This is a genomic window from Escherichia sp. E13S3, assembly GCF_004212325.1.
Classification (GTDB): Bacteria; Pseudomonadota; Gammaproteobacteria; order Enterobacterales; family Enterobacteriaceae; genus Escherichia.
In genome coordinates, this window is sequence record NZ_RHJR01000015.1 from 1 (window position 1) to 57,671 (window position 57,671).

General features: G+C 51.3%; 52 protein-coding genes, 1 tRNA gene and 1 pseudogene (1 of these 54 running past the window's edge). 26 read left to right on the forward strand and 28 right to left on the reverse strand.

Annotation, left to right across the window (positions count from 1 at the left end; all coding sequences use genetic code 11):
• Positions 1 to 105: type I toxin-antitoxin system toxin HokE (hokE, locus tag D9597_RS14675; RefSeq protein WP_032357372.1), on the reverse strand; the 105-nt coding region annotated here is incomplete at its 3' end.
• Between hokE and D9597_RS23595 the strand changes: the two genes are divergently transcribed.
• The gene (locus D9597_RS23595) at positions 74 to 349 is read left to right on the forward strand and encodes a hypothetical protein (RefSeq protein ID WP_346461562.1); all 276 of its coding nucleotides are present in this window, start codon (positions 74 to 76) and stop codon (positions 347 to 349) included. The genes hokE and D9597_RS23595 overlap by 32 nt on opposite strands.
• Before the next feature lie 21 nt (positions 350 to 370).
• Here the strand turns inward: D9597_RS23595 and D9597_RS23525 are convergent, their stop codons facing one another.
• Positions 371 to 499 carry a hypothetical protein gene (locus D9597_RS23525; RefSeq protein ID WP_276319954.1) on the reverse strand — a complete coding sequence of 43 codons (129 nt, stop codon included), beginning with the start codon at positions 497 to 499 and terminating at the stop codon, positions 371 to 373.
• 58 nt (positions 500 to 557) lie between these two features.
• Here D9597_RS23525 and D9597_RS14685 point away from each other — a divergent pair, with 58 nt between their 5' ends.
• From D9597_RS14685 to ybdG, 5 genes are all read left to right on the forward strand, one after another.
• Positions 558 to 1,676: a YbdK family carboxylate-amine ligase gene (locus D9597_RS14685; protein ID WP_130223089.1), complete on the forward strand. Its 1,119-nt coding sequence runs from the start codon at positions 558 to 560 to the stop codon at positions 1,674 to 1,676.
• A 65-nt stretch (positions 1,677 to 1,741) separates the two neighbouring features.
• Complete coding sequence (locus tag D9597_RS14690) at positions 1,742 to 1,990, forward strand: DUF1158 domain-containing protein (protein ID WP_130223091.1); 249 nt, start codon at positions 1,742 to 1,744, stop codon at positions 1,988 to 1,990.
• Between the two features lie 64 nt (positions 1,991 to 2,054).
• Positions 2,055 to 2,423, forward strand: coding sequence for an MmcQ/YjbR family DNA-binding protein (locus D9597_RS14695; RefSeq protein WP_130223093.1), 369 nt, complete (start codon positions 2,055 to 2,057; stop codon positions 2,421 to 2,423).
• A 93-nt stretch (positions 2,424 to 2,516) separates the two neighbouring features.
• Positions 2,517 to 3,170 carry an oxygen-insensitive NAD(P)H nitroreductase gene (nfsB, locus tag D9597_RS14700; RefSeq protein ID WP_130223095.1) on the forward strand — a complete coding sequence of 218 codons (654 nt, stop codon included), beginning with the start codon at positions 2,517 to 2,519 and terminating at the stop codon, positions 3,168 to 3,170.
• 228 nt (positions 3,171 to 3,398) lie between these two features.
• On the forward strand, positions 3,399 to 4,646 hold the full coding sequence (gene ybdG / locus D9597_RS14705) for a mechanosensitive ion channel YbdG (protein WP_130223097.1): 1,248 nt from the start codon (positions 3,399 to 3,401) through the stop codon (positions 4,644 to 4,646).
• Between the two features lie 96 nt (positions 4,647 to 4,742).
• Here ybdG and pheP read toward each other — a convergent pair whose 3' ends face one another.
• From pheP to cusC, 5 genes are all read right to left on the reverse strand, one after another.
• The gene (gene pheP, locus D9597_RS14710) at positions 4,743 to 6,125 is read right to left on the reverse strand and encodes a phenylalanine transporter (protein WP_130223099.1); all 1,383 of its coding nucleotides are present in this window, start codon (positions 6,123 to 6,125) and stop codon (positions 4,743 to 4,745) included.
• A 101-nt stretch (positions 6,126 to 6,226) separates the two neighbouring features.
• On the reverse strand, positions 6,227 to 9,370 hold the full coding sequence (gene cusA / locus D9597_RS14715) for a Cu(+)/Ag(+) efflux RND transporter permease subunit CusA (protein WP_130223101.1): 3,144 nt from the start codon (positions 9,368 to 9,370) through the stop codon (positions 6,227 to 6,229).
• Between the two features lie 11 nt (positions 9,371 to 9,381).
• The gene (gene cusB, locus D9597_RS14720; protein WP_130223103.1) at positions 9,382 to 10,605 is read right to left on the reverse strand and encodes a Cu(+)/Ag(+) efflux RND transporter periplasmic adaptor subunit CusB; all 1,224 of its coding nucleotides are present in this window, start codon (positions 10,603 to 10,605) and stop codon (positions 9,382 to 9,384) included.
• Between the two features lie 15 nt (positions 10,606 to 10,620).
• Positions 10,621 to 10,953, reverse strand: coding sequence for a Cu(+)/Ag(+) efflux RND transporter periplasmic metallochaperone CusF (gene cusF, locus D9597_RS14725; RefSeq protein ID WP_130223105.1), 333 nt, complete (start codon positions 10,951 to 10,953; stop codon positions 10,621 to 10,623).
• Positions 10,954 to 10,979: 26 nt separating this feature from the next.
• Entirely contained in the window at positions 10,980 to 12,359 is a 1,380-nt protein-coding gene (gene cusC, locus D9597_RS14730; RefSeq protein WP_130223107.1) for a Cu(+)/Ag(+) efflux RND transporter outer membrane channel CusC, read from the reverse strand.
• A 156-nt stretch (positions 12,360 to 12,515) separates the two neighbouring features.
• Here cusC and cusR point away from each other — a divergent pair, with 156 nt between their 5' ends.
• From cusR to D9597_RS14760, 6 genes are all read left to right on the forward strand, one after another.
• A complete protein-coding gene (gene cusR / locus D9597_RS14735) occupies positions 12,516 to 13,199 on the forward strand; it encodes a copper response regulator transcription factor CusR (RefSeq protein WP_000770953.1) in 684 nt (227 codons plus the stop codon).
• Positions 13,189 to 14,631: a Cu(+)/Ag(+) sensor histidine kinase CusS gene (gene cusS, locus D9597_RS14740; protein WP_130223109.1), complete on the forward strand. Its 1,443-nt coding sequence runs from the start codon at positions 13,189 to 13,191 to the stop codon at positions 14,629 to 14,631. Before cusR ends, cusS begins: the two co-directional genes overlap by 11 nt.
• Before the next feature lie 149 nt (positions 14,632 to 14,780).
• Complete coding sequence (nrfB, locus tag D9597_RS14745; protein ID WP_130223111.1) at positions 14,781 to 17,018, forward strand: cyclic di-3',5'-guanylate-activated glycosyltransferase NrfB; 2,238 nt, start codon at positions 14,781 to 14,783, stop codon at positions 17,016 to 17,018.
• Complete coding sequence (gene nfrA / locus D9597_RS14750) at positions 17,005 to 19,977, forward strand: bacteriophage adsorption protein NfrA (RefSeq protein WP_130223113.1); 2,973 nt, start codon at positions 17,005 to 17,007, stop codon at positions 19,975 to 19,977. The genes nrfB and nfrA overlap by 14 nt, the downstream gene beginning before the upstream one ends.
• Positions 19,978 to 20,868 (forward strand): DUF4434 family protein, encoded by an 891-nt coding sequence (locus D9597_RS14755; RefSeq protein ID WP_130223115.1) that lies wholly within the window; start codon positions 19,978 to 19,980, stop codon positions 20,866 to 20,868. It begins immediately after the preceding gene.
• A 235-nt stretch (positions 20,869 to 21,103) separates the two neighbouring features.
• Positions 21,104 to 21,781 (forward strand): hypothetical protein, encoded by a 678-nt coding sequence (locus tag D9597_RS14760; protein ID WP_130223117.1) that lies wholly within the window; start codon positions 21,104 to 21,106, stop codon positions 21,779 to 21,781.
• A 103-nt stretch (positions 21,782 to 21,884) separates the two neighbouring features.
• Here D9597_RS14760 and emrE read toward each other — a convergent pair whose 3' ends face one another.
• The gene (gene emrE, locus D9597_RS14765; RefSeq protein ID WP_001070440.1) at positions 21,885 to 22,217 is read right to left on the reverse strand and encodes a multidrug efflux SMR transporter EmrE; all 333 of its coding nucleotides are present in this window, start codon (positions 22,215 to 22,217) and stop codon (positions 21,885 to 21,887) included.
• Positions 22,218 to 22,310: 93 nt separating this feature from the next.
• Here emrE and D9597_RS14770 point away from each other — a divergent pair.
• A pseudogene (locus D9597_RS14770) lies at positions 22,311 to 22,454 on the forward strand (integrase); the annotation flags it as partial.
• Between the two features lie 42 nt (positions 22,455 to 22,496).
• Here D9597_RS14770 and D9597_RS14775 read toward each other — a convergent pair.
• Positions 22,497 to 22,573: transfer RNA gene (locus D9597_RS14775), tRNA-Arg, on the reverse strand.
• Positions 22,574 to 22,946: 373 nt separating this feature from the next.
• Here D9597_RS14775 and folD point away from each other — a divergent pair.
• The 3 genes from folD to D9597_RS14790 all read left to right on the forward strand — a co-directional run bounded on the left by folD (position 22,947) and on the right by D9597_RS14790 (position 24,656).
• Complete coding sequence (folD, locus tag D9597_RS14780) at positions 22,947 to 23,813, forward strand: bifunctional methylenetetrahydrofolate dehydrogenase/methenyltetrahydrofolate cyclohydrolase FolD (RefSeq protein WP_064529024.1); 867 nt, start codon at positions 22,947 to 22,949, stop codon at positions 23,811 to 23,813.
• A gap of 1 nt (position 23,814) precedes the next feature.
• The gene (gene ybcJ / locus D9597_RS14785; protein ID WP_000190288.1) at positions 23,815 to 24,027 is read left to right on the forward strand and encodes a ribosome-associated protein YbcJ; all 213 of its coding nucleotides are present in this window, start codon (positions 23,815 to 23,817) and stop codon (positions 24,025 to 24,027) included.
• A 107-nt stretch (positions 24,028 to 24,134) separates the two neighbouring features.
• A complete protein-coding gene (locus D9597_RS14790) occupies positions 24,135 to 24,656 on the forward strand; it encodes a metal-dependent hydrolase (RefSeq protein WP_130223120.1) in 522 nt (173 codons plus the stop codon).
• Between the two features lie 35 nt (positions 24,657 to 24,691).
• Here D9597_RS14790 and cysS read toward each other — a convergent pair whose 3' ends face one another.
• The gene (gene cysS / locus D9597_RS14795) at positions 24,692 to 26,077 is read right to left on the reverse strand and encodes a cysteine--tRNA ligase (protein WP_000912345.1); all 1,386 of its coding nucleotides are present in this window, start codon (positions 26,075 to 26,077) and stop codon (positions 24,692 to 24,694) included.
• Between the two features lie 173 nt (positions 26,078 to 26,250).
• Between cysS and ppiB the strand changes: the two genes are divergently transcribed.
• The 4 genes from ppiB (at position 26,251) to purK (ending at position 29,160) form a co-directional block, all read left to right on the forward strand.
• Positions 26,251 to 26,745 carry a peptidylprolyl isomerase B gene (ppiB, locus tag D9597_RS14800; protein ID WP_000256002.1) on the forward strand — a complete coding sequence of 165 codons (495 nt, stop codon included), beginning with the start codon at positions 26,251 to 26,253 and terminating at the stop codon, positions 26,743 to 26,745.
• 2 nt (positions 26,746 to 26,747) lie between these two features.
• Positions 26,748 to 27,470 carry a UDP-2,3-diacylglucosamine diphosphatase gene (gene lpxH / locus D9597_RS14805; RefSeq protein WP_032302619.1) on the forward strand — a complete coding sequence of 241 codons (723 nt, stop codon included), beginning with the start codon at positions 26,748 to 26,750 and terminating at the stop codon, positions 27,468 to 27,470.
• A gap of 116 nt (positions 27,471 to 27,586) precedes the next feature.
• The gene (purE, locus tag D9597_RS14810; protein WP_001295318.1) at positions 27,587 to 28,096 is read left to right on the forward strand and encodes a 5-(carboxyamino)imidazole ribonucleotide mutase; all 510 of its coding nucleotides are present in this window, start codon (positions 27,587 to 27,589) and stop codon (positions 28,094 to 28,096) included.
• The gene (gene purK / locus D9597_RS14815; RefSeq protein WP_097415185.1) at positions 28,093 to 29,160 is read left to right on the forward strand and encodes a 5-(carboxyamino)imidazole ribonucleotide synthase; all 1,068 of its coding nucleotides are present in this window, start codon (positions 28,093 to 28,095) and stop codon (positions 29,158 to 29,160) included. Before purE ends, purK begins: the two co-directional genes overlap by 4 nt.
• A gap of 119 nt (positions 29,161 to 29,279) precedes the next feature.
• Here the strand turns inward: purK and D9597_RS14820 are convergent, their stop codons facing one another.
• Genes D9597_RS14820 through D9597_RS14835 form a run of 4 tightly spaced genes read right to left on the reverse strand, consistent with a single transcriptional unit; the run spans position 29,280 to position 33,932 of the window.
• On the reverse strand, positions 29,280 to 30,173 hold the full coding sequence (locus D9597_RS14820) for a carbamate kinase (RefSeq protein ID WP_130223122.1): 894 nt from the start codon (positions 30,171 to 30,173) through the stop codon (positions 29,280 to 29,282).
• Positions 30,170 to 30,985, reverse strand: a complete 816-nt coding sequence (locus D9597_RS14825; RefSeq protein ID WP_130223124.1) for a DUF2877 domain-containing protein — start codon at positions 30,983 to 30,985, stop codon at positions 30,170 to 30,172. Before D9597_RS14825 ends, D9597_RS14820 begins: the two co-directional genes overlap by 4 nt.
• 10 nt (positions 30,986 to 30,995) lie before the next feature.
• Positions 30,996 to 32,255 (reverse strand): DUF1116 domain-containing protein, encoded by a 1,260-nt coding sequence (locus D9597_RS14830; protein WP_130223126.1) that lies wholly within the window; start codon positions 32,253 to 32,255, stop codon positions 30,996 to 30,998.
• A 9-nt stretch (positions 32,256 to 32,264) separates the two neighbouring features.
• Entirely contained in the window at positions 32,265 to 33,932 is a 1,668-nt protein-coding gene (locus D9597_RS14835) for an acyl-CoA synthetase FdrA (protein WP_130223128.1), read from the reverse strand.
• 316 nt (positions 33,933 to 34,248) lie between these two features.
• On the opposite strand from D9597_RS14835, the gene allD reads away from it, so the two are divergent.
• Genes allD through allE form a run of 3 tightly spaced genes read left to right on the forward strand, consistent with a single transcriptional unit; the run spans position 34,249 to position 37,351 of the window.
• Entirely contained in the window at positions 34,249 to 35,298 is a 1,050-nt protein-coding gene (gene allD, locus D9597_RS14840; protein WP_130223131.1) for an ureidoglycolate dehydrogenase, read from the forward strand.
• A 21-nt stretch (positions 35,299 to 35,319) separates the two neighbouring features.
• Positions 35,320 to 36,555 (forward strand): allantoate deiminase, encoded by a 1,236-nt coding sequence (gene allC, locus D9597_RS14845; protein WP_130223133.1) that lies wholly within the window; start codon positions 35,320 to 35,322, stop codon positions 36,553 to 36,555.
• A gap of 10 nt (positions 36,556 to 36,565) precedes the next feature.
• The gene (gene allE / locus D9597_RS14850) at positions 36,566 to 37,351 is read left to right on the forward strand and encodes a (S)-ureidoglycine aminohydrolase (RefSeq protein ID WP_130223135.1); all 786 of its coding nucleotides are present in this window, start codon (positions 36,566 to 36,568) and stop codon (positions 37,349 to 37,351) included.
• A gap of 210 nt (positions 37,352 to 37,561) precedes the next feature.
• Here allE and glxK read toward each other — a convergent pair whose 3' ends face one another.
• The 9 genes from glxK to allA form a co-directional block, all read right to left on the reverse strand.
• A complete protein-coding gene (gene glxK / locus D9597_RS14855) occupies positions 37,562 to 38,707 on the reverse strand; it encodes a glycerate 3-kinase (RefSeq protein ID WP_130223137.1) in 1,146 nt (381 codons plus the stop codon).
• A 21-nt stretch (positions 38,708 to 38,728) separates the two neighbouring features.
• Positions 38,729 to 40,030 carry a uracil/xanthine transporter gene (locus D9597_RS14860; RefSeq protein ID WP_130223139.1) on the reverse strand — a complete coding sequence of 434 codons (1,302 nt, stop codon included), beginning with the start codon at positions 40,028 to 40,030 and terminating at the stop codon, positions 38,729 to 38,731.
• A 56-nt stretch (positions 40,031 to 40,086) separates the two neighbouring features.
• The gene (gene allB, locus D9597_RS14865) at positions 40,087 to 41,448 is read right to left on the reverse strand and encodes an allantoinase AllB (RefSeq protein ID WP_130223141.1); all 1,362 of its coding nucleotides are present in this window, start codon (positions 41,446 to 41,448) and stop codon (positions 40,087 to 40,089) included.
• 61 nt (positions 41,449 to 41,509) lie between these two features.
• Positions 41,510 to 42,964, reverse strand: coding sequence for a putative allantoin permease (locus D9597_RS14870; protein ID WP_130223143.1), 1,455 nt, complete (start codon positions 42,962 to 42,964; stop codon positions 41,510 to 41,512).
• 163 nt (positions 42,965 to 43,127) lie between these two features.
• Positions 43,128 to 44,006: a 2-hydroxy-3-oxopropionate reductase gene (gene glxR, locus D9597_RS14875; protein WP_130215547.1), complete on the reverse strand. Its 879-nt coding sequence runs from the start codon at positions 44,004 to 44,006 to the stop codon at positions 43,128 to 43,130.
• A 100-nt stretch (positions 44,007 to 44,106) separates the two neighbouring features.
• Positions 44,107 to 44,883 carry a hydroxypyruvate isomerase gene (gene hyi / locus D9597_RS14880; protein WP_130223145.1) on the reverse strand — a complete coding sequence of 259 codons (777 nt, stop codon included), beginning with the start codon at positions 44,881 to 44,883 and terminating at the stop codon, positions 44,107 to 44,109.
• A gap of 12 nt (positions 44,884 to 44,895) precedes the next feature.
• Positions 44,896 to 46,677: a glyoxylate carboligase gene (gene gcl / locus D9597_RS14885; protein WP_130223147.1), complete on the reverse strand. Its 1,782-nt coding sequence runs from the start codon at positions 46,675 to 46,677 to the stop codon at positions 44,896 to 44,898.
• 89 nt (positions 46,678 to 46,766) lie between these two features.
• Positions 46,767 to 47,582 carry an HTH-type transcriptional repressor AllR gene (allR, locus tag D9597_RS14890; protein WP_130223150.1) on the reverse strand — a complete coding sequence of 272 codons (816 nt, stop codon included), beginning with the start codon at positions 47,580 to 47,582 and terminating at the stop codon, positions 46,767 to 46,769.
• Between the two features lie 77 nt (positions 47,583 to 47,659).
• Complete coding sequence (gene allA / locus D9597_RS14895; RefSeq protein ID WP_130206359.1) at positions 47,660 to 48,142, reverse strand: ureidoglycolate lyase; 483 nt, start codon at positions 48,140 to 48,142, stop codon at positions 47,660 to 47,662.
• 229 nt (positions 48,143 to 48,371) lie between these two features.
• Here allA and allS point away from each other — a divergent pair, with 229 nt between their 5' ends.
• Positions 48,372 to 49,298: an HTH-type transcriptional activator AllS gene (allS, locus tag D9597_RS14900; protein WP_130223152.1), complete on the forward strand. Its 927-nt coding sequence runs from the start codon at positions 48,372 to 48,374 to the stop codon at positions 49,296 to 49,298.
• Between the two features lie 68 nt (positions 49,299 to 49,366).
• Positions 49,367 to 50,473, forward strand: coding sequence for a tRNA 2-selenouridine(34) synthase MnmH (gene mnmH, locus D9597_RS14905; RefSeq protein ID WP_130223154.1), 1,107 nt, complete (start codon positions 49,367 to 49,369; stop codon positions 50,471 to 50,473).
• Positions 50,474 to 50,524: 51 nt separating this feature from the next.
• Here the strand turns inward: mnmH and D9597_RS14910 are convergent, their stop codons facing one another.
• From D9597_RS14910 to ybbA, 5 genes are all read right to left on the reverse strand, one after another.
• The gene (locus tag D9597_RS14910; protein ID WP_130223156.1) at positions 50,525 to 51,193 is read right to left on the reverse strand and encodes a DUF2931 family protein; all 669 of its coding nucleotides are present in this window, start codon (positions 51,191 to 51,193) and stop codon (positions 50,525 to 50,527) included.
• 6 nt (positions 51,194 to 51,199) lie between these two features.
• On the reverse strand, positions 51,200 to 51,862 hold the full coding sequence (locus D9597_RS14915; protein WP_130223158.1) for a DUF2931 family protein: 663 nt from the start codon (positions 51,860 to 51,862) through the stop codon (positions 51,200 to 51,202).
• Complete coding sequence (gene tssD, locus D9597_RS14920; RefSeq protein ID WP_130223160.1) at positions 51,852 to 53,852, reverse strand: type VI secretion system tube protein TssD; 2,001 nt, start codon at positions 53,850 to 53,852, stop codon at positions 51,852 to 51,854. The genes D9597_RS14915 and tssD overlap by 11 nt, the downstream gene beginning before the upstream one ends.
• Positions 53,853 to 54,020: 168 nt before the next feature.
• Positions 54,021 to 56,435 (reverse strand): putative ABC transporter permease subunit YbbP, encoded by a 2,415-nt coding sequence (gene ybbP / locus D9597_RS14925; RefSeq protein WP_130223162.1) that lies wholly within the window; start codon positions 56,433 to 56,435, stop codon positions 54,021 to 54,023.
• Positions 56,432 to 57,118, reverse strand: a complete 687-nt coding sequence (gene ybbA / locus D9597_RS14930; protein ID WP_001110573.1) for a putative ABC transporter ATP-binding protein YbbA — start codon at positions 57,116 to 57,118, stop codon at positions 56,432 to 56,434. The genes ybbP and ybbA overlap by 4 nt, the downstream gene beginning before the upstream one ends.
• Here ybbA and tesA point away from each other — a divergent pair.
• Positions 57,089 to 57,671: the 5' portion of a multifunctional acyl-CoA thioesterase I/protease I/lysophospholipase L1 gene (tesA, locus tag D9597_RS14935; protein ID WP_001295836.1), read on the forward strand. 41 nt of this gene lie beyond the right edge of the window; only the first 583 of its 624 coding nucleotides appear in the window; its start codon is at positions 57,089 to 57,091; its stop codon lies beyond the right edge, outside the window. The genes ybbA and tesA overlap by 30 nt on opposite strands.

Here is a 57,671-nt window from a genome sequence, read left to right on the forward strand (position 1 = left end):
TTCCTTTACGGTGAACTCACACAGTGAGTCTCCGACCAGAAGCGTAAATCCCAGCACCGTCAAACACAGCACTATGACTGCCACAAGGGCATATTTCGTCAGCATGTTTATATTGCCTCCATGCGAAGAAGGGACTACCATCCAAATTGTTCAGGTTTGGGTAGGTAGCCCCAGGGTTGATAGAAATATCGTCCTGGGGCTTCATCTTTCCAGACCTCAGAGTAAACCTGAAACCGGAAAGCTTCAGGCACCCGCCGTTATCTTACCCTTCCTTAGCAAAATAGCTGTTTATTTATACAGCAAATCCTGTTTCGGACTTCTCACTCCCCATTTGATCAACCGAAGCTGAACCCGTTTTTTTCTGCATGCCTCAATCGTCAAAATTCTTCGCCGCCAGCCAGCTATGACGCAACTGGTCACATTGCAAAAGTAGCCAAATTGCTTCAGTCACAATCAGTTCACCATCACCAAAGAAAGAAACATTCCAGAACTTCCGCATCTCGCCCAGCCACTCCCACTTCTATACTGAAATGAAAACGCCAACATAAGAGAAACCTATGCCATTACCCGATTTTCATGTTTCTGAACCTTTTACCCTCGGTATTGAACTGGAAATGCAGGTGGTTAATCCGCCGGGCTATGACTTAAGCCAGGACTCTTCAACACTGATTGACGCGGTTAAAAATAAGATCACGGCCGGAGAGGTAAAGCACGATATCACCGAAAGTATGCTGGAGCTGGCGACGGATGTTTGCCGTGATATCAACCAGGCTGCCGGGCAATTTTCAGCGATGCAGAAAGTCGTATTGCAGGCAGCCGCAGACCATCATCTGGAAATTTGCGGCGGTGGCACGCACCCGTTTCAGAAATGGCAGCGTCAGGAGGTATGCGATAACGAACGCTATCAACGAACGCTGGAAAACTTTGGCTATCTCATCCAGCAGGCGACCGTTTTTGGTCAGCATGTCCATGTTGGCTGCGCCAGTGGCGATGACGCCATTTATTTGCTGCACGGCCTGTCACGGTTTGTGCCACACTTCATCGCCCTTTCCGCCGCGTCGCCATATATGCAGGGAACGGATACGCGTTTTGCCTCCTCACGGCCCAATATTTTTTCCGCCTTTCCCGATAATGGCCCGATGCCGTGGGTCAGTAACTGGCAACAATTTGAAGCCCTGTTTCGCTGCCTGAGTTACACCACGATGATCGACAGCATTAAAGATCTGCACTGGGATATTCGCCCCAGTCCTCATTTTGGCACGGTGGAGGTTCGGGTGATGGATACCCCGTTAACCCTTAGCCACGCGGTAAATATGGCGGGATTAATTCAGGCCACCGCCCACTGGTTACTGACGGAACGCCCGTTTAAACATCAGGAGAAAGATTACCTGCTGTATAAATTCAACCGTTTCCAGGCCTGTCGCTATGGGCTGGAAGGCGTCATTACCGATCCGCACACTGGCGATCGTCGACCGCTAACGGAAGACACCTTGCGATTACTGGAAAAAATCGCCCCTTCTGCACATAAAATTGGCGCATCGAGCGCAATTGAAGCACTGCATCGCCAGGTCGTCAGCGGTCTGAATGAAGCGCAGCTGGTGCGCGATTTCGTCGCCGATGGCGGCTCGCTGATTGGGCTGGTGAAAAAGCATTGTGAGATCTGGGCCGGTGACTAAGTCGGGAATTGCCTTACAGAAGAATATCCCTGACAATGGTGTTTTAACTTACATTTAACAATGTTATGAAACACCCTTTAGAAACCTTGACCACCGCAGCAGGCATCTTGCTGATGGCTTTCCTCTCTTGCCTGCTGCTGCCCGCCCCCGCACTGGGGCTGACGCTGGCACAAAAACTGGTGACCACGTTCCATCTGATGGATCTTAGCCAGCTTTACACTTTATTGTTTTGCCTGTGGTTTTTAGTGCTGGGCGCTATTGAGTATTTTGTTCTGCGCTTTATCTGGCGACGCTGGTTCTCGCTGACGGATTAAACGTCGATTATCGCCGTACTTCGCGGCATACTTTGCTTATTCTCCTTCGCCTAAAGGAACGTTTATGGATAAGCAATCACTGCACGAAACGGCGAAACGCCTGGCCCTTGAGTTACCCTTTGTCGAGCTTTGCTGGCCTTTTGGCCCGGAGTTCGATGTGTTTAAAATTGGCGGCAAGATTTTTATGCTGTCGTCGGAGCTGCGCGGTGTTCCCTTTATCAATTTGAAGTCCGATCCACAAAAATCCCTGTTAAATCAGCAAATATACCCAAGCATTAAGCCAGGGTATCACATGAATAAAAAGCACTGGATTTCGGTGTATCCCGGCGAAGAAATCACCGAAGCGTTACTTCGCGATCTGATCAACGATTCATGGAATTTAGTGGTTGATGGCTTAGCTAAACGCGATCAAAAAAGGCTGCGCCCTGGCTAAAACGGAAATCTATAGCGCATTTTTCTCGCTTACCATTTTACTGCGATCCTTGTAATCTGCTGGCACGCAAAATTACTTACACATGGAGTCTTTATGGATATCATTTCTGTCGCCTTAAAGCGTCATTCCACTAAGGCATTTGATGCCAGCAAAAAACTTACCCCGGAACAGGCCGAGCAGATCAAAACTCTGCTGCAATACAGCCCATCCAGCACCAACTCCCAGCCGTGGCATTTTATTGTTGCCAGCACGGAAGAAGGTAAAGCGCGTGTTGCCAAATCCGCTGCCGGTAATTACGTGTTCAACGAGCGTAAAATGCTTGATGCCTCACACGTCGTGGTGTTCTGTGCAAAAACCGCGATGGACGATGCCTGGCTGAAGCTGGTTGTTGACCAGGAAGATGCCGATGGCCGCTTTGCCACGCCGGAAGCGAAAGCCGCGAACGATAAAGGTCGCAAGTTCTTCGCCGATATGCACCGTAAAGATCTGCATGATGATGCAGAGTGGATGGCAAAACAGGTTTATCTCAACGTCGGTAATTTCCTGCTCGGCGTGGCGGCGCTGGGTCTGGACGCGGTACCCATCGAAGGTTTTGACGCCGCCATCCTCGATGCAGAATTTGGTTTGAAAGAGAAAGGCTACACCAGTCTGGTGGTTGTTCCGGTAGGTCATCACAGCGTTGAAGATTTTAACGCGACGCTGCCGAAATCTCGTCTGCCGCAAAGTATCACCTTAACCGAAGTGTAATTATCCTGACAGCCGGGACCCCATCCCGGCTCAGATTGCTGACAAAGTGCCTTATCCTGCCTACAAGTTCGTGCCAATTCATTCAAGGTAGGCATGATAAGCGTAGCGCATCAGGCAATTTTATATTTGCCATCAGCCCTCGCAGGAAATTCTCCCATCAGATTCTCCTGATTTGCATAACCCTGTTTCAGCCGTCATCATAGGCCGCTGTTGTATAAAGGAGACGTTATGCAGGATTTAATATCCCAGGTTGAAGATTTAGCGGGTATTGAGTTTGATCACACCACCTCGATGGTGATGATTTTCGGTATTATTATTCTGACCGCCGTTGTAGTGCATATTATTTTGCACTGGGTGGTACTGCGTACCTTCGAAAAACGCGCCATTGCCAGTTCACGGCTGTGGCTGCAAATCATTACCCAGAATAAACTCTTCCACCGTTTAGCTTTTACCCTCCAGGGGATTATCGTCAATATTCAGGCGGTATTCTGGCTGCAAAAAGGCACCGAAGCAGCTGATATTCTGACCACCTGCGCGCAGTTGTGGATCATGATGTATGCGCTGCTTTCAGTCTTCTCGTTGCTGGATGTTATTTTGAATCTGGCGCAGAAATTCCCGGCGGCAAAGCAGTTGCCGTTAAAAGGGATATTTCAGGGGATTAAACTGATCGGCGCGATTCTGGTCGGCATTTTGATGATCTCACTGCTGATTGGTCAGTCACCGGCAATTCTGATCAGTGGTCTTGGCGCGATGGCCGCCGTGCTGATGTTGGTGTTTAAAGATCCAATTCTTGGTCTGGTTGCAGGCATTCAGCTTTCCGCGAACGATATGCTGAAACTGGGCGACTGGCTGGAAATGCCAAAATATGGCGCGGATGGTGCAGTAATTGATATTGGGTTAACCACCGTCAAAGTGCGTAACTGGGACAATACCATTACCACTATTCCCACCTGGTCTCTGGTTTCTGACTCCTTTAAAAACTGGAGCGGGATGTCGGCATCTGGCGGGCGACGTATTAAGCGCAGTATCAGTATTGATGTCACCAGTATTCGTTTTCTTGATGAAACTGAAATGCAGCGGCTGAATAAAGCGCATTTGTTAAAGCCTTATTTAACCAGTCGCCATCAGGAAATTAATGAGTGGAACCGCCTGCAAGGGTCTACGGAGTCAGTATTAAACCTGCGCCGAATGACCAATATTGGAACCTTTCGTGCCTATCTGAACGAATATCTGCGCAATCATCCGCGGATTCGCAAAGATATGACCTTAATGGTGCGCCAGTTAGCTCCGGGCGATAACGGTTTACCGCTTGAGATCTACGCGTTTACTAATACCGTGGTGTGGCTGGAATATGAAAGCATTCAGGCTGATATATTCGACCACATATTTGCGATCGTCGAAGAGTTTGGTCTGCGACTTCATCAGTCGCCAACCAGCAATGATATTCGCTCCCTGGCAGAAGCATTTAAGCAGTAATTAAAAAACCGCTCTCATCGAATGGATGAGAGCGGCTTCAGATTGTTGTCATCGTGTTGCCGGATGCAGCGTGAATGCCTTATCCAACCTGCACTATTATTTCGCTTTCCGACGCAGCGCTTTAAACGCCACAAACAGGAATACAATCCATACCGGCAGCAGAATCGCTGACAAGCGCATATCATCCATCGTGCACATCAGCAGCAAAATCATGCCGAGGAAGGCGATGCAAAGATAGTTGCCGAACGGATAGAGCAGCGCCTTAAACTGTGTTTCACGCCCCTGACGTCGCATCGCTGCACGAAAACGCAGATGCGCCAGACAGATCATAATCCAGTTCAACAGCAGCGTTGCTACCACCAGCGCCATCAGCAGACCAAACGCTTTTTGCGGCAGCAGATAGTTGATTAACACCACCAGCGAAGTGATCGCTCCGGAAAGCATCAGCGAGTTGATCGGCACGCCGCGATGGCTAACACGGGTAAGAAACTTCGGCGCATTCCCCTGCACAGAAAGACCAAACAGCATCCGGCTGTTAGAATAAACCCCGCTGTTGTACACCGATAATGATGCCACCAGAATAACGAAGTTCAGCGCAGAAGCCACCACGTTGCTGTCGAGATTATGGAAAATCATCACAAACGGGCTACTGTTGGATTTCACTTCCACCCACGGATAGAGTGCCAGTAAAACCACCAGTGAACCGATATAAAACAGCAGGATGCGATACACCACCTGATTCACTGCTTTCGGGATGCTTTTTTCCGGATCGCGCGCTTCAGCGGCAGTAATCCCAATCAGCTCCAGACCGCCGAAGGAGAACATAATTACCGCCAGCGACAAAATCAGCCCATTCCAGCCGGTGGCAAAAAAACCACCGTAGCGCCAGAGGTTGTCGATACTGGCTTTCTCGCCGCCGTGACCAGAAAACAGCAGCCACAGGCCAAAGCCGATCATACCGATGATCGCCAGCACTTTAATCAGCGCAAACCAGAACTCGGTTTCGCCATATAAGCGCACGTTCACCAGGTTAACGGCGTTGATGATAATAAAGAAGGCGGCAGCCCAAATCCACGTTGGAACATCCGGGAACCAGTACTGCATATAGATGCCCGCAGCGGTCAGCTCTGCCATTCCCACCAGCACGAACATTACCCAGTAGTTCCAGCCAGAGAGGAAGCCCGCAAACGGTCCCCAGTATTTATAGGCAAAGTGGGCAAATGAACCGGATACCGGCTCTTCGACCACCATCTCGCCGAGCTGGCGCATAATCAGGAAAGCGATGATCCCGGCGACGCCGTAGCCCAGCAATACAGCCGGACCCGCCATCTGAATCGCCGGGCCAATGCCAAGAAACAGACCAGTACCAATTGCGCCACCCAGCGCAATCAGTTGAATATGACGGTTATGTAATCCGCGATGAAGCGTCGGCTCTTGATTCGACGCAGTATCTTCCGATACGGTTGACGCGTTTTTCACGCCTTTCCCCTGTGTGTCTTTTTTGTTGAGGGGCACCTTTTAACATTTAGTGCCCATCGTCGCAAGACACAATCCACACGGTTAAACGGGGTATCCTGCTTTTAGTTCCGTACCCGATGTCGGTGCAGCCACATCAGCTTATACGCCGCCGGGATAATAAACAGCGACAGCAAAGGTGCGGTGATCATGCCGCCAATCATCGGTGCGGCAATCCGGCTCATCACCTCTGAACCAGCCCCCGTTCCCCACAGAATCGGCAGCAGACCGGCGATAATCACTGCCACCGTCATCGCTTTCGGGCGCACGCGCAGTACCGCGCCGTGATACAACGCCTCATCCAGCTTCTGCTCGCTGAATGTTTGTGGATTATCCAGCGACGGCTCGGCCTCTATGGCGTGACGTAAATACATCAGCATCACCACGCCAAATTCCGCGGCGACCCCGGCAAGGGCAATAAAACCGGTGCCCGTTGCCACAGAAAGATGAAAACCCATCCACCACAGCAACCAGATACCGCCCACCAGCGCAAACGGTACGCTGCTGATAATCAGCAACGCTTCGCCCACCCGACGGAAGGCCAGATACAACAGCACGAAGATGATCATCAACGTCATCGGCACCATGAGTTTCAGCTTATGGTTGGCGCGCTCCAGTAGCTCGAACTGCCCGGAGAATGCCACGCTGGTGCCCGGTTTTAACTGCACTTTCTCAGCAATCGCTTTTTGCAGATCGTGAACCACCGACACCATGTCACGATCGCGGGCATCGATATAAATCCAGCTCGTCGGGCGCGCATTCTCGGTTTTCAGCATCGACGGTCCGGTAGAGACTTTAACGTCGGCCACGTCCGCCAGGGTGATTTGCTGCTTCATCGGCGTCAGGATCGGCAACTGGCGCAGTGCCTGCGGACTATCGCGCCAGCTTTGCGGATAACGCAGATTAATTGGATAACGGGCAATCCCTTCCACCGTTTCGCCAACCATCGCCCCGCCCACCGCAGAAGTCACAAACAACTGCACATCCGCCACCGTCATACCGTAACGCGCGGCTTTTTCACGGTTAATCTCAACGTTGATATAGCGCCCACCTTCCAGACGCTCGGCAAGGGCAGAAGCCACGCCTGGCACCGTTCGCGCCACTTCTTCAATTTGCTCTGCCATCGCGTCGATATCCGCCAGCACAGTGCCGGAAACTTTAATGCCGATGGGGCTTTTAATGCCGGTTGAGAGCATATCGATACGGTTACGAATTGGCGGCACCCACAGATTCGCCAGCCCCGGCAGACGCACGGTGTTATCCAGTTCTTCAATGATTTTGTCCATCGTCATGCCTGGCCGCCACTGATCCTGTGGCTTAAGCTGGATGGTCGTTTCTACCATCTCCAGCGGAGCAGAATCGGTGGCGGTTTCCGCTTTCCCGGTTTTGCCAAATACCCGCGCCACTTCCGGTACGCTCATAATTAGCTTGTCGGTTTTTTGCAGCATGCTCGCCGCCTCTGCTGCGGAAATCCCCGGCAGCGTCGATGGCATATACAACAAGTCGCCTTCATTGATCTGCGGTAAAAATTCCCCGCCAACTTTATTGAGCGGCCAGAGAACCGTCAGCACCGAAAGCGCTGCCACCAACAGCGTGGTTTTCGGCCAGTGCAGTACTTTCAGCAACAGCGGATGATAAACACGAATCAAAAAGCGATTGAGCGGGTTACTGCTTTCCGGCGGAATTTTGCCACGGATCCAGTAGCCCATCAGGATCGGGATCACTACGATCGCCAGTAGCGCCGCGCCCGCCATCGCATAGGTTTTGGTGAACGCCAGCGGGCCAAACAGACGACCTTCCTGCCCTTCCAGGGTGAAGATCGGGATAAACGACAGCGTGATAATCAGCAGACTGATAAACAGCGCCGGACCCACTTCAACAGATGCATCGGTGATCACCTGCCAGCGCGTTTTATTATCCAGCGTGGCGTCAGGATGCTGGTGCTGCCACTCTTCCAGCCGTTTATGCGCATTCTCGATCATGACGATAGCGGCATCGACCATCGCCCCGACGGCAATCGCAATGCCACCCAGCGACATAATATTGGCATTCAGTCCCTGAAGGTGCATGACAATAAAAGCAATACACAACCCCAGCGGCAACGAAATAATCGCCACCAGCGCCGAGCGCACATGCCAGAGAAACAGCGCACAGACTACCGCCACCACAATAAACTCTTCCAGCAACTTGCCGCTGAGGTTGTCGATGGCGCGGTCAATGAGCTGGCTGCGATCGTATGTTGTCACTATCTCCACGCCTTCCGGCAGACTGCTTTTCAGCGTTTCCAGTTTGTCCTTCACGGCGGCGATCACTTCACGGGCGTTTTTGCCGGAACGCAGGATCACCACCCCGCCCGCCACTTCGCCTTCGCCGTTCAGTTCGGCAATGCCCCGGCGCATCTCCGGGCCAACCTGGACCTTCGCAACATCACGCAGATAAACAGGCACGCCATTTTCACTGGCTTTTAAAACGATGTGATTAAAGTCGTCGAGCGTTTGCAGATAGCCGCTGGCGCGCACCATATATTCCGCTTCCGCCAGTTCGATCGACGAACCGCCCGCTTCCTGGTTTGAAGCATCCAGCGCGCTTTTTACTTCGGCGAGACTGATGCCATATTGCGCCAGGCGCTGGGGATCGATAACCACCTGATACTCTTTCACCACACCGCCCACCGACGCCACTTCCGCAACGTCAGGGATGGTTTTTAGCTCATATTTGAGAAACCAGTCCTGCAATGAGCGTAAATCGGCCAGATCGTGCTTACCGCTGCGATCCACCAGCGCATATTCATAGATCCAGCCAACACCCGTGGCATCTGGCCCCAGCTCGGCGCTAACTCCCGCAGGCAGCTTACCCTGTACCTGGTTGAGGTACTCCAGCACCCGCGAGCGCGCCCAGTACGGATCGGTGCCATCTTCAAAAATGACATACACATAAGAGTCGCCAAACTGCGAGAAACCGCGCACAGTCTTCGCGCCAGGCACCGACAACATGGTGGTGGTTAGCGGATAAGTCACCTGATTTTCAACGATTTGCGGTGCCTGACCGGGATAGCTGGTTTTAATAATCACCTGTACATCGGAGAGATCCGGCAACGCATCCACTGGCGTGTTAATGATGGTCCAGGTGCCCCAGATGCTCAGAAACAACGCGCCCATCAGTACCAGAAAACGGTTCGCCACCGAGCGACGAATAATCCATTCAATCATTGGTTATTCCCTCAATGCGCATGGGTAGCACTTTCAGAGCGCATCCGCTCCAGTGCGCCAGAAATATTGGCTTCGGAATCAATCAGGAACAGGCCGCTGGAAACCACCTTTTCACCTTCCGCCAGACCAGAGCGTAACGCGGTGACACCTTGCGATGCCTGGAAAACAGCAACGCGTTTCGGTACAAAGCGCCCGTCAGCATCAACGGTAATCACCCGCTGTTCGTTGCCGGTATCAATCAGCGCTTGTGACGGAATGAGCAGCATCGGTTCGCTGGCAGTATTGAGTTGCAACCAGGCGTTCATTCCCGGTTTTAGCGCCTCGTCGGCGTTGTCGACTTCCAGACGCAGTTGCAGCGTGCGGGTCGCGGCATCCACGCCGGGTAACAGCGTCCATTTGCGAATGGTGAGTGTTTTATCAGGTCGCGCCGGAACGGTGAGCGTAAACTGCGAGGCATCTTTCACCAGCCAGGCGATGGACTCCGGGATCGCAGCAGTGACCCACACCGGGTCCATACCCTGAATTTTCGCGACCACGTTATCTTTGGCGATATTCATTCCCGCGCGCAGATCAAACGCGGTGATCACGCCATCAATGGGCGCTTTGAGCGTAAAGCGAGTCTGGATTTTTTGCGTGGCGATCAGGCGGCGAATATCCGCCTCCGGCATTCCCGCCAGTCGCAGCCGCTCAAGAATGCCTTCAGTCTGGGTCGCCGTACCGCCGGTTTCGCGCAGCAGTAAATACTCACTCTGCGCTTCCACCCAGTCGGGAATGGTCAGGTCGAGAAGCGGTGTGCCCTTTTGCACTTTATCGCCCACGGTAAGCGGATAAACCTTATCGATAAACCCGGCAGCGCGAGCCTGCACAATGGCAAACTGATACTCGTTGTAACTGACATTCGCCGGAAAACTCTGGGCAAAAGTCAGCGGCCCGCGCGTGACGGTAGCCGTTTTCACCCCCAGATTCTGCGTCTGAGTCGGGTCAATGCGCACACCAGACGCAGAACTCTCTTCATCGGCATATTTCGGCACCAGATCCATATCCATAAACGGCGATTTACCTGGTTTATCGAACCGCGTATTGGGATACATCGGGTCGTACCAGAATAAGACTTTACGTTCTGCGGTCGACGTTTTTTCTGCGGGCAGTTCAGCCTTTGCAAACCAGGTAAAACCTGCCGCAGAAATAATACCGCCCGCGATCATGCTGCCGATAATAAGCGCGATTTTTTTCATCTCATTAAACCTGGGTTACTGGCTGACTTTAATATCCTGTAATAAAGAAAGGCTGCCCTGCTGGACAAAATTAAACGCCACTTTGTCGCCGGTTTTAATTTCGCTCATTTTCGTCTGCGGGGTGATGGTAAAGCGCATGGTCATCTCCGGCCAGTTCACGGCAGCAATAGCATCGTGATGGATGGTGATTTTTTTGCTTTCCAGATCAATGCCTTTTACCACGCCGGTGGCGCTAATGACCTGTGGTTGTGCTTCGCTCATGGTTTCATTATGATGTTCGTTAGCCTGGGCATTAAAGCCAATAACGGTAAACAGACTGAACATTGCGACTTGCAGTGCTTTTTTCATTTATTCTCTCCTGGAGTTAAAAATTACTACTGCCAACCGCCACCAAGTGCGGTATATAAAGAAACTTCATTAACCTGACGGGCATAATTCAGGTCAAGTAAAGTTTGTCGGGTTGCAAATAAAGAACGCTCGGCATCCAGCACTTCCAGATAACTTACCGCGCCGTGCTGATATAATGCCCGCGCCCGTTGCAAAGTAATTTGCAGCGATGCCAGATAACGCTGCTGGGCGCTAATTTGATCGTTCAGGCTTTGACGTAATGCCAGCACATCTGCCACTTCTTTAAAGGCGTTCTGGATTTTCTGTTCATAATTCACCACCGACTGCTGCTGGCGAATTTCGGCGATATCCAGATTGGCCTGGTTGCGTCCGGCATTAAAAATGGGGATCTCTATTTTGGGAATAAAATTCCACATCCCGCTGCTGGCGTTAAATAATGACGACAGATCGCTGCTGGCGGTTGATATTCCGCTGGTCAGGCTTATAGACGGGAAAAATGCCGCGCGTGCGGCCCCAATATTGGCATTAGCCGCCATTAACGCGTGTTCAGCTTCCATAATATCCGGGCGCTGCAATAAGATTTGCGACGACAAGCCCGCCGGTAATTTAATGCTTTGCAGGCTGTCGCTGTTTACTGTCTGCGCTTGCGGCAGCTTGCCGTAGCTTCCCAATAACAGTTGCAATGCATTATTCGCCTGCGCCAGTTCCCCCTGACGTTTAGCGATGTCGCTGCGGGTACTTTCTATCACTCCTCGAGCCTGTTCCAGCGCCAGAACATTGCTGCTACCGGTCAACAGTTGTTTTTCGACAAACGCATATGACTGCTGATAATTACGCAGCGTTTCTTCGGCTATTTGCAATTGCGCATAAGCCAGTTGTTGATTGAAATAGCTTTGCGCGACATTAGAAACCAGCAAAATATGCACCGCGCGCTGAGCTTCCTCAGTGGCTAAATAATTTTGGCGCTCGGCTTCACTCATGTTCTTTAAGCGACCGAAAAAATCGAGATCAAAGCTGGCGTTAAGGCCAGTTGAGAACTCCCGCGTCGAGGCTGAATCGCCTTTAAGATTGCCGCTCCAGCTGCCGCTGCCCTCGCCATTGAGCTGTGGGTAGCGGTCGGCATCGGTCAGACGATATTGCGCCCGCGCTTCCTGCACTTTCAGCGTCGCCATGCGCAAATCCCGGTTATTCACCAGCGCCTCGCTAATCAGCGTCTTCACCTGATTATCAACAAAAAAGGTGCGCCAGCCCGCGTTCTGGTAGTTATCCGCTGCGTTAACCTGGCCGTTCTGGTTGAGTGAGAACTGCTGCGGCACGGGCATTGCCGGACGCTGATAATTCGGTGCCAGTGAACAACCAGTTAGCGCAAGGGCCACACAAAATGGCAGAAGTTTACAAGGAGACATAGGCTCATAATTTCTGGTGATTTTATGCCGCCAACTTTACTCGCCAAGCTCTGATTTTCCGGTGACAGGAAAATGACAAAATTGTCATTTTGCCAATAAGCGATTGCCATCTGATCCCTCTACTCTAGAATTGCCCGGGCAACATGCGGAGGAAATATGAAACTGTTGATTGTCGAAGATGAAAAGAAAACCGGAGAATACTTGACCAAAGGGTTAACCGAAGCCGGTTTTGTGGTCGATTTAGCCGACAACGGACTGAATGGCTACCATCTGGCGATGACCGGTGATTATGACCTGATAATCCTCGATATTATGCTGCCGGACGTGAACGGCTGGGATATCGTGCGCATGTTGCGTTCCGCCAATAAAGGGATGCCGATTCTGTTGCTTACCGCACTTGGTACCATTGAACATCGCGTCAAGGGGCTGGAGCTGGGGGCAGATGACTACCTGGTGAAACCGTTCGCTTTTGCTGAACTGCTGGCGCGGGTGCGCACTTTACTGCGGCGCGGGGCGGCGGTCATTATCGAAAGTCAGTTTCAGGTTGCCGATTTGATGGTCGATCTCGTCAGCCGCAAAGTCACCCGCAGCGGCACGCGCATCACTCTGACCAGTAAAGAGTTTACTCTGCTGGAGTTTTTCCTTCGCCATCAGGGCGAAGTGCTGCCCCGTTCGCTTATCGCCTCGCAGGTGTGGGACATGAATTTTGACAGCGATACCAACGCCATTGATGTGGCGGTGAAGCGGCTGCGCGGCAAAATCGACAACGACTTTGAGCCAAAGCTGATTCAGACCGTGCGCGGCGTGGGTTACATGCTAGAGGTGCCGGATGGTCAGTAAGCCATTTCAGCGCCCGTTTTCGCTGGCAACACGCCTGACCTTTTTTATCAGCCTGGCCACCATCGCGGCGTTTTTCGCCTTTGCCTGGATCATGATCCACTCAGTAAAAGTGCATTTTGCCGAGCAGGATATTAATGATTTAAAAGAGATTAGCGCCACACTCAAGCGCGTTCTTAATCATCCCGAAGAGACGCAAGCCCGACGCTTAATGACGCTGGAAGATATCGTCAGTGGTTATTCCAATGTGTTGATTTCCCTGGCAGATAGCCATGGTAAAACGGTGTATCACTCCCCCGGTGCGCCGGATATCCGCGAGTTTACGCGTGACGCCATACCCGATAAAGACGCGCAGGGCGGCGAGGTGTATCTCCTTTCCGGCCCGACGATTATGATGCCAGGCCACGGTCACGGGCATATGGAACACAGCAACTGGCGGATGATTAACTTGCCGGTTGGCCCGTTGGTGGACGGCAAACCGATTTATACGCTCTACATCGCGCTTTCGATCGATTTTCATCTTCATTACATAAATGATTTGATGAATAAACTTATTATGACCGCATCGATCATCAGCATCCTGATCGTCTTTATCGTGCTGTTGGCGGTACATAAAGGTCACGCGCCGATCCGCAGCGTCAGCCGTCAAATCCAGAATATCACCTCGAAAGATCTCGACGTTCGCCTTGACCCGCAAACCGTGCCGATTGAGCTGGAACAGTTGGTACTGTCGTTCAACCATATGATCGAGCGTATTGAAGATGTTTTTACTCGTCAGTCCAATTTCTCAGCGGATATCGCCCACGAAATTCGCACGCCGATTACGAATCTCATTACGCAAACGGAAATCGCCCTCAGCCAGTCGCGCAGCCAGAAGGAGCTGGAAGATGTGCTCTACTCTAATCTCGAAGAGCTGACGCGAATGGCGAAAATGGTCAGCGATATGCTGTTTCTCGCCCAGGCCGATAACAACCAGTTAATCCCCGAAAAGAAAATGCTCAACCTGGCGGATGAAGTCGGCAAAGTGTTCGATTTTTTCGAGGCGTTAGCGGAAGATCGCGGCGTGGAGCTGCGGTTTGTTGGCAACGAGTGCCAGGTTGCGGGCGATCCGCTGATGCTGCGTCGGGCGTTAAGCAACCTGCTTTCTAACGCCCTGCGTTATACGCCCCCCGGAGAGACAATTGTAGTGCGCTGCCAGACGGTCGATCACCAGGTGCAAGTTACCGTCGAAAACCCCGGTACGCCCATTGCGCCCGAACACTTACCGAGATTGTTTGACCGTTTCTACCGCGTTGACCCTTCCCGCCAGCGAAAAGGCGAAGGTAGCGGCATTGGGCTGGCGATAGTGAAATCGATTGTTGTCGCGCATAAAGGCACGGTTGCAGTAACGTCAGATGCGCGGGGGACAAGGTTTGTTATCACATTACCCGCTTAATCATTCAGCAAATGGCAGCTTTTATAACCAGTGTAAAAATAACGTGCCGCAATAATCCTACCTATTAATGATAAAAAGCTGTCACGATTCATAAAAAACCTTAATATACGCCACCCTAAACATAACCAGCGTTAATGTAAGGTTTTTGTGTGGACTGGCTTCTTGATGTTTTTGCTACCTGGCTATATGGCTTAAAAGTAATCGCGATAACGTTAGCGGTCATTATGTTCATCAGCGGGCTGGACGATTTTTTCATTGATGTCGTCTACTGGGTACGCCGCATTAAGCGCAAGTTGAGTGTTTATCGCCGCTACCCGCGAATGAGTTACCGCGAACTGTATAAACCAGATGAAAAACCGTTAGCGATTATGGTTCCGGCGTGGAATGAGACTGGCGTCATCGGCAATATGGCCGAACTGGCGGCAACCACGCTCGACTACGAAAACTATCATATCTTTGTTGGCACTTACCCCAACGACCCTGACACCCAGCGTGATGTTGACGAAGTGTGCGCTCGCTTCCCGAATGTGCATAAGGTGGTCTGCGCGCGTCCTGGCCCCACCAGCAAAGCAGACTGTCTGAACAATGTGCTGGATGCCATTACCCAGTTTGAACGTAGCGCCAATTTCGCCTTTGCTGGTTTTATCCTACATGATGCTGAAGACGTGATTTCGCCAATGGAATTGCGACTGTTCAATTATCTGGTTGAGCGTAAAGATCTGATTCAGATCCCGGTGTATCCGTTCGAACGCGAATGGACGCACTTCACCAGCATGACCTATATCGATGAGTTTTCAGAACTGCATGGCAAAGATGTTCCGGTGCGTGAAGCCCTCGCCGGACAGGTGCCTAGCGCAGGCGTCGGCACCTGCTTTAGCCGCCGCGCCGTGACTGCACTATTGGCCGACGGTGACGGTATCGCTTTCGACGTGCAGAGTCTTACCGAAGATTACGATATTGGTTTCCGCCTGAAAGAAAAAGGCATGACGGAAATTTTTGTCCGTTTTCCAGTGGTCGACGAAGCCAAAGAACGCGAGCAGCGTAAATTTTTACAGCACGCACGGACGTCAAACATGATCTGCGTGCGCGAATATTTCCCCGATACCTTTTCGACCGCGGTTCGACAAAAATCTCGCTGGATCATCGGCATTGTTTTCCAGGGCTTTAAAACCCATAAATGGACCTCCAGCCTGACGCTGAACTACTTTCTCTGGCGCGACCGCAAAGGGGCAATCAGTAACTTTGTCAGCTTCCTCGCGATGCTGGTGATGATCCAGCTTTTGCTGTTGCTGGCGTATGAAAGTTTGTGGCCCGATGCCTGGCATTTCCTTTCTATTTTCAGCGGCAGCGCATGGTTAATGACCCTGCTGTGGCTAAACTTTGGTTTGATGGTTAACCGCATCGTGCAGCGGGTGATTTTCGTTACTGGCTACTACGGCCTGACGCAGGGGCTGCTTTCCGTCCTGCGTCTTTTCTGGGGCAACCTGATTAACTTCATGGCCAACTGGCGAGCGTTAAAACAGGTACTTCAACACGGCGATCCACGTCGCGTCGCGTGGGATAAAACAACGCATGACTTCCCCAGCGTGACTGGCGATACCCGTTCGTTGCGCCCGTTAGGTCAAATTCTGCTGGAAAATCAGGTCATCACCGAAGAGCAACTCGATACAGCACTGCGTAATCGTGTCGAAGGTTTACGTCTCGGCGGTTCGATGCTAATGCAAGGATTGATCAGCGCCGAACAACTGGCGCAAGCGCTGGCTGAACAAAACGGCGTGGCGTGGGAATCCATCGATGCCTGGCAGATCCCTTCTTCGCTGATTGCCGAAATGCCGGCCTCTGTGGCGCTACATTATGCGGTACTGCCGCTGCGTCTGGAAAATGATGAGTTAATTGTCGGTAGTGAAGACGGTATTGACCCGGTTTCTCTGGCGGCGCTGGCGCGTAAGGTCGGACGGAAAGTACGTTACGTCATTGTTCTGCGTGGACAAATTGTCACTGGATTACGTCACTGGTATGCACGTCGGCGCGGCCACGATCCACGGGCAATGTTGTACAATGCGGTTCAGCATCAGTGGCTCACGGAACAGCAGGCCGGTGAAATCTGGCGGCAATATGTGCCGCATCAGTTCCTGTTCGCCGAAATACTGACCACGCTCGGTCATATTAATCGTTCAGCCATTAACGTTTTGTTATTACGCCATGAACGCAGTTCTCTGCCGCTCGGCAAGTTTTTGGTCACCGAAGGCGTTATCAGCCAGGAAACGCTGGATCGCGTACTGTCAATTCAACGCGAATTACAAGTTTCGATGCAATCATTATTACTCAAAGCAGGTTTAACCACCGAACAGGTTGCGCAACTGGAGTCCGAAAATGAAGGAGAATAACCTTAATCGCGTCATCGGATGGTCTGGTTTACTGCTGACGTCTTTATTGAGTACCAGCGCACTCGCAGACAATATCGGCACCAGCGCAGAAGAGCTGGGGCTGAGCGATTATCGCCATTTTGTTATTTATCCCCGTCTCGATAAGGCGCTGAAGGCACAGAAAAATAACGACGAAGCAACCGCCATCCGCGAATTTGAATATATACACCAGCAGGTGCCGGATAATATTCCGCTGACGTTATATCTGGCGGAAGCTTATCGCCATTTTGGTCATGATGACCGCGCGCGATTATTGCTTGAGGATCAACTGAAACGTCACCCAGGAGATGCCCGACTTGCGCGCAGTCTGGCAGCTATTCCGGTTGAAGTGAAAAGCGTCACGACTGTTGAAGAGCTGCTTGCCCAGCAAAAAACGTGCGATGCTGCGCCGACCCTGCGTTGTCGCAGTGAAGTTGGGCAGAATGCGCTGCGGCTGGCGCAGTTGCCTGTCGCCAGATCGCAACTGGACGATGCAAAGTTTGCCGCGTCGCCGGAAGGGAGAACGTTGCGGACCGATCTGCTGCAACGAGCAATCTACCTGAAACAATGGTCGCAGGCAGATACGCTATACAATGAAGCACGCCAGCAGAATACATTAAGCGCGGCAGAGCGCCGTCAGTGGTTTGACGTGCTTCTTGCCGGGCAGCTGGATGATCGGATCCTTGCTCTGCAATCAGTGGGGATCTTCACCGATCCACAGTCGTACATTACTTACGCGACTGCGCTGGCTTATCGTGGCGAAAAAGCACGCCTCCAGCGTTATCTCGCTGAAAATACGCCGCTATTTACCACGGACACACAAGAGAAAAGCTGGCTCTATCTGTTATCGAAATACAGCGCCAACCCCATTCAGGCGTTGGCGAATTATACGGTAGAGTTTGCCGATAACCGCCAGTATGTTGTTGGCGTAACGCTACCGGTGCTGTTAAAAGAAGGTCAGTACGACGCGGCGCAAAGACTGCTCGCTACCCTCCCCGCCGATGAAATGCTTGAAGAGCGTTATGCCGTTAGCGTAGCGACCCGTAACAAGGCTGAAGCCCTGCGTCTGGCACGATTGCTGTATCAGCAAGAACCGGCAAATCTTACCCGCCTGGATCAACTGACCTGGCAACTGATGCAGAACGAGCAGTCACGCGAAGCTGCCGATTTATTGCTGCAACGCTATCCCTTCCAGGGTGATGCGACCGTCAGCCAGACTTTAATGACACGGCTGGCTTCTCTGCTGGAAAGTCATCCTTACCTGGCGACGCCTGCAAAAGTGGCGATTTTATCGAAACCCTTGCCGCTGGCGGCGCAACGTCAGTGGCAAAGCCAGTTACCAGGTATTGCGGATAATTGCCCGGCAATCGTTCGTTTGCTTGGGGATATGTCACCGTCTTACGATGCTGCCGCCTGGAACCGCCTGGCGAAGTGTTATCGGGAAACACTCCCCGGCGTGGCGTTATATGCATGGCTTCAGGCGGAAAAAAGGCAACCGAACGCCTGGCAACATCGCGCTGTGGCTTATCAGGCTTACCAGGTGGAAGATTACAGCACCGCCCTGGCAGCCTGGGAGAAAATCAGCCTTCACGAAATGAGCAATGAGGATCTGCTCGCCGCCGCCAACACCGCTCAGGCAGCGGGAAATGGCGCGGCTCGCGATCGCTGGCTTCAACAGGCAGAACAACGTGGGCTGGGAAACAATGCCCAATACTGGTGGCTGCATGCGCAACGTTATATTCCAGCGCAGCCAGAACTCGCGCTAAACGATCTCACTCGCTCAATTAACATTGCGCCTTCTGCCAACGCTTACGTCGCGCGGGCAACGATTTACCGCCAACGTCATAATGTCTCAGCGGCAGTGAGCGATCTGCGCGCCGCGCTTGAACTGGAACCGAATAATAGCAACACCCAGGCGGCGCTCGGCTACGCCCTGTGGGATAGCGGTGATATCGCGCAGTCGCGGGAAATGCTGGAACAGGCGCATAAAGGACTACCGGACGATCCGGCACTGATCCGACAACTGGCCTACGTGAACCAGCGTCTGGATGATATGCCTGCGACGCAGCACTACGCCCGGCTGGTGATTGATGACATTGATAATCAGGCGCTGATAACCCCATTGACGCCAGAACAAAATCAACAACGCTTCAATTTCCGCCGTTTGCATGAGGAGGTCGGTCGCCGCTGGACGTTCAGTTTCGATTCTTCTATCGGCTTGCGTTCCGGCGCAATGAGTACCGCTAACAATAATGTCGGCGGCGCAGCGCCTGGGAAAAGCTATCGTAGCTACGGACAACTGGAAGCGGAGTACCGCATCGGGCGCAATATGCTGCTGGAAGGCGACCTGCTCTCGGTTTATAGCCGCGTCTTTGCCGATACCGGAGAAAACGGAGTGATGATGCCGGTGAAAAATCCGATGACCGGCACCGGATTGCGCTGGAAGCCGCTGCGCGATCAGATCTTTTTCCTCGCCGTTGAACAGCAGTTCCCACTAAACGGGCAAAATGGCGCCTCCGACACCATGCTGCGTGCCAGCGCCTCGTTCTTTAACGGCGGAAAATACAGCGATGAGTGGCACCCGAACGGTTCTGGCTGGTTTGCGCAAAATCTGTATCTCGATGCGGCGCAATATTTTCGTCAGGATATTCAGGCGTGGACGGCAGATTATCGAGTGAGCTGGCATCAGAAGGTAGCGAACGGGCAGACTATTGAACCTTACGCTCACGTACAGGGTAACGGCTATCGGGATAAAGGTACTCAGGGCGCGCAGGTGGGCGGCGTCGGCGTACGCTGGAATATCTGGACCGGCGAGACGCACTACGACGCCTGGCCGCACAAAGTCAGTCTCGGCGTCGAATATCAACATACCTTTAAGGCGATTAATCAACGTACAGGGGAGCGCAACAACGCGTTTCTCACCATTGGAGTGCACTGGTAAATGCGTAAGTTAATTTTCGTATTGCTGACACTTTTGTTGGTCAGTCCTTTTTCCTTTGCGATGAAAGGTATTATCTGGCAGCCACAAAATCGCGATAGTCAGGTCACCGACGCCCAGTGGCGTGGGCTGATGAGTCAGTTGCATTTGCAAGGATTCGACACCCTGATTATGCAATGGACCCGTTACGGCGATGCGTTCACCCAGCCAGAACAGCGGGCATTATTGTTTAAGCGTGCCGCAGCTGCGCAACAAGCTGGCCTGAAGCTGATTGTTGGTTTGAATGCCGATCCGGAATTTTTTCTGCATCAGAAGCAGTCATCTGCGGCGCTGGAGAGCTATCTTAATCGCCTGCTGGTCGCTGATCTCCAGCAGGCCAGATTATGGAGCGCCGCACCCGGCGTTACGCCGGATGGCTGGTATATCAGCGCAGAAATTGACGACCTGAACTGGCGCAGCGAAGCCGCTCGCCAGCCATTGCTGAAGTGGTTAAACAACTCACAACGGCTGATCAGTGATGTTTCGGCAAAACCGGTTTATATCAGTAGCTTTTTCGCCGGAAACATGTCGCCCGATGGCTATCGGCAACTGCTGGAACAAGTGAAATCTACTGGCATCCACGTCTGGGTACAGGATGGTAGCGGCGTCGATAAACTTACCGCCGAACAGCGTGAGCGTTATCTGCAGGCCAGTGCCGATTGCCAAACGTTCTCCCCCGCCAGCGGCGTTGTTTATGAACTGTTTGTCGCCGGTAAAGGTAAAACCTTTGAAGCAAAACCAAAACCGGATGCAGAAATTGCTTCGCTGTTAGCGAAACGTTCCTCCTGCGGCAAAGACACGCTCTATTTCTCCCTGCGCTATTTGCCTGTCGCTCACGGCATTCTTGAGTATTAATGATTTAAGGGAGCAACTTTGCTTGCTCCTTTCCTTTTCACTTTCCTGGTCAGAATCCTGTAAATATTAATTGGACACAAATAATCGGTGTAGCCACTACTCAGAGGCATTATATAATCATATTCATACCACCATATAACTATTAAATAAGAACAATTATTCATCAGTTGCATTAATATCAGCTTATTCCTTTACACAGGAATAAAACCTTTTATTTAATAAACAAAGAGAGTTAATGATGAGTAAAATTACAGGCGTTTTAGTTGACAACCATATCTATGATATTAAAAATGATATGAAGAATGGTTACCATTTTCCTAACTGCTTGTTTCCAGGCGCCACCTTCAAGATGGTTATTGATAATGACCCGGTTAATAATGACAAGGTAAAATGGAGCTGTAGCACTGATGCAGACAATGATGTTCTGGCGGTCAGTCAGGATGGCACAGTAACTTTTCCTGACGTTGACGAAAAGTGTATTGGGAAGATTTTTGCTATTTTCGCCACTGATAAATCAACGAACAAATCTGCCGGTATTTATATTTTTACTGTGAGACGTTTTTTCAAATACAGCATTGAAACTTATAAGTCAGTTAAAGATATTTTACCGTGGATTGAAAAAATGAGCGGAGAATTTCCTGAAGCGCATGATATTGATAGTTACGATTATAATGATCATAATTCAGGACATATTATCAAGCGAGAAGTTAACGCAGGACTTTACCAGGAATGGGGCAATGTAGCTAATAGTGGATGGAACACAAATAGTGAGGGTGCAGGTATTTGTAGAATTTACGCTTTGAATAAAGAAAGTAATACTTATTATTGGCTGGAAAATGAAGGGGTCAGACAGGAATTGAGCGGGGGTTTCCCCGCTCAGGCAGTTGCATCCTACGGTGAATCCATCGACTGATTGTGTTTTTTGTCCACTATCATTTGCATTATTGTAGCGTAAAAAAGCAGCCCGTATAAACATACGGGCTGATGCATTTTATTAAACTCGAACGAAACTATTTTTAATGTGGTGCACTTCGTGACAACAAATTAATCACCAACACTCCGGCACAAATCAACATCATGCCGATAATGGCTGGCAGGTCCAGTCGTTGGCCGAAAAATCCCCAGGAAAGTAAACTAATCAGGACGATACCGACTCCTGACCAGATAGCATAAGCAATCCCTGTAGGAATATAAGCCAGCGTCTGAGCTAATAACCAGAATGATGCACAGTAACAAATAATTGTACCAACAGAGGGCCATAACCGTGTAAAACCCTCTGAAAACTTCATTAAGGTTGTACCAATAACCTCTGCAAGTATTGCACCACCAAGATAAATATAAGGGTTCATAGCATATTCTTTCCTGTTAATACCGAAGAGAATTGTACTACAGTTTGAACTTAACTCACTGGTTTCTGCTGGTGCATTCATTGACGTTCTTCATCAGTGCTTCAGGAAATGGGCGGATGAGAATCCATAGAAATGGTGCGTAGATATGCTCACCTTGCGCCTAATCATTTGACGGAGCACGCGAGGAAAACTGACGACATTTTTGGTGGTGATGTCCCAAAGATGTTCCATTTCTGAAATTATGGGGAAATAAAGAAGGCGTAACTGATTGAATTGTAATGGCGCGCCCTGCAGGATTCGAACCTGCGGCCCACGACTTAGAAGGTCGTTGCTCTATCCAACTGAGCTAAGGGCGCATTACACCGCGAGATGCTGTAATCGCGTGAATTATACGGTCAACCCTTGCTGAGTCAATGGCTTTTGAACCGGTTGCTGAACAAGTGTACGGCGGTGTCTATTTATCTCACCATGAAAGCAAGGAAACACATATCCGCCCTCAGTCTGGAACAGGTAAACCTGTTTTTCATTTATAAAGAGTACTATTTTCTTACGTTACGAAAAATTGTGCGTTTATATGAGCCGGGTAACTATCAAACCAGCAACGCACTGTTGCCAAAAAAAACAGCGGATTACAGATAGTCCAGAAAACGAAACCTGACAGCGCGCCCCGCTTCTGACAAAATAGGCGCATCCCCTTCGACCTACGTAACAGATGGAATCCTCTCTCTGATGGCAGCAAAGATTATAGATGGTAAAACGATTGCGCAGCAGGTGCGCTCTGAGGTTGCTCAAAAAGTTCAGGCGCGTATTGCAGCCGGACTGCGGGCGCCAGGACTGGCCGTTGTGCTGGTGGGTAGCAACCCTGCATCGCAAATTTATGTCGCAAGCAAACGCAAAGCTTGCGAAGAGGTGGGATTCATCTCCCGCTCATACGACCTTCCGGAAACCACCAGCGAAGCAGAGCTGCTGGAGCTTATCGATGTACTGAATGCCGACAACACCATCGATGGCATTCTGGTACAACTGCCATTACCGGCGGGTATTGATAACGTCAAAGTGCTGGAACGTATTCACCCGGACAAAGACGTGGACGGTTTCCATCCTTACAACGTCGGTCGTCTGTGCCAGCGTGCTCCGCGTCTGCGTCCTTGCACCCCGCGCGGTATCGTCACGCTGCTTGAGCGTTACAACATTGATACCTTTGGCCTCAACGCCGTGGTGATTGGCGCATCGAATATCGTTGGCCGCCCGATGAGCATGGAACTGCTGTTGGCAGGTTGCACCACCACCGTGACTCACCGCTTCACTAAAAATCTGCGTCATCATGTAGAAAATGCCGATCTGTTGATCGTTGCCGTCGGTAAGCCGGGCTTTATTCCTGGTGACTGGATCAAAGAAGGCGCAATTGTGATTGATGTCGGCATCAACCGTCTGGAAAATGGCAAAGTTGTGGGCGACGTCGTGTTTGAAGACGCGGCTAAACGCGCCTCATACATTACGCCTGTTCCGGGCGGCGTTGGCCCGATGACGGTTGCCACGCTGATTGAAAACACGCTACAGGCGTGCGTTGAATATCATGATCCACAGGGTGAGTAACATGGCGACATTTTCTTTAGGTAAACATCCGCACGTTGAGCTGTGCGACTTGCTGAAACTGGAAGGCTGGAGCGAAAGCGGCGCGCAGGCGAAAATCGCGATAGCCGAAGGCCAGGTGAAAGTCGACGGTGCGGTTGAAACGCGCAAACGCTGCAAAATCGTCGCCGGTCAGACAGTGAGTTTTGCAGGTCACAGCGTACAGGTTGTTGCCTGATCCCTTTCCCGGCCTGTATCAACAGGCCGGTTCTCTTTTCAGACTTTTGCCCTCTACGCCCCATTCATCCATGCTGATAGCATCGACATTTTGCCGAAGCGATCATCATGCCAACCGTTATTACGCACGCCGCCGTTCCCCTTTGCATTGGTTTAGGGTTGGGTTCGAAAGTCATCCCGCCGCGTCTGTTATTTGCCGGAATCGTCCTGGCGATGCTGCCTGATGCCGACGTATTGTCGTTTAAATTTGGCGTTGCTTACGGCAATGTTTTTGGTCATCGCGGGTTTACCCATTCGCTGGTGTTTGCGTTTGTTGTCCCGCTGTTATGTGTGCTGATTGGACGTCGATGGTTCAGGGCTGGGCTGATTCGCTGCTGGCTGTTTTTAACCGTCTCGTTGTTATCGCACAGTTTGCTGGATTCGGTAACCACTGGCGGTAAGGGCGTTGGCTGGCTGTGGCCGTGGTCAGATGAACGCTTTTTCGCTCCCTGGCAGGTGATTAAAGTCGCGCCGTTTGCGTTGTCGCGTTACACCACGCCGTACGGGCATCAGGTGATAATTTCTGAATTGATGTGGGTATGGTTGCCGGGGGTGGTGCTGATGGGAATGTTGTGGTGGCGCAGACGATAACCGGATGCGAAAACTCGCATCCGGCAATAGCGTAATTACTTACGACGCCAGGTGGTCCCTTGCGGGCCATCTTCCAGCACAATCCCCATCTCGTTGAGACGGTCACGCGCCGCATCTGCCGCCGCCCAGTCTTTCGCTTTACGGGCATCCAGACGCTGTTGAATTAACGCTTCAATCTCAGCCACTTCGCTGTCGTCTGCCTGCGCGCCGCTTTGCAGGAACGCTTCCGGTTCTTGCTCCAGCAGGCCCAATACAGCGGAAAGTTTACGCAGATGAGACGCCATTGCATTCGCCGCTGCCATATCTTCTGCTTTCAGACGGTTTACTTCACGCGCCATATCAAACAGCACGGAATAGGCTTCCGGGGTGTTGAAATCATCGTCCATCGCTTCAATAAAGCGCGCTTCAAACGCTTCGCCACCGGCAGGCGCAACGGTTTTATCTGTGCCGCGCAGCGCAGTGTAGAGACGCTCCAGCGCCGCACGCGCCTGCTTCAGGTTCTCTTCGCTGTAGTTCAACTGACTGCGATAGTGACCCGACATCAGGAAGTAACGCACAGTTTCCGCATCGTAGTATTTCAGCACATCACGCACGGTGAAGAAGTTACCCAGCGATTTAGACATCTTCTCGCGGTCAACCATCACCATACCGGAATGCATCCAGTAGTTCACATACTGGCCATCGTGCGCACAGGTGGACTGGGCAATTTCGTTCTCGTGGTGCGGGAACATCAGGTCAGAACCGCCGCCGTGGATATCAAAGTGGTTACCCAGCTGCTTGCAGTTCATTGCCGAACATTCAATGTGCCAGCCTGGACGGCCCGCGCCCCACGGAGACGGCCAGCTCGGTTCGCCCTCTTTCGACATCTTCCACAGAACGAAGTCCATCGGGTTGCGTTTGTCGTCGACCACGTCAACGCGCGCGCCTGCCTGCAGTTGGTCGAGATCCTGACGCGACAGCACGCCATAAGTCGGATCGGTCGGGACGTCGAACATCACGTCGCCGTTGTCCGCCACATAAGCATGACCTTTGGCGATCAGTTGTTCAGTGAGTTCAATAATTTCTGCGATATGGTGCGTCGCACGCGGCTCCATGTCCGGGCGCAGAATATTCAAAGCATCAAAATCTTTGTGCATTTCGGCGATCATGCGATCGACCAGCGCCACAAAGCTTTCGCCATTTTCATTGGCGCGCTTGATGATTTTGTCGTCGATATCGGTAATGTTGCGCACATACTTCAGCTTATAGCCGAGGAAACGCAGATAGCGCGCAACCACGTCAAAAGCAACAAAGGTACGCCCGTGACCGATATGACAGAGATCGTAAACGGTGATTCCACACACGTACATGCCGACTTCCCCGGCGTGAATAGGCTTAAATTCCTCTTTTTGGCGTGTCAGAGTATTGAAGATTTTTAGCATCGAAGATTCCGTTTAGACATGTGTGGGTAATTGAGTTGCGTATAATACCCATATTTCCCGCGCGAATCAGCATACATTGCGAGATGATCCGATCGTGCGGTTATGCTATAACACCACCCTATATATGACCCGAACCGGGTTGAAGCACCAATCAAACGGAACAGGATGCAAAAATGGTTACTTTCCACACCAATCACGGCGATATTGTCATCAAAACTTTTGACGATAAAGCACCTGAAACAGTTAAAAACTTCCTGGACTACTGCCGCGAAGGTTTTTACAACAACACCATTTTCCACCGTGTTATCAACGGCTTTATGATTCAGGGCGGCGGTTTTGAACCGGGCATGAAACAAAAAGCCACCAAAGAACCGATCAAAAACGAAGCCAACAACGGTCTGAAAAATACCCGTGGTACGCTGGCAATGGCCCGTACTCAGGCTCCGCACTCTGCAACTGCACAGTTCTTCATCAACGTGGTTGATAACGACTTCCTGAACTTCTCTGGCGAAAGCCTGCAAGGCTGGGGCTACTGCGTGTTTGCTGAAGTGGTTGAAGGCATGGACGTGGTAGACAAAATCAAAGGTGTTGCAACCGGTCGTAGCGGTATGCACCAGGACGTGCCAAAAGAAGACGTTATCATTGAAAGCGTGACCGTTAGCGAGTAATCGTGGCGACACTCTTTATTGCAGATCTTCATCTCTGCGTGGAAGAACCGGCGATCACCGCCGGTTTTCTGCGTTTTTTAGCGGGGGAAGCCCGCAAGGCCGACGCGCTGTATATTCTTGGCGATCTGTTTGAAGCGTGGATTGGCGACGACGATCCCAACCCACTCCATCGCCAGATGGCCGCAGCGATCAAAGCGGTGTCCGATTCCGGCGTTCCCTGTTATTTCATTCATGGCAACCGTGATTTTCTGCTCGGCAAACGCTTTGCCCGTGAAAGTGGCATGACGTTACTGCCGGAAGAAAAGGTGCTCGAACTTTATGGTCGTCGGGTGTTGATTATGCATGGCGACACGCTGTGCACCGATGACGCGGGTTATCAGGCTTTTCGCGCTAAAGTCCACAAACCCTGGCTGCAAACGCTATTCCTCGCCCTGCCGTTGTTTGTGCGCAAACGCATTGCCGCGCGAATGCGCGCGAACAGTAAAGAAGCCAACAGCAGCAAATCGCTGGCGATCATGGACGTTAACCAAAACGCGGTGGTCAGTGCGATGGAAAAGCATCAGGTGCAATGGCTGATTCACGGGCATACCCATCGCCCGGCGATCCATGAACTTATCGCCAATCAGCAACCTGCTTTCCGCGTCGTGCTGGGTGCCTGGCATACCGAAGGTTCGATGGTGAAAGTCACGGCGGATGACGTTGAGTTGATTCATTTTCCGTTTTAAATACCCGCGACTTTGCTGATTCCACAGCTACGCAACCGTTTTCCTTGCTCTCTTTCCGTGCTATTCTCTGTGCCCTCTAAAGCCGAGAGTTGTGCACCACAGGAGTTTTAAGACGCATGTCTTCCCGCAATAATCCGGCGCGTGTCGCCATCGTGATGGGGTCCAAAAGCGACTGGGCTACCATGCAGTTCGCCGCCGAAATCTTCGAAATCCTGAATGTCCCGCACCACGTTGAAGTGGTTTCTGCTCACCGCACCCCCGATAAACTGTTCAGCTTCGCCGAAAGTGCCGAAGAGAACGGTTATCAGGTGATTATTGCGGGCGCAGGCGGCGCAGCGCACCTGCCGGGCATGATTGCCGCCAAAACGCTGGTGCCGGTGCTGGGCGTGCCAGTACAGAGCGCCGCACTGAGCGGTGTCGATAGCCTCTACTCCATCGTACAAATGCCGCGCGGCATTCCGGTGGGTACGCTGGCGATTGGTAAAGCTGGCGCGGCAAACGCGGCGTTACTGGCAGCACAAATTCTTGCAACTCACGATAAAGAACTGCACCAGCGTCTGAATGACTGGCGCAAAGCACAAACTGATGAAGTGCTGGAAAACCCGGACCCGCGAGGTGCGGCATGAAACAGGTTTGTGTCCTCGGGAACGGGCAGTTAGGCCGTATGTTGCGTCAGGCAGGCGAACCGTTAGGCATTGCTGTCTGGCCGGTCGGGCTGGACGCTGAACCGGCGGCGGTGCCTTTTCAACAAAGCGTGATTACCGCTGAGATCGAACGCTGGCCGGAAACCGCATTAACCCGCGAGCTGGCGCGCCATCCGGCCTTTGTGAACCGCGATGTGTTCCCGATTATTGCTGACCGTCTGACTCAGAAGCAGCTTTTCGATAAGCTCCACCTGCCGACCGCGCCGTGGCAGTTACTTGCCGATCGCAGCGAGTGGCCTGCGGTGTTTGAGCGTTTAGGTGAACTGGCGATTGTTAAGCGTCGCACTGGTGGCTATGACGGTCGCGGTCAATGGCGTTTACGCGCCGATGAAACCGAACAGTTACCGGCTGAATGTTACGGTGAATGTATTGTCGAGCAAGGCATTAACTTCTCTGGCGAAGTATCGCTGGTTGGCGCGCGCGGCTTTGATGGCAGCACCGTGTTTTATCCGCTGACGCATAACCTGCATCAGGACGGTATTTTGCGCACCAGCGTCGCTTTTCCGCAGGCCAATGCGCAGCAGCAAGCGCAAGCCGAAGAGATGCTGTCGGCGATTATGCAGGAGCTGGGCTATGTGGGCGTGATGGCGATGGAGTGTTTTGTCACCCCGCAAGGTCTGCTGATCAACGAACTGGCTCCGCGTGTGCATAACAGTGGTCACTGGACGCAAAACGGTGCCAGCATCAGCCAGTTTGAGCTGCATCTGCGGGCGATTACCGATCTGCCGTTACCGCAACCAGTAGTGAATAGTCCGTCGGTGATGATCAACCTGATTGGTAGCGATGTGAATTATGACTGGCTGAAACTGCCGCTGGTGCATCTGCACTGGTACGACAAAGAAGTCCGTCCGGGGCGTAAAGTGGGGCATTTGAATTTGACCGACAGCGACACATCGCGTCTGACCGCGACGCTGGAAGCCTTAATCCCGCTGCTGCCGCCGGAGTATGCCAGCGGTGTGATGTGGGCGCAGAGTAAGTTCAGTTAACTGGTGCTCATATTCTTGCCGGATGCGGCGTAAACGCCTTCTCCTGCACCCATTGTAGGCCTGATAAGACGCGTCAGCGTCGCATCAGGCATGGTGCGCCGATTGCCGGATGCCTACGACTACAGCGAAATACAGGTCCCCGCTTCGCCCGCCAGCGTCTCTTCAATCCGCGATAACGCCCCAATCCACGCGGGTTTAACACGGCTTCTGACATAGCCACTCACCGCCGTCACCTTCGGCCCCATCGAACCATCGGCTTTGGCAAATGGCGCTAACTCATCCGGTGTGGTATGGCGAATGGCACGTTGCTGCGGCGTTCCCCAGTTTTCATAAACCGCGTCAGCATCGGTGAGGATCACCAGTCCATCGGCATTAATCTGCTCGGCAAGCAACGCAGCGGCGAGATCTTTATCGATCACCGCTTCATTCCCTGCCCCGTCTTCCGTCACCGGAACACCACCGCCACCACTGCAAATCACCACATGCCCCTCTTTGAGCAACAACTCGATGGCTTCGCTGTCGAGAATTTTACGCGGTTGCGGAGACGCCACTACCCGGCGTAAATATTTACCATCACGTTTCATCTGCCAGCCGTAAGCCGCTTCCAGTGCCTCTTGTTCTTCTGGCTGATAAACCGGACCGATAAACTTCTCTGGCTGTAAAAACGCCGGATCATCAGGCGAAACTTCAATGCGCGTCAGCACCGTCGTGACTGGCGGCATCTGCGGCTGTGCGCTCAAACTCTGCGCCAGCATATAGCCAATCATCCCCTGACTTTCTGCCACCAGCACATCCAGCGGATACGGTTCTACCTCTTTCCACGCCAGATTCTGTAACGCCAGCAGCCCCACCTGCGGCCCGTTGCCGTGAACAATCGCCAGCCGATAAGAACGGGCCAGGCGCGCCAGCGCGGGTACAGCACTGGCAATATTGCGATATTGATTTTCTGCCGTCAGTGCCTCACCGCGCTGGAGTAAGGCGTTGCCCCCAAGAGCTACAACCAGTGTTTTCATGGTTTTCCTTGTAATAATTGTTGACCAAGCCAGAACCCCAGCAGCGTATCTGCCCCTGACGTATGCCCCAGCGCCAGCAGCGAATCAATCGCCGTAGCGGTACGTTTCGGGCAACTCAGGGCATGAACAAAGTGCAGGAGTGGCGAGGCGAAATATCCTTGCGCGGCATAACGTAAATAACTGACGCTCACCGCTGTGGTAACGAGTTGAAGATTGTCGGAACAGGCAAAAAACGGGCGACCGGAGCGCGCATCGAAAGCGCCATAATACCAGGCCGCCAGCAGCATTCCGCTCAGCGTGTCATCATGACTTGGCGTTAATCCGGGACCTTTACCCAGCCAGTGCCGCCAGTCGGTCTTAACGCCATTGAGCGCGGCCTGAAAACAGTGACGAAACTGGCGTAATTCAGCAGGCAGCGGATCGCTTGCCGCCATCGCCAGTGGCCCGAAAAGCCCGGTTTCCTCCGCGCGTTGCATCCATGCAACTGCAAGCGCTTGAGGATGCGCAGGCGGCGTAATACGTAGCAGATAATAACGCTGTGGCTGTTTAACCGTGAAACGCCCGAGGCGAATCCCTTGTGCCACAACCTGTGGTCGTTCATTGCCGCATAATCCACCGCATAACGCATCGAATTGCGCGCGGCGAAGTACCCATCCTCCGGGGCCGAAACCACTTCCCTGACGATGCAGCGTTAACAGTTCGCCGCTTTCCGTCATCAGATTAATCGCCCGCCGCCACACTCCCGCTAACCGCCAGGACTGGCGATAATTCGGTGCGCTATGGCTGGCAAGCAGAGGATGGATGATCGTCATTGCGCGTTCCTCAACCAATCCCCATGCTTTCAGCCAGAGCTTCCAGCGCCTGTTCAAAGCACGCCAGCGGTGCACGCACGGTGCCTGCGCCAATCTGCCCGATCCCCGCCTCTTTATGCGCGATTCCGGTATTGATGAGTGGCGTAATGCCGGTTTCTACCACGCGACGAATATCCAGCCCCAGGCACGCGCCCTGGAAATCCCAGCCGGGGATCTGCAACTGCATATTGCGTTCAAGGTAAATTTCCGCCATCTCTTCAGATACCGTTCTGGCCGCTTCCATGCCACCCGCACCGACAAAGCGCGTTACGCTAGGTGCTGCGATCATTGCCGCACCACCGATACCAAAGGTTTCGGTAATCGCGCTATCGCCCATATCCGGGTTCGCCTGCTCCTGCGAGAAGCCGGTGAAAAACAGACCTTGCGGAGTGTTTACAGGCGCAGTAAACCAGCGTTCACCCAGCCCGCTTACCCGAATTCCGAACATATTGCCGTTGCGGGTCATAGCCGTAACGATACTGCCCGCACGAATCATCGCACCTGCATCCATCGCCGCCTTGCAGTAAGCCATCGCGAGGTTGAGGAAGAACTGATCGGTCACACTAAGGAAATCCATCACTTCCGCGATGTGCTGTTTATCATGATCGAGGCGAGCAATTTGTGGGGCCAGCGCGCGCATTAACAGTGCTGAGGAAGCAATATTGCGTTGATGGAACTCATCGCCCATCGTAATGCCCTGCGCCATCATCGCGGTGAGATCGATACCGCGCTCCATGCGCCCCAGCGCTGCGCTTAATACTGGCATTAACACATCGCGCATCCAGCGATGGCGAGTCAGGACATCTTCGCCGTAGGCGCCAAAACGCATCACTTTGCCGATACCTTCGTTGAGGTTGCAGTACGCCCGGTTGCCGTCGGTCACGTTCTCGACCACCAGCATCGGCATACTGGCAGAAGTAATGCCGCCCATTGGCCCGACGGCATTCACATGGTGACAAGGAATGAAGTTCACTTCCCCCTGCTCCAGCATCGCCAGTGCCTGCGCTTCCTCTTTCGCCCAGCCTTCAAACAGACACGCGCCCACGCATGCCCCTTTCATTGGCCCGGTCATCTCCTGCCAGCGCATCGGCGGCCCGGCGTGAAGCAGTGTTTTTCCCTGATTTAACGCGCTAATGAGAGAAGAAGCCGGTTGCACATCCAGCCAGTGTGGACGAGCGCGACGAATTTGTTCGATAACCGCAGCATTGGCTTGCGCCACTGATGTAAACATGGGAACCCCTTATTGCAAACGTTCTAATAAACGAGCCAGTTTTTTATTGCCGCCAGCGACTGGCGCCCATTGGTAATGCACTACCGATTTACTGGCGCTTTGTAGCTCCAGCGCAAAGCTGCGTAATCCGATGTTAATCACGGCGACGTTTTCCAGTAATGACGGTATGTGTTGCTGAGTGGCAGGCGAAAGCGGACGAATCAGTGCCGCCGCCAGCAAGGTGGCTTCCGGCAGCGAACTGACTACTGCGATCCCCGCATCTTCCAGCGTGGCGATTTGCTGCGAGCGGCATTGCGGGTCACGTTCGGTACCTGTCACCGTGGCAATGGCATACAGTGGTTGATTGTCTGAACGCGCGGCACAGGCTTTTTGCCAGGCGCTCACCAGCGAGGCGGCAGGATCGGCGGTCGCGCCGAAGCCAATCACCACATCAAGCAGCAACACGTGCACTTGCGGTTTAGCGCCGAGATCGGCAATTAACAGGTTGCGTAAGGTCGGGTCGATCATCGGATGGGGACGCCCGACGGTGTAAAAATCATCGCCCAGGTCGAGGATCTGATGTCCGTCGGCGTCCAGCATCATGCCATGTTGATGGGTATCGTCGGCTGCCACGCCAAGGTGTCCGGCAAGTAATCCCGCCGCTTCAGCAGCCAGCGTACCGCCGGTATACAAACCGCAAATAAATCCGCTGCTGACAGGCGCTATCGCGTTACGTCGCGCAGTGACGCGTGAAAGCAGACAAGCCAGGCGTGCGGCCTCATCCAGCGAGGAGGCAAACCAGACATTCTCGTCGCGGGCCACCGCCGGGGTATAACCTAAAAACAGCGCCACCGTCAGTTTGCCGGTTGCTTTCATGGCATTAACAATTTTCAGACGCACAGCTTCGGCAGGTGGTTTTGAAACAAATGCCAGCACTTCGCTTTTCTCGTCTGCACTGAGCATTTCCAGCGCCATCAGCGCACTGATGCCGCCCACTTCACGGCTGAGATCGCGCCCGCCAAGGCCAATCGCGTGAGTAATTCCCTCCCCTGCCAGCGCAATCTGCGAACACAGTTCCTGAATCCCGGTACCGGAAGCGCCAATGACGCCAATGTTGCCTTCCGGCATCACGTTAGCAAAAGCCAGCGGCGTGGCGGCAATCATTGATGTACCGCAGTCCGGCCCCATTACCAGCAGGCCTTTTTCCCGTGCGCGGGTTTTAAGTTGGATTTCATCTTCCAGCGTGACGTTATCGGAGAACATCATCACGTTGAGGTTGCGATCCAGCGCCTGGTTCGCCAGCTCCGCCGCATACTCGCCAGCCACTGAAATCAGCGCCAGATTGGCATCGGGTAATTTCTGACAGGCGCTGTCCCAGCGACGCACCTGCGTCAACGCCTGGCTGCTGCCTGAACCCTGCGCCAGTTGTTTTAACGCCTCTTCAAGCTGCTGCATAATCGCCTGCGCGATCCCCGCATCCGTCGCTTCGCTACGAATTGCCACGCAAATATCGTTCGGCGTGGCGTGATTAAAATCGTCATGCCAGAAACCTGTGGTATCTAATAACGCTTTATTGGCGGGCGTCCCCATCATTACGGAAACATCATCAACATTTTCTGATTCGCTGAGTTTTCGTGAAATAATCATTAAACTGACCGAATCCTGAAAACACCCTTTTTTAATAAAGGCGTGGATCATAACAACTCCTTAAAAATTGCACCCATGGCAATTGCACGAGCAGTGTTAATGTGGCGATTACGGTATCGATGACAACGGGTAAATAAGGTGATGAATATCACACAGGGATTATTAACAAAAGAATTCAAATAACCACCAGGCAATTACGCGTTATTTTTTAATAAGCATGGTTGTTTTAAAAAACAGGTTAAAAACGAGCGGATTATCAAATAAATTCTAACTATATTTTTTTGCCTGTCTGGATCACATAATCCAGATATTTTCCCTGTATGTTAATTGCAGTCATGCTTCACACCGTCGTTAAAAAGGAAGACAGATGAAAATCAGTCGGGAAACACTCCACCAGCTAATCGAGAATAAACTCTGCCAGGCTGGGTTAAAACGTGAGCACGCTGCAACCGTGGCTGAAGTATTGGTTTACGCCGATGCCAGAGGGATCCACTCTCATGGCGCGGTACGCGTTGAATACTACGCCGAACGCATTTCAAAAGGCGGCACCAACCGCGAACCGGAGTTTCGTCTTGAGGAAACCGGGCCGTGTTCGGCAATTTTACATGCCGACAATGCCGCCGGGCAGGTCGCCGCGAAAAAGGGCATGGAACATGCCATCAAAACAGCACAACAAAATGGCGTTGCGGTGGTCGGCATCAGCCGAATGGGTCACAGCGGCGCTATCTCTTATTTTGTGCAGCAGGCAGCTCGCGCCGGATTGATTGGCATTTCGATGTGCCAGTCCGATCCAATGGTGGTGCCGTTTGGCGGTGCGGAAATTTATTACGGCACTAACCCACTGGCCTTTGCCGCCCCAGGAGAAGGCGACGAGATCCTTACCTTTGATATGGCGACTACCGTACAGGCATGGGGAAAAGTGCTCGACGCACGCTCGCGTAATATGTCTATCCCGGATACCTGGGCAGTCGATAAAAACGGTGCACCAACAACCGATCCGTTCGCGGTACATGCTCTGCTCCCCGCCGCTGGGCCGAAAGGGTATGGCCTGATGATGATGATTGACGTCCTCTCAGGCGTGTTACTCGGCTTACCGTTCGGACGTCAGGTCAGTTCGATGTATGACGATTTACACGCCGGGCGTAATTTGGGGCAATTACATGTAGTTATTAACCCGAACTTTTTCTCCTCCAGCGAATTATTCCGTCAACATCTTAGCCAGACCATGCGCGAATTAAATGCCATTACCCCCGCGCCCGGTTTTAATCAGGTTTATTATCCCGGACAGGATCAGGATATTAAACAACGCAAAGCCGCCGTCGAAGGCATCGAAATTGTTGATAATATTTACCAGTATTTAATTTCCGACGCGCTTTATAACACGTCATACGAAACGAAAAATCCCTTTGCGCAATAATTATTGAGACAGGACTTTCTTATGATTACACATTTTCGTCAAGCCATAGAAGAAACGCTGCCCTGGCTTTCCTCTTTTGGCGCTGACCCAACGGGTGGAATGACCCGTTTACTTTATTCGCCGGAATGGCTGGAAACCCAGCAGCAATTTAAAAAAAGAATGGCCGCAAGTGGGCTGGAAACACGTTTCGATGAAGTGGGGAATTTATACGGTCGCCTGAATGGCACCGAATATCCACAGGAAGTGGTTCTGAGCGGTTCGCATATCGATACCGTGGTTAACGGCGGTAACCTCGACGGGCAATTCGGCGCGCTGGCGGCGTGGCTGGCAATTGACTGGTTGAAAACGCAATACGGCGCGCCGTTACGTACGGTCAAAGTGGTGGCGATGGCAGAAGAAGAAGGCAGCCGCTTCCCGTATGTCTTCTGGGGAAGTAAAAATATCTTTGGGCTGGCGAATCCTGACGACGTGCGGAATATCTGTGATGCCAAAGGAAATAGTTTTGTCGATGCGATGAAGGCTTGCGGATTTACTCTGCCGAACGCCCCACTAACTCCGCGTCAGGATATTAAAGCCTTTGTTGAACTGCATATCGAACAGGGCTGTGTGCTGGAAAGTAATGGGCAGTCAATTGGCGTGGTGAATGCAATTGTCGGGCAGCGTCGCTATACGGTGACGCTGAACGGCGAATCAAACCATGCAGGCACCACGCCGATGGGTTATCGTCGTGATACGGTTTACGCTTTCAGTCGCATTTGCCATCAGTCGATCGAAAAAGCGAAAAAGATGGGCGATCCGCTGGTGCTGACCTTTGGCAAAGTAGAGCCGCGCCCGAATACGGTGAATGTGGTGCCGGGGAAAACCACGTTCACCATTGATTGTCGTCATACCGACGCCGCCATGCTGCGCGATTTCACCCAACAGTTAGAAAACGACATGCGGGCGATTTGCGATGAAATGGACATTGGTATTGATATCGATTTATGGATGGACGAAGAACCCGTGCCGATGAATAAGGAGCTGGTCGCCACCCTGACAGAATTGTGTGAAAGCGAAAAACTGAATTACCGGGTGATGCACAGTGGTGCCGGGCACGACGCGCAAATTTTCGCGCCTCGCGTACCGACCTGCATGATTTTCATCCCCAGCATTAACGGGATCAGCCATAACCCGGCGGAACGCACCAATATTACCGACCTTGCCGAAGGGGTCAAAACGTTGGCACTCATGCTTTATCAACTTGCCTGGCAGAAATAAGGAGTTATAAATGGGATATTTAAATAACGTCACCGGTTACCGCGATGATTTACTGGCTAACCGTGCGATTGTTAAACACGGTAATTTCGCACTGTTAACACCAGACGGTCTGGTAAAAAATATTATTCCGGGCTTTGAAAATTGTGACGCGACAATCCTCTCCACGCCAAAGCTGGGTGCCTCTTTTGTTGATTATCTGGTCACACTGCATCAAAACGGCGGCAACCAACAGGGCTTCGGTGGCGAAGGAATTGAAACGTTCCTGTATGTCATTTCTGGAAATATCACTGCCAAAGCCGAAGGCAAAACATTTGCCTTAAGCGAAGGTGGCTATCTTTATTGCCCGCCAGGCTCCTTAATGACGTTTGTTAACGCCCAGGCCGAAGATAGCCAAATCTTTTTATATAAGCGTCGCTATGTTCCGGTAGGAGGTCATGCGCCGTGGCTGGTTTCTGGCAATGCCAGCGAACTGGAACGCATTCACTATGAAGGTATGGACGATGTTATTCTGCTGGATTTCCTGCCCAAAGAGTTAGGCTTTGATATGAACATGCATATCCTCTCTTTTGCGCCAGGTGCCAGCCACGGTTATATCGAAACCCACGTTCAGGAGCACGGTGCTTATATTCTTTCCGGTCAGGGAGTTTATAACCTTGATAATAACTGGATACCGGTGAAAAAAGGCGATTACATCTTTATGGGCGCTTATTCCTTACAGGCTGGTTATGGTGTAGGGCGTGGTGAAGCATTCAGTTATATTTATTCAAAAGATTGCAACCGTGACGTTGAGATTTAAGTAATACCACTCGCCTGATATTTTTATTTTAGCTATGTTGGATTTCGCCACGGTTTATACCGTGGCTTTTTTTTCGCAACATTGCCTGATGCGCTTCGCTTATCAGGCCTACATGATAATTTCCGGGATGGATCCGGCATACACAACACGCACGTTGTCAGCAATCTGAAGCAGATGCGATATAAACCGCATCCGCTCTAATGGTTAGAATCAGCGTTTAATTCCCTGACCTATTTTAATGGCGCAGGCAATATTTCGCGCACTGTGGAAGAGATTGGTTTCACCGCTGGCGAGCACTTCGGCTAAAGGAGCCAGACGTGGCAAAATGCTGAATACCGCATCAATGCCGTACTGGTGCACCACTTCCACGCCATCACCCAATACGCCAGCAATCCCAATCACCGGGACATTAAACTGCTTCGCCACCGATGCCACACCCAGCGGCGCTTTACCGCCTGCCGTTTGCAAGTCGATGCGCCCTTCCCCGGTGATCACCAGTGCTGCACCCTGCACTGCCTGCGCAAGATTGACCGCATTCAACACAATCTCAATACCCGGTTTAATATCCGCATTGAGGAATACCGCCGCCGCAATGCCCATACCGCCCGCCGCGCCACCGCCCGCCATCTGGCAGACGTTGATTTCAGTTAGCTGTTGTAAAACACGGGCGTAATTTTGCAGCCCCTGTTCCAGCTCTTCGACCATCTCCGGCGTTGCCCCTTTTTGCGGGCCAAACACCGCCGCCGCGCCGCGTGTCCCTACCAGCGGGTTATCAACGTCACATGCTACTTCAATATGACAGTTCGCCAGACGCGGATCGCATTCATTCATCTCAATGCTTGCCACGCGCGCTAAATTGCCGCCGTTAGCCGCCAGCGCCTGACCGGCGGCATCAAGGAAACGCACACCAAGCGCCTGCGCCATGCCCATACCGCCGTCGACCGTCGCACTGCCGCCAATGCCGAGAATAATATGGCGAATGCCATTATCCAGCGCATGGCGAATTAACTCCCCCGTACCAAAACTGGAGGCCAGCAACGGATTACGCTTTTCAGGCGCGACCAGCATCAGGCCACTTGCTGCTGCCATCTCAATCACCGCCGTTTTCCCGTCGCCGGTAATGCCATAAAAAGCATTCACTTTTTCGCCCATCGGCCCGCAGACTTCAAGCTTCACGATGTTACCGTCCGTCGCGGCGACCATCGCCTCCACCGTCCCTTCGCCGCCATCCGCTATCGGCAAACAGATATAGTGCGCATCGGGAAATATGGTCGAAAACCCGGCTTTAATTGCCTGACAACATTTTTCTGCACTTAAGCTCTCTTTAAAAGAGTCTGGCGCAATGACAATCTTCATTATCAATCCTTTTTCAACAAATTATTCGATGCGTTCCCACGGAATAAGATTATCCATAAGAACAGCCAGTAAAATTCCGACCAGTAAGCCGTTACTGAGCAGAGGACGAAGCGTTAATGGAAGGTCTTGCAGATACACAGGCGGTAATGCCATTAAAAATATGCCGACAAATAACGGCAATGCGAGTCGATAAATATTGCGAGCGGTAAACGTTATTTGCTGGCTAAACACCAGCGCGGAAAAGAGTAAAGGCAGATAAGAAACCAGCATGACCGCGCTACTCACCGGTAAGGGAATACTGCAAAACAGTCGCGTGAGTGCCGGAACCAGCGCCACCAGCAGGCAAATAACGCTGCCATAAATAAATGAACGCCGCGTGTAATCACCAGTCTGGGTTAATAAACCAATGGATGAAACAAACGGTGAGAATGGAATTACTGCCAGCGGCACGGTTATCAGTGTCATAAATCCGGTCGCCACAAAGCTGCGACGATAACGCGTATTCCCCGCACCCTGCTGCGGATAAAAAACATCCGTGCCACGAATCGCACCGTAGGTATTGCTGATATTTACCAGACCTGTAATCACCGCCGTCAGAATAATCCCCGGCGACAAAGCACCGCCACTGCCGAGCGGGAACCACTGCCAGTGCAACTCACCGGAGAGCGAATGCGAAGAAGGAAAGCAAAAGTACCACAACAACCAGCCGGTTATGGTGCCAACCAGCAGGCCGTAACGGGCAAAACGTTGCGGCAGGAAGATAATCATCCCCAGTACCAGGCACATCACCGCCACCGAGAGCGCGAACGGCGGTAACTGAATCTTAAAATTCGGGTCGGCTATGCCAAACGGCAGCCCGAGCATACCTTTGAAAAAGATAGTGGTCAGCTGCGCGCCCAGCATCAACATAAACAAGACCATCACCGACGGCGTAAATAACCGCGCCAGGCGATGACCTAATCCGCTAAAACCAATCAACATCGTCAGCACGCCAGAGAGCGCAATTCCCACCGCCAGGCTGGTAGCGATATCGTTGATCGGTGTCCCGCGCGAGGCTTCGCCGAGAGTAATCGTGAGGATGGTTCCCCACCACAGGCCACCTGGCCCTTCCATAATAGCGCGACGATGACCGAAGAATGCCTGAGCGAAGCAGGCCAGCGCGGTTGCGAGAAAAGCATATTGCGTGAGCGTAAGCAGGCTACTTTGCGGCAACTGAAAAGCAGAAAGTAGCGTAGGAGGAACCACAACCGTGTTGCAAAAAATAAAGAAAAACCACTGAAATCCTGATAACAGGCTTTCGCGGCTCACTGCAAAATTGAACATAAACACACCTTAACCGAAGAATGCCCGCCGCAAGGACGGGCATTGCAGGGGCCAGATTACTGCTGATGTTTAAGGATAAATTGACCTTTCGGCGCAACAGGGAAGCCCTGTTCGATGTCGTAAATCACATCACCACGTAAGAGGGTTTTCGTGATACGCGCGCCAATGGTACGGCCAACATACGGGCTGACTTTGTGGCGATATTCCAGATCGTCATTGGTAAGAACATAGCTGCTATTCGGCTGAATGAAGACGAAGTCGGCATCTTTTCCTGGGGCGATACGGCCTTTTTGCTGCAGACCGAAAATATCTGCTGCGTTAGTCGCCATTAATTTGCCGAACATTGCCAGAGACATACCGCGTTTCTGTACCGCTTCATCGAACATCACGTCCATGCAGCTTTGCAGACCGGCGATACCGCCCCATGCTTTCATGATGTTGCCTGCTTTCATTTCCGGCGGGCATGGAGAGTGGTCGGAAACCAGGCAGTCGATTTCACCGTTAAACAGTTTTTCCCACATGCCTTTCTGGTTTTCCAGATCGCGGATCGGCGGTGAACACTTCGCCAGGGTGCCAATTTCTTCGAACTGATCGGTATCCAGCACAAAGTAATGCGGGCAGGATTCACAGGTAACGTCCTGACCTTCCTGACGTGCACGAGTGACTTCCTCAACACCTTCCGGGCTGCTGACGTGGCAAACGTGCAGACGGCAACCAGCAACTTTCGCCAGGTACAGCACGCGGCGAATCGCTTCCACTTCGGTAAATACCGGACGCGAAGCCACATAGTCATGAGCGGTTACGCGACCTTCACGCTTCGCTTCTTCGCCCAGTTCGTCACAGATCAGCGCGTTTTCGCAGTGCACCAGCACCGGCTGACCCAGTTCGCCCAGCTTCTGCGCGCCTTTGAAGAACTGCCAGTCGTTTACATCACGGAAGTCGTTATCGATACCGCGATCGCCACAGGTCGCAACGAAGCATTTGAAGCCGACAACGCCCACTTCATCCAGCTCGTGCAGACGGTCGATGTTGTAAGACACCAGGCCACCGAGTTGTGCCGCATCGATAGTCAGCTTGCCTTTAGCAGCATCGAACTTCAGTTCAATAGAAGCGCGGTCAACCGTTGCAGGCAGCTGATTGAGCGGCATTTCGATCATGGTGGTGATACCGCCTTTTGCCGCTGCGCGAGTACCGGTTTCATAACCTTCCCAGTGGCTACGACCTGGTTCAGAAATATGGGTGTGCGCATCAACCATGCCCGGAGAAACCACCAGACCAGACGCATCCATAACTTCTTTTGCATCGCCCAGATCCTGACCGATAGCGGCAATTTTTCCGCCTTTAACGGCGATATCTACAACGCGAGCTTCGTTTTCTAAAATGACGGTGCCGTTTTTAATAATTAAATCAAAAGACATAACAAACTCCTTGTAAAATACAGATTGGTTTTTCTAACTCAATTTTGAATATCGGGATTAATTAACCTGTGACTTTTTGTTCTCCTGTTTTTTCGACTGCTGTGCGTTTTTTTAATAAAGCGTAGGCCGCAAAGGCGACGATAACGCCGACAAACCATGAAACACGCGATAACGGTTCCATGACCGGAATAAATTTACCGCCGAGAGATAAAATAACCGCTACCAGAGTTACTGAGAACGCCGTGAGATTAAATCCGTTATCGTAATATTTGAAATCACCTGAAGCGGTATACAGTTCATCAAGATTAATTTGTCCGCGCATCACCACAAAATAATGCGCCATCATGACACCAATTACCGGACCCAGCATCCCACCGATAATATCGAGGAACAGATAAATACTGTCCTGATTTTCCATTAATTTCCACGGACAGATCAGCAGGCTGATAATACTGGCAATCAGTACGCCGTTTTTATAGGTCAGTTTTGTCGGTGCAATGGCGGCAATCTGATAACCGGCTGGAATAATATTACCGGTGGCGTTAGTGGAGATAGTCGTCATCAGAATAACCAGTACCGCAAAGAATGAGGCGAACAAGCTGTCCCAACGTTGAACAATATCCAGCACGTTCCAGGTATCAGCGCCGTAATGAATACTGGCGCCAGCAATAATACTTACCCCGGCGACCGCAAACAGAATATAGGCCACCACTAATCCCAGCGTTTGTCCCAGCGCCTGCTCACGGAAAGAGTGGGCGTTTTGCGTAAAGTCAGATGCACTCACCGCCGGTGCCGCCCAAACCGCAACCACCGCGTTAATCACCACCAGAAACAGGAAACCGCTGTTTTCTGCTTTCTGGATACCGCTCGGGATGTAGTCGAGAATTGGACCGATACCTACCAGTGAAATCGCCCAAATCGCCATGCCGCCGAAAACGATATAGATGCACGGGTTAAGAATGGCGGTGAATTTATTTAATACTTTGCCACCGCCGAAGCCGATACCAACGTTCACCAGCCAGAAGAGTAAGAACGTAATCAGGCCTGGCAGTGAAAGCCCTAACAGGGTGAAATCACCACCGAGAGTTAAAAATCCCGGCCAGATTTTGCCTATCAAAATAAGAAACGCCAGCGATCCGGCATAACACTGCAAACCAAACCACATAATGGCAGCAATCCCGCCTCTTAATAGTCCGGGAAACAGAGCGCCACGCACGCCATAAGAAGCTCGTAGGATCATGGCAAACGGTACGCCGTATTTACTGCCCGCCGCACCGTTTAATACCATTACCACAGCAATAAAAAAGGCGCTAAGGATAATTGCCAGCATAATACTAAAGGTAGACAAGCCGAGAATAAAAAAGCCGCCGACCATCACATAATTGGGAACGTTATGAACCGAACCCATCCATAAGGTAAAATAGTTAAATGTTTTCCAGGTCCGCTGGCTTTGCGTTTTCGGCAATAGATCTTCGCTATAGCCGCGTTTCTGGAATAGTTTTCTCTGATGTTCCATAAATCCCTCTTAATTTCACGTATCGAATAACGTTGTTTTAATCTAGCTATGAGGAACAAATAAAAATATTATTTTTAATACTGAAGCAACGTCGTTGGCTGCTTTCTTTTTTTATATTGCTGGCCGATTCATTTTCTGATATCGGCCATTTTTATTGCGGGCATCAGGCCAGTTTATGGTTAGCCATTAATTCCAGCGCCTGCACTAATGCAGAGTGATCCAACTGGCTGCCACCGTTTGCCGCACAGGTATTAAATAGCTCCTGGCAGGTCGCGGTGTTTGGCAGGTTCAGCGCCAGTGCTTTCGCACTTTGCAGTGCCAGGTTGAGATCTTTCTGGTGCAGAGCGATTTTGAAACCAGGATTAAAGGTGCGTTTAATCATGCGCTCACCATGAACTTCCAGAATACGTGAGGAAGCAAAGCCGCCCATCAGCGCCTGGCGCACACGCACCGGATCAGCACCGGCTTTCGAAGCAAACAACAGGGCTTCAGAAACCGCTTCAATATTGAGCGCCACGATAATCTGGTTTGCCACTTTGCAGGTTTGACCGTCGCCGTTACCGCCCACGAGGGTGATATTTTTACCGAGCAGTTCAAACAGCGGTTTAACACGTTCAAATACCGCTTCGTCACCGCCAACCATAATCGACAACGTCCCTTCACGCGCGCCGATTTCACCGCCGGAGACTGGCGCATCGAGATAATCGCCACCCAGTTCATTCACCTGACGAGCGAAACGTTTAGTTTCAATCGGTGAAATGGAGCTCATATCAACAATGGTCTTGCCCTTCAGCGCGGCTTTGGTACAACCATTTTCACCAAACAGAACTTCTTCAACGTGCGGCGTATCCGGCACCATTATAAAAATGATGTCGGCAGCGTCCGTTACCTGGCGCGCGGTGTCGACATTAACGGCACCGAGTGACAGTAATTCATCAGCAACCGGTCCAATGGTCGTGACATGTAATTGATGACCGGCACGCGCCAGATTAATGGCCATCGGAGTACCCATAATGCCTAAGCCAATAAATCCCAGTTTCATAATTAACCTCTTTTTAAATGTCGCTATTCCTGAATCCAGACAACACGATCCCCTGCCGACTTAGCGGCCTAAAAAAGCATTGCCTGAACAGCGTTACGTTTTAACGGTACGGATCCATCCAGCGTAAACCAGCTTCCGTGGTGGTTTGAGGTTTATATTCACACCCAACCCAACCGTTGTAGTCAGAATTTTCAATTACCGTAAAGAGATATTCGTAATTAATTTCTCCGGTCCCTGGTTCGCCGCGATGTGGATTATCGGCAATTTGCAGGTGACCAATTTTATCGGCCCATTGGGTCATGGTGTTGGTTAATTCACCTTCCATCCGCTGCATGTGATAAATGTCATACTGAATTTTTAAATTGCAGCAACCAACATCGTCAATCAGTTTCAACGCCTGTTGAGTTCCGGTGAGATGGAAACCAGGAATATCGAAATGGTTGATAGGTTCAATCAGTAATAAAATATCTTCTTTCATCAACATATTCGCGGCATAACGCAGGTTTTCCACAAGCGTTGCGTGAATCTGTTCACTGCTGAAACCAGTCGGCGTTTTACCGACCAGACAGTTGATTTTTTTATTCCCCAACGCACGGGCATAACGAATCGCTGCTGCTACGCCATCACGAAACTCTTCTTCACGGCCAGGAATACAGGCAATACCCCGCTCGCCTGCCGCCCAGTCACCCGCCGGTAAATTATGTAACGTATGTTCGAGTTTATTACTCGCCAGTACATGTTTTAATTCTTCAATGTCGTAGTCATAAGGAAACATAAATTCAACACCGCGAAAACCACACTGCGCGGCTTTCTCAAAACGGGCGAGAAAATCATATTCACCAAATAACATCGATAAATTAGCAGAGAAACGTAACATTATTTATCTCCCTTATTCATAGTGCATGAAGCAGGTTTCAGTCGGCGCGTCCGCTGCGCTATCAGCGATATCTTCAAATTCCATGACGTTATCCAGTTCACTGCCCATCGAAATATTGGTTACACGTTCCAGCATAATTTCCACCACCACCGGGACACGGTACTGCGCCATTAAGGCTTTCGCCTGTTCAAAGGCTGGAGCAATATCTTCCGGTTTGAAAACGCGGATAGCTTTACAACCTAAACCTTCCGCTACTTTCACGTGGTCAACGCCGTAACCGTTCACATCACTGGAGTTAATATTTTCGAACGCGAGCTGTACGCAGTAATCCATATCAAATGCGCGTTGCGACTGGCGAATCAGACCGAGATAGGCGTTATTGACCAGCACATGGATGTACGGAATGTTGAACTGTGCGCCAACGGCTAATTCTTCAATCAGGAACTGGAAGTCGAAGTCACCGGAAATCGCCACCACATTGCGCTCTGGATCAGCGGCACAAACCCCCAGCGCCGCCGGAATGGTCCAGCCCAGCGGGCCTGCCTGACCACAGTTGATCCAGTGACGGTCTTTAAAGACATGCAGCATTTGCGCCGCAGCGATTTGTGACAGGCCGATGGTGGTGACATAGCAAACATCACGTCCAAAGGCTTTGTTCATCTCTTCATACACGCGCTGCGGTTTCACTGGCACGTTGTCGAAGTGAGTTTTACGCAACAAAGTACGTTTGCGCTGCTGGCAGTCGGCGACCCATTCTTTACGACACGGCAGACGACCTGCTTTTTGCATCTCCTGCGCCACTTCAACCAGCAGCGTCAGCGCCGCTTTGGCGTCGGAGACAATGCCGAGATCCGGGCACAGCACGCGGCCAATTTGCGTCGGCTCAATATCGATATGAACGATTTTGCGCCCTTCGGTGTATTTCTCTACCGAACCGGTATGACGGTTAGCAAAACGGTTACCGATACCAAACACCATGTCGGACGCCAGCAACGTTGCGTTACCGTAACGATGCGCGGTTTGCAGACCCACCATCCCGGCCATCAGTTCGTGATCATCCGGAATACAGCCCCAGCCCATCAGCGTTGGAATCACCGGAACGCTGGTCAGTTCGGCAAACTGTTGTAACAGCGCCGCGGCATCGGCGTTGATCACCCCGCCCCCGGCAACAATCACCGGACGTTCGGCCTGAATTAACATTTCTACCGCTTTTTCGATCTGCATACGGCTGGCTGCAGGTTTGTAGACTGGCAGCGGTTCGTACATGTCAGGATCAAACTCGATTTCCGCAACCTGTACGTCGAACGGTAAATCCACCAGTACCGGACCCGGACGCCCAGAACGCATCAGGTGAAATGCCTGTTGCAGCACACGAGGCACCAGCGCCGCTTCACGAACTGTAACCGCCATTTTACTGACCGGCTTGGCGATAGCTTCGATATCCACAGCTTGGAAATCTTCTTTATGCAGACGGGCGCGCGGAGCCTGACCAGTGATGCACAGAATAGGAATGGAATCAGCAGAAGCGGAATAGAGCGCGGTGATCATGTCCGTGCCCGCAGGACCAGAAGTCCCCAGACAAACGCCGATATTCCCAGCCGTTGCGCGGGTATAGCCTTCCGCCATGTGCGACGCACCTTCCACGTGACGCGCCAGAATGTGACGAATACCGCCGTGCTTACGCATCGCTGAGTAGAACGGATTGATTGCAGCTCCCGGAACGCCGAAGGCGGTGGTGATACCTTCTTTCTCCAGCACATACATTGCCGCGTCAACGGCTCTCATTTTTGCCATTTTATTCCTACCTCTATTAATTGGAAAAATTTTCCAACTTTCAAATTTTGTCAAAAAAACCCGCTCCGCAGAGCGGGATGCGACAGACACTATGGATGTGCTTTCAGTCCCAACGCCGTGCTGATATCGCGGGCGGTGTCTCTGACCAGCTCACCCTGACTGACAAAACGATCTTCTGTCAGTCTTGATGAAGGCCCGGAGATGGAGATAGCGGCAACAACACTACCTACATCATCGTAAATTGCTGAAGCTATGCAATTCAGGCCTACAACATGCTCTTCTTTATCTACGGTATAGCCCAGTTCACGCGCTTGTTCCAGGTCCTTCAGCAAGGTGGGCATATCCACAAGCGTCGTTGGCGTAAACTGCTGCAAACCGGTTTGCAGGATGATGCTCATCAGCTCATCTTCCGCCAGCGGATAAAGCAGCGCCTTGCCCGCACCGGAAGCATGCAGCGGCAGACGACTGCCCAGCGGCGCACACATCCTGACCATCGATTTACACTCTAACTGACCAATTAATACCGCTTCATTGCCGTTACGAATCGCGACATTGACCGTCTCGCCGGAAAGTAGCATCAGGCGGCGCATAAACGGCCCGGCGACGGAGAGGACATCACGGTTATGGATGTACGCCGCGCCGACGTTAAAGACACCTAATCCTATATGCCACCAGCCTAACTGACTGTCCTGATAGACAAAATCCGCTGCCTGTAAAACCTTTAACAGGCGAAAGGTCGTCGAGAGCGGCAAATCCAGATTGAGAGAAATATCGCTAACCGACGAACTTCCTCCACTTTTTTCCAGATATTGCAGAATCGCAATTCCCCGCTCTAACGCCTGTGCGCCCTTCTGTGCCACAGGCTCCGCCTGTCCTGGCCTGCCGCGCCGTCTAACTTCCGTCATACCTACGTTAACTCCGACCTACAAGTGAGCATAAACAATGAACAATTAGTTTATCTTATGCAAGTCGGTTGCAGGCGTCACGCAAAACAGAGTTCCTGTTCAGGAATACTTTCAACATCACAGTTGTCACTGCCGCCGCGATCGATGGTCAGAAAATCGGTGACGCGCTGCCAGGCGAAAAGCGGGTGATGCCAGACGTTACGATGATAATTCACCCCCTGCTCACCGTTGGTGATAAACGCCCGCAGCGTTGACAGGTCTGGTTTATCGTCACCTGACGCCACGACCACTACAAACACTTCACCTTTCATCGGGATAAAGGCCTGAGTACCCAGCGGATGACGTTCGAGTTCGTGGATGGTCAGCGGCAGATTCGCCGGTTGCGCGCGGTTAATGCTGATAAGCGTACGGTCTTGCTCAAGAATCTCAACCAGCGCCAAATCGTGATAGCGCTCCACCAGGCCATTGTTAATATGGAAAAAATCCCGTTGCTGCGTTTCGATAACGTCGCCATAAGCACAGAAGGCTTCCTGACTTAACGGTAATACCTGAAGTTTCATCTTTTTGTCCTTGTAACATAATTCCGTTCAACTACCGCCGACCGGTCAGCTTGGTTTCAATAACAGGCAATCTAAAACCTAAAGAGAACAACATCAACACAAAAGTTGGAATATTTTTCCAAAACTAGATTTAGCCCACAAATCACGCAGGGTTATCATGTGAAAATACAGGTAAATCAAAGGACAGGAAAATCACGCAACCTGCGGATTTAAAAGGGGATACCTGAAGATGTTTGATCCAGAAACTTTGCGGACTTTCATTGCTGTTGCCGAAACGGGAAGTTTTTCAAAAGCGGCAGAACGATTATGTAAAACGACGGCGACCATCAGTTATCGCATTAAGCTTCTGGAAGAGAATACCGGAGTGGCGCTGTTTTTCCGCACGACTCGTAGCGTGACGTTGACAGCGGCTGGCGAACATCTGCTTTGTCAGGCCAGAGACTGGCTGAGCTGGCTGGAAAGCATGCCGAGCGAGCTACAACAGGTGAATGATGGCGTGGAACGCCAGGTGAATATTGTCATCAACAACCTGCTCTACAATCCCCAGGCCGTCGCCCAACTGCTGGCGTGGCTGAATGAACGTTACCCCTTTACCCAGTTTCACATCTCCCGGCAAATCTACATGGGCGTCTGGGATTCGCTACTTTACGAAGGTTTTTCACTGGCCATCGGCGTCACGGGAACCGAAGCACTGGCAAATACTTTTAGCCTTGATCCCTTAGGTTCGGTGCAATGGCGCTTTGTCATGGCGGCAGATCATCCACTGGCGAAGGTTGAAGAGCCGCTAACAGAAGCGCAGTTGCGGCGCTTTCCTGCGGTCAATATTGAAGACAGCGCCCGCACCTTAACCAAACGCGTCGCCTGGCGTTTGCCGGGGCAAAAGGAGATTATTGTTCCTGATATGGAAACGAAAATCGCCGCCCATCTGGCGGGCGTTGGCATTGGTTTTTTGCCAAAATCACTTTGCCAGTCGATGATTGATAATCAACAACTGGTCAGCCGGGTCATTCCAACGATGCGCCCGCCTTCGCCATTGAGTCTGGCATGGCGTAAATTTGGCAGCGGCAAAGCGGTGGAAGATATTGTGGCCTTGTTTACCCAGCGCAGGCCGGAAATCAGTGGATTTTTAGAAATTTTCGGCAACTCACACAGTTAAAAATCAAGTTTCCTTGCGCGTTGGCGCGTAAAATAGCGCGCAAGCTGATTTGAGGTTCACTTTTTACTATGCAAGAGAGACACACGGAACAGGACTATCGTGCCCTGCTGATTGCTGATACGCCCATTATTGATGTTCGCGCCCCCATCGAGTTTGAGCAAGGCGCAATGCCCGCCGCTATCAATCTGCCGTTAATGAATAATGATGAACGCGCCGCCGTTGGCACCTGCTACAAACAGCAAGGGTCTGACGCGGCGCTGGCGCTGGGGCATAAACTGGTGGCGGGTGAAATTCGTCAGCAGCGCATGGACGCCTGGCGGGCAGCGTGTCTGCAAAATCCGCAAGGTATTCTCTGCTGCGCCCGTGGCGGTCAACGTTCACATATTGTGCAACGCTGGCTGCATGAAGCGGGGATTGATTATCCGCTGGTGGAAGGCGGTTATAAGGCTCTGCGCCAGACCGCGATTCAGGCGACCATTGAACTGGCACAAAAACCGATAGTGCTGATTGGCGGTTGTACCGGCAGCGGCAAAACGCTGTTAGTGCAACAACAGCCAAACGGTGTTGATCTGGAAGGGCTGGCGCGCCATCGCGGTTCTGCTTTTGGTCGCACATTGCAGCCGCAACTTAGTCAGGCGAGTTTTGAAAACCTGCTGGCTGCCGAAATGCTAAAAACCGACGCCCGTCAGGAGCTGCGCCTGTGGGTGCTGGAAGATGAAAGCCGGATGATCGGTTCGAATCACCTGCCGGAATGCCTGCGCGAGCGAATGACTCAGGCGGCGATTGCGGTGGTAGAAGATCCGTTTGAGATCCGTCTTGAGCGCCTGAACGAAGAGTATTTCTTACGTATGCATCATGATTTTACCCATGCTTATGGCGACGAACAGGGCTGGCAAGAGTATTGCGAATACCTGCATCATGGTCTTTCGGCGATTAAGCGTCGGCTGGGGCTACAGCGATATAACGAACTGGCTGCAAGGCTGGATGCAGCGCTGACAACGCAACTCACCACCGGCAGCACCGACGGTCATCTGGCCTGGCTGGTGCCGTTACTTGAAGAATATTACGACCCGATGTATCGCTATCAGCTTGAGAAAAAAGCGGAAAAAGTTGTCTTTCGCGGTGAGTGGGCGGAAGTGGCGGAATGGGTTAAGACTTATGCCTGTGGTTATTAACCCACAAAAATGCTTTTCCGTTCCTCTTTAATAAATTGTGCAACTGGTTAACTACCAGTTGCCATAGGGATATTTGTTATCTTTGATAAACTCAAGAACATATTCATCGTCTCCAAGAGAAAAATCATGCCGGGAAATTCCTTTACACATTTCCATTTTTTCACCTGAAACCGTTTCTATCAGAATCTGCTTATCCGTCAGGCGAATATTGGGTTTGTCACGTTTATCAAGCCATACCCGTACTTTTCCTTCCGGAGCCAGTCCGATTAACAGATACTGTAGATAATACTTTTCACTGCCACCGCCTGGTGGTGAATAAGGTGTAAGCATCAATTTCCAGACGTCTCCCGCCAGTGTTATCCAGGTTTCATACACTTTTTTATCAATCACTGAATCCCAGCAAAAATGGATAGACATTGGTGGGTTTTTGGCTTTATTAAAAACTGACGACATCCCTGATACTTTCTCGCTCCATTGTCCAACACTTCCTGGACTGGCATTAGTACTGGCCAGCGTTCTGAACTGATAATAGATGCCATCGGTATCTAATAATTCCACATAGGTAACTTTTGCTGGTAGGGAATCAGGGTAGAAAAAATTGAAATACCACTCATCATAGGGTGCAAGCAACGATATTTTTTCTTTCGCTGCTGTCTGGACTGATCCGGCTATCATTAACGCAATGGTTAATCTATAAATTATTTTAGCTATTATTTTCATTGTGACTTACCAGTTACCATAGGGATATTTTTTATCTTTGATAAAGTTTTTTGTACTTTCCGGATAAGAATACCCATGTTTATAGGCACTTCGGCCATTACACATTTCCATTTTTTCACCTGAAACCGTTTCTATCAGAATCTGCTTATCCGTCAGGCGAATATTTGGTTTATCAGGTTTCTCTAGCCATACTCCTATTTTCCCTTCCGGAGCCAGCCCGATTAACAGATGCCGCAGATAATACTTTTCACTGCCATCGCCAGGTACTGAATAAGGTGTGAGCATCAATTTCCAGACGTCTCCCGCCAGCGTTATCCAGGTTTCATACACTCTTTTATCAATCACTGAATCCCAGCAGAAATGGATAGACATAGGGGGATTTTTGGCTTTATTGAATGATAACACCCCAACCCGAAGATTATCTTTCCATTGACCAATAGTTGTGGAACTCGGAGCGGTAGCATCCAGCGTTCTGAACTGATAATAGATACCATCAGTGTCCAATAGTTCTACATAGGTAACTTGTGCTGGTAGCGCATTAGGGTAGAAAAAAAGGAAATACCACTCATCATAGGGTGCAAGCAACGATATTTTTTCTTTCGCTGCTACGTTAAAATTAAGAATCATACACATAATAAAAACAAACGTTAACTTTATATTAAATTCCATTTTGTTTACTCCCTTGCATATCGTATATAGTTCTGCTCCAATTTTCATCCGGCCGATTAACAAAACTAAATGTTTTAAACGCTGATACTTCAGCAGACACATTATTTTTTAATCGATAATCGACGGCATTCCAGTTGGAAGAACAGTGTAAATATTTTCCGACAACGAGTAGTTCTTCTGAAGAAAAAGGTTGTGGCGTAGATTTTTTCAATGCATCTTTAGCTTGTGATATTGATTTATCACATATTTTACTTAACTCCTCTGGATATTTATAATAATCATTATCTGGTATTTCATCAAATAATACCCCTGCCTCTTTAGCGACTTCATACATTACTCTTAACGCAATCTTTGACCAGTCATTGGTGATAGTTCTGCGAAATGTCACCGCTGCAGCGACCCGTTTTCTCACATTACCTAAGTGGTCAGGTGACGCTATTTCATCAATATTGGATTCAATTTTCAGGACACCAGAAGGCAGAATCGGAGCCAGCGTTGAATAGCGCCACAATAACTCTGCCTGCTGTGCTGCTTTTTGGTAAGTGCTTGTCGCTTCCACCGGCACATTTTCCAGTACCGTTTCAATCGCCGGGCGACTTAAAAACAGGTACTCATCTTCCAGTGGGTCATAACCGCCACCAATATCAGCATGTGATCCAGGGAAACTTAATTCTGGCCAGCTTTCCTTTATGCTATTGAGACAAAAGTTATAGCGGCATTCGTGCATTGCTGTAAGCTGGAATACATGTTTGGCCACACCTGGCGGTAACTTCACTTTTACCGGAAAGTTATTACCATCATGAGGGTCAAAACCATCCATCAGCCCTCCGATGGCTGCAACTGTGTCAAAAATACCTAAAAATTGCACTTCCCCGGAAGGTTTACCTAAATATTCAACTGACTGAAATGCCGTCGTAATGGTTTTAATCAGTACGGGATCACGCTCAAATACGCGATTAGTAAAGTGCCGTGCGGCTGCTGCCCCACGACTAAAGCCAAATACGTCAAACTGTAGACGTTTAATTACTAGTTTAGCATCCTTAAAATCAACAATAATCTCTGCCAGTGCCTCACGAAGCAGTGATATCGCACGGTCAGTTTTGGCAATTACCCCAGTATCATTATTTCCTAGTCCCATTCCTACCAGAGAGTCTGCTTTATTATTTTCAGTGCCAATGCCTTCAATATATATTTTTTCCTGAATGTTAAATACATCATCATCTAAAACTAATTGCCGATGATACAACTCATTCAACCAATGAATATTCGTATAGTAATTCAAATAGCTCTGTACACCGGATCCCGTTTTACCCTGCTTGCTCAAACATTGTTTATTAAATGAGGCCAAATCCTGTATATCCAGACCATAGGTTTCTGGTTGGCAAAAACTCATACGTAAATTCGTATTGGTTAAATTGTTTCCTGTGCCATCAAAGAATACGCCAATGGTGAGGATAATTTCTCGTTTAGGCGGTATTTCTGGTTTTTCCTCGACAGGTAAGAGCGTCGGTGGGAAAAGGCGATTATAATTTTCAGGTGTGAGTAAATAACTAAATTCTGTATTGGCTGTAAGATGCTTACAGTAGATATATTCGTAGTGTATTGTTATATATTGATAGTCGAGTTCATTTTCTTTTATTATAATCTGATTCTGAGTTAACGTTGCACCACGGACTTCAATATAATAATACCTTTCCCATTTTCCATATTTATTAATACGATAAAAATAAAACTCAAAACGGCATCGTTCGTTATTATTAATGCAATTCATCAGCAGCGGTGAGCTTTTATCGAGAATTTTACAAAATTGTATCGCTTGATGATTAATGCCAAATCCTGTGTTACTTACTCCTCCATGAAAACTAAAAACAAATATTTCATCCTCATGTCCCTGTTGATACCGATTCCCGACAGAGGCTTGCGTCCCGCATCCTGCAGAAATATCCCCTTGTTGCTCCCCTGTAATGCGTAAATATATAATGTCACCCATATGACTATACCCATTCCATAGATTTTAATTATATAATATAAACTTAATAAACAACTCATTTGGCAATGTATATTAATTATATGTTTGGGCATAACAATTTTTTAATTACGTGATGCACTAATAATAAAGCCGTTTATCTACCAGGTAGAAATAAACGGCTTTATCACATCACCCCGCAAACTGCCTGAACAGCGCCTTACCCTTAACCAGTCGCGCGCCCAGCCAGCCGCCGAAAAGCGACAGCAGCAGCGCACCGCTGCACGGCAGCACAATCCACAATCGCCAGTCTGGCTCCCACGGGAAATCAAACACTTTCGCCTGCAACACTGCCAGCGCCGTTTCCGCACCAATTGCGGCCACCAGGCCAGAAACAAACCCAAGCATGGCGAACTCACACCATAATGTCGTGCGCAGCAGTTTTTTGCCCGCACCGAGTGTGCGCCACACCACCAGCTCCTGATGACGCTGACGCATTCCCACCTGCACCTGAGCCAGCAACAACAACATACCGCAGGCGGTGACCAGCACCACCATCACTTCCAGCGCCCGACTTACCTGCTCCAGCACCTGACCGACCTGTTTTAAAATCGCGCCAATGTCTAACAGGCTAATGGTAGGGAACTGGCGGTTGAGTTGCGTCAGCATGCCGTTGCCATTCTCCCAGCGGAAACTGGTAAGCCAGCTCTGCGGTTGCCCGTCTAATGCCCCTTCAGGGAAAATAAAATAGAAATTAGGCCGCAGACTTTCCCAGTCCACTTTGCGCAGGCTGGTCACTTTAGCGCGGAACTCCTGGGTATCGCCCATAAAAGTCACGGTATCACCGAGGGCAACGTTTAAGCGTTTCGCCAGCCCCTCTTCCATCGACACTTCATCGGCTTTTGGCGGCCAGTTACCGGCGACAATCGGATTATGATCGGGCCGCGTATTTTGCCAGGTAAGATTGAGTTCGCGGTTAAGCGCCTCATCTTCATTACCTTCTGTCGGCTTATCGTTAATCGCCGTCAGCCGCGCCCGCACCACCGGATAAAACGATTCCGGGACTATCTGATGTTCCGCGAGGAACGCTTTTAGCGGTGCTACCTGTTCTGTGGCGATGTTAATTAAAAAGTAGTTCGGGCTTTCTGGAGGTAGCTGCTGCTGCCAGCGGTCGAGCAGATCGCCACGCAACACCAGCAGCAGTGCCAGCAGCATAAAGGAGAGCGAAAATGCCGAAAGCTGGCTTAACGTTGACCACGGCTGACGTAACAGGCGGCTAACCGCCAGGCGCAGAGGCAGCGATTTCAGCGTCATGCGGCGAAGTACATTCAGCAGCATCCAGCCCAGCACACCGCATAGCAAAGCCAGTACTACCGCGCCCGCCAGCACCGCCCAGAGCAGCATACTGCCCCCCATTAATCCGGCGAGCAGCAGCACAACCACCACACTGACAATCGGCAGATAAAACTTCAGCGGCCAGACGTTCGCTACCACATCATTACGTAATACGCGTAAAGGCTGCGTTGCCAGCAACAAGCGGTATGGTCGTAGCCCCACCAGCAGCGAGATGACCGTCATGGTGCCAAGCGCCCACAGCCACGGCCAGAGGCTGGCTGGCGGTAGTGCAGCAGGCAGAACGGGCTTGAGCAGCACCATCAACACGTTTTCGAACAACAGGCCTATCGCCCCACCGGTAATGGCTGAAAGCGTCAGCACCATCAACCACTGACCGACGATTAGCTTACGCAGTTGCGCTCGCCCTGCCCCCAGCGTTTTGAGGATCGCCACCAGATCGTAGCGACTGCGACAGTAATGATTCATCGCTACCGCCACTGCTGCCACTGCCAGCAGCAAGGTCAGAAGCGCCGAAAGCAGCAGGAACTGTTGCGAGCGTTCCATCGATCGCCCCAGCGCGCCTTCGTCCTGTTCCAGACCGTACCAGCGTTGTTCGGGTTTAAGCTGAGGTAACAACCATTTCTCATAGCTGTCGAGCTGGTTCTCGCTGCCGCCGAATTTATAGCGCCAGGTGACCCGACTCCCCGGCTGCACGGCTCCGGTTTTATCGACATCCGCCAGATTCATCATCAGACGCGGAGCCATCTGGAAGGGATTAAAACCAGAATCCGGTTCCTGAATCACTTCTCCGGCAATCCGCAAGGTGGCATCGCCCACGTCAATGGTGTCGCCCGTTTTCAGGTTAAGCAGTGCCATCAGGCGTGGGGCCAGCAATACGCTGCCCGCCTGCGGTTTCAGGCCAGGGGGATTGGTTTGCAGATCGCCATACATCGGGTAGATATCATCCACCGCTTTGACGTTCGCCAGCTGCGGTGTGTCGCCTGCAAATGTCATGGTGGCGAAAGTCAGCTGCTTGCCGACTTTCAGGCCGCGCTTTTGCGCTTCCTCCAGCCATGCTTGCGGCACTTCGCGCGAACTGCGCAACGCCCGATCGCCCGCCATAAACTCCCGGCTTTGTTGGCTTAAGCCCTTCTCCATGCGATCGCTGATATTGCCCAGCGCCAGCACGCAGGCCACCGCCAGGCTTAGCGCCAGCCAGACAATTAATAGCGACGGCGAACGCCATTCGCGCCAGAACCAACGTGCAATCATGCTTCCTCCTGCAACTGCCCGTTCACCAGCCGTAAGCAGCGGTCGCAGCGTGCCGCCAGTTGCAGATCGTGGGTCACCATAATCAACGTGGTGCCATGCTCACGGTTGAGGGAAAACAGCAGGTCGGCAATTTTATCGCCCGTCTGGCGGTCAAGGTTGCCGGTGGGTTCGTCGGCAAACAGCACATCAGGTCGACCGTTAAAGGCTCGTGCCAGCGCCACTCGTTGCTGTTCACCGCCGGAAAGCTGTGCCGGAAGATGATCCAAACGTTTACCCAGCCCTAACTGTTCGAGCAACGCTTTCGCTCCGTTACGACTTTCCGCGCTACTCTCACCGCGCAGCAGCGCCGGAAGCTCGACGTTTTCCAGCGCGTTAAGGGTAGGAATTAACATAAATGACTGAAAAACAAAGCCGACGTGCTTCGCGCGCAACTTTGCCCGCGCTTCTTCGTCCATATTATGTAGCGGTTGTCCCACCAGACTCACTTCGCCACTGCTGCCGTCATCCAGCCCGGCGAGGATCGCCAGCAAGGTTGACTTACCCGATCCCGACTCGCCCACCAGTGCGATGGTCTCGCCACGTTTGACAACCAGCTCAACTCCGGTGAGGATGGAGAGTTCATGCTCCCCCTGACCGACGGACTTCTTAAGATGATGAACTTCAACAATGTTTTCCGCTGGCATTTGCCCTTCCTGTTCCTGGTCCTGTTAACCTTCCGTGCCGCCGCAGCGGACACGTTATTGATTCTGGGTGATAGCCTGAGCGCCGGGTATCGAATGTCTGCCAGCGCGGCCTGGCCTGCCTTGTTGAATGATAAGTGGCAGAGTAAAACGTCGGTAGTTAATGCCAGCATCAGCGGCGACACCTCGCAACAAGGGCTGGCGCGCCTTCCGGCTCTGCTGAAACAGCATCAGCCGCGTTGGGTGCTGGTTGAACTGGGCGGCAATGACGGTTTGCGTGGTTTTCAGCCACAGCAAACCGAGCAAACGCTGCGCCAGATTTTGCAGGATGTCAAAGCCGCCAACGCTGAACCATTGTTAATGCAAATACGTCTGCCTGCAAACTATGGTCGCCGTTATAATGAAGCCTTTAGCGCCATTTACCCCAAACTCGCCAAAGAGTTTGATGTTCCGCTGCTGCCCTTTTTTATGGAAGAGGTCTACCTCAAGCCACAATGGATGCAGGATGACGGTATTCATCCCAACCGCGACGCCCAGCCGTTTATTGCCGACTGGA

Excerpts from the sequence above, each read along its gene's own strand:
- ybcJ (WP_000190288.1), top strand. The coding sequence starts at position 23,815 with ATGGCGACATTTTCTTTAGGTAAACATCCGCACGTTGAGCTGTGCGAC.
- cusC (WP_130223107.1), bottom strand. The coding sequence starts at position 12,359 with ATGTCTCCTTGTAAACTTCTGCCATTTTGTGTGGCCCTTGCGCTAACT.
- D9597_RS14835 (WP_130223128.1), bottom strand. The coding sequence starts at position 33,932 with ATGATCCACGCCTTTATTAAAAAAGGGTGTTTTCAGGATTCGGTCAGT.
- glxR (WP_130215547.1), bottom strand. The coding sequence starts at position 44,006 with ATGAAACTGGGATTTATTGGCTTAGGCATTATGGGTACTCCGATGGCC.
- D9597_RS14820 (WP_130223122.1), bottom strand. The coding sequence starts at position 30,173 with ATGAAAACACTGGTTGTAGCTCTTGGGGGCAACGCCTTACTCCAGCGC.
- D9597_RS14915 (WP_130223158.1), bottom strand. The coding sequence starts at position 51,862 with ATGGAATTTAATATAAAGTTAACGTTTGTTTTTATTATGTGTATGATT.
- D9597_RS14860 (WP_130223139.1), bottom strand. The coding sequence starts at position 40,030 with ATGTTCAATTTTGCAGTGAGCCGCGAAAGCCTGTTATCAGGATTTCAG.
- allC (WP_130223133.1), top strand. The coding sequence starts at position 35,320 with ATGATTACACATTTTCGTCAAGCCATAGAAGAAACGCTGCCCTGGCTT.
- D9597_RS14790 (WP_130223120.1), top strand. The coding sequence starts at position 24,135 with ATGCCAACCGTTATTACGCACGCCGCCGTTCCCCTTTGCATTGGTTTA.
- cusR (WP_000770953.1), top strand. The coding sequence starts at position 12,516 with ATGAAACTGTTGATTGTCGAAGATGAAAAGAAAACCGGAGAATACTTG.
- D9597_RS14870 (WP_130223143.1), bottom strand. The coding sequence starts at position 42,964 with ATGGAACATCAGAGAAAACTATTCCAGAAACGCGGCTATAGCGAAGAT.
- folD (WP_064529024.1), top strand. The coding sequence starts at position 22,947 with ATGGCAGCAAAGATTATAGATGGTAAAACGATTGCGCAGCAGGTGCGC.
- emrE (WP_001070440.1), bottom strand. The coding sequence starts at position 22,217 with ATGAACCCTTATATTTATCTTGGTGGTGCAATACTTGCAGAGGTTATT.
- cusA (WP_130223101.1), bottom strand. The coding sequence starts at position 9,370 with ATGATTGAATGGATTATTCGTCGCTCGGTGGCGAACCGTTTTCTGGTA.
- purK (WP_097415185.1), top strand. The coding sequence starts at position 28,093 with ATGAAACAGGTTTGTGTCCTCGGGAACGGGCAGTTAGGCCGTATGTTG.
- D9597_RS14825 (WP_130223124.1), bottom strand. The coding sequence starts at position 30,985 with ATGACGATCATCCATCCTCTGCTTGCCAGCCATAGCGCACCGAATTAT.
- D9597_RS23525 (WP_276319954.1), bottom strand. The coding sequence starts at position 499 with ATGCGGAAGTTCTGGAATGTTTCTTTCTTTGGTGATGGTGAACTGATT.
- allD (WP_130223131.1), top strand. The coding sequence starts at position 34,249 with ATGAAAATCAGTCGGGAAACACTCCACCAGCTAATCGAGAATAAACTC.
- ppiB (WP_000256002.1), top strand. The coding sequence starts at position 26,251 with ATGGTTACTTTCCACACCAATCACGGCGATATTGTCATCAAAACTTTT.
- D9597_RS14685 (WP_130223089.1), top strand. The coding sequence starts at position 558 with ATGCCATTACCCGATTTTCATGTTTCTGAACCTTTTACCCTCGGTATT.
- nfsB (WP_130223095.1), top strand. The coding sequence starts at position 2,517 with ATGGATATCATTTCTGTCGCCTTAAAGCGTCATTCCACTAAGGCATTT.
- purE (WP_001295318.1), top strand. The coding sequence starts at position 27,587 with ATGTCTTCCCGCAATAATCCGGCGCGTGTCGCCATCGTGATGGGGTCC.
- D9597_RS14690 (WP_130223091.1), top strand. The coding sequence starts at position 1,742 with ATGAAACACCCTTTAGAAACCTTGACCACCGCAGCAGGCATCTTGCTG.
- allR (WP_130223150.1), bottom strand. The coding sequence starts at position 47,582 with ATGACGGAAGTTAGACGGCGCGGCAGGCCAGGACAGGCGGAGCCTGTG.
- cysS (WP_000912345.1), bottom strand. The coding sequence starts at position 26,077 with ATGCTAAAAATCTTCAATACTCTGACACGCCAAAAAGAGGAATTTAAG.
- D9597_RS23595 (WP_346461562.1), top strand. The coding sequence starts at position 74 with ATGACTGCCACAAGGGCATATTTCGTCAGCATGTTTATATTGCCTCCA.
- D9597_RS14755 (WP_130223115.1), top strand. The coding sequence starts at position 19,978 with ATGCGTAAGTTAATTTTCGTATTGCTGACACTTTTGTTGGTCAGTCCT.
- ybbP (WP_130223162.1), bottom strand. The coding sequence starts at position 56,435 with ATGATTGCACGTTGGTTCTGGCGCGAATGGCGTTCGCCGTCGCTATTA.
- gcl (WP_130223147.1), bottom strand. The coding sequence starts at position 46,677 with ATGGCAAAAATGAGAGCCGTTGACGCGGCAATGTATGTGCTGGAGAAA.
- tssD (WP_130223160.1), bottom strand. The coding sequence starts at position 53,852 with ATGGGTGACATTATATATTTACGCATTACAGGGGAGCAACAAGGGGAT.
- mnmH (WP_130223154.1), top strand. The coding sequence starts at position 49,367 with ATGCAAGAGAGACACACGGAACAGGACTATCGTGCCCTGCTGATTGCT.
- allE (WP_130223135.1), top strand. The coding sequence starts at position 36,566 with ATGGGATATTTAAATAACGTCACCGGTTACCGCGATGATTTACTGGCT.
- allA (WP_130206359.1), bottom strand. The coding sequence starts at position 48,142 with ATGAAACTTCAGGTATTACCGTTAAGTCAGGAAGCCTTCTGTGCTTAT.
- D9597_RS14760 (WP_130223117.1), top strand. The coding sequence starts at position 21,104 with ATGATGAGTAAAATTACAGGCGTTTTAGTTGACAACCATATCTATGAT.
- D9597_RS14695 (WP_130223093.1), top strand. The coding sequence starts at position 2,055 with ATGGATAAGCAATCACTGCACGAAACGGCGAAACGCCTGGCCCTTGAG.
- D9597_RS14830 (WP_130223126.1), bottom strand. The coding sequence starts at position 32,255 with ATGTTTACATCAGTGGCGCAAGCCAATGCTGCGGTTATCGAACAAATT.
- allB (WP_130223141.1), bottom strand. The coding sequence starts at position 41,448 with ATGTCTTTTGATTTAATTATTAAAAACGGCACCGTCATTTTAGAAAAC.
- ybdG (WP_130223097.1), top strand. The coding sequence starts at position 3,399 with ATGCAGGATTTAATATCCCAGGTTGAAGATTTAGCGGGTATTGAGTTT.
- glxK (WP_130223137.1), bottom strand. The coding sequence starts at position 38,707 with ATGAAGATTGTCATTGCGCCAGACTCTTTTAAAGAGAGCTTAAGTGCA.
- cusF (WP_130223105.1), bottom strand. The coding sequence starts at position 10,953 with ATGAAAAAAGCACTGCAAGTCGCAATGTTCAGTCTGTTTACCGTTATT.
- cusS (WP_130223109.1), top strand. The coding sequence starts at position 13,189 with ATGGTCAGTAAGCCATTTCAGCGCCCGTTTTCGCTGGCAACACGCCTG.
- D9597_RS14910 (WP_130223156.1), bottom strand. The coding sequence starts at position 51,193 with ATGAAAATAATAGCTAAAATAATTTATAGATTAACCATTGCGTTAATG.
- hyi (WP_130223145.1), bottom strand. The coding sequence starts at position 44,883 with ATGTTACGTTTCTCTGCTAATTTATCGATGTTATTTGGTGAATATGAT.
- ybbA (WP_001110573.1), bottom strand. The coding sequence starts at position 57,118 with ATGCCAGCGGAAAACATTGTTGAAGTTCATCATCTTAAGAAGTCCGTC.
- nfrA (WP_130223113.1), top strand. The coding sequence starts at position 17,005 with ATGAAGGAGAATAACCTTAATCGCGTCATCGGATGGTCTGGTTTACTG.
- cusB (WP_130223103.1), bottom strand. The coding sequence starts at position 10,605 with ATGAAAAAAATCGCGCTTATTATCGGCAGCATGATCGCGGGCGGTATT.
- allS (WP_130223152.1), top strand. The coding sequence starts at position 48,372 with ATGTTTGATCCAGAAACTTTGCGGACTTTCATTGCTGTTGCCGAAACG.